At 57.6% G+C, this 57,671-nt stretch carries 49 protein-coding genes, 4 tRNA genes and 1 riboswitch; of the genes, 18 read left to right on the top strand and 35 right to left on the bottom strand.

Features of this window, described 5'->3' with window-relative positions:
* Window positions 1–220: 220 nt before the first annotated feature.
* Together cheR and JZ00_RS14965 are read right to left on the bottom strand one after the other, a co-directional pair.
* Complete coding sequence (gene cheR, locus JZ00_RS14960) at window positions 221–1,048, bottom strand: protein-glutamate O-methyltransferase CheR (RefSeq protein ID WP_039591880.1); 828 nt, start codon at window positions 1,046–1,048, stop codon at window positions 221–223.
* 54 nt (window positions 1,049–1,102) lie between these two features.
* Window positions 1,103–2,029 carry a chemotaxis protein CheV gene (locus JZ00_RS14965; RefSeq protein WP_039591879.1) on the bottom strand — a complete coding sequence of 309 codons (927 nt, stop codon included), beginning with the start codon at window positions 2,027–2,029 and terminating at the stop codon, window positions 1,103–1,105.
* A gap of 77 nt (window positions 2,030–2,106) precedes the next feature.
* Here JZ00_RS14965 and flgA point away from each other — a divergent pair, with 77 nt between their 5' ends.
* The 4 genes from flgA (at window position 2,107) to JZ00_RS14985 (ending at window position 4,711) form a co-directional block, all read left to right on the top strand.
* Window positions 2,107–2,871 carry a flagellar basal body P-ring formation chaperone FlgA gene (flgA, locus tag JZ00_RS14970; RefSeq protein WP_039591878.1) on the top strand — a complete coding sequence of 255 codons (765 nt, stop codon included), beginning with the start codon at window positions 2,107–2,109 and terminating at the stop codon, window positions 2,869–2,871.
* Between the two features lie 170 nt (window positions 2,872–3,041).
* A complete protein-coding gene (gene flgM, locus JZ00_RS14975) occupies window positions 3,042–3,356 on the top strand; it encodes a flagellar biosynthesis anti-sigma factor FlgM (protein ID WP_039591877.1) in 315 nt (104 codons plus the stop codon).
* Between the two features lie 48 nt (window positions 3,357–3,404).
* On the top strand, window positions 3,405–3,872 hold the full coding sequence (locus JZ00_RS14980) for a flagella synthesis protein FlgN (RefSeq protein WP_039591876.1): 468 nt from the start codon (window positions 3,405–3,407) through the stop codon (window positions 3,870–3,872).
* Between the two features lie 92 nt (window positions 3,873–3,964).
* Window positions 3,965–4,711, top strand: coding sequence for a flagellar brake protein (locus JZ00_RS14985; protein WP_039591875.1), 747 nt, complete (start codon window positions 3,965–3,967; stop codon window positions 4,709–4,711).
* Between the two features lie 67 nt (window positions 4,712–4,778).
* Here the strand turns inward: JZ00_RS14985 and JZ00_RS14990 are convergent, their stop codons facing one another.
* The 5 genes from JZ00_RS14990 to JZ00_RS15010 form a co-directional block, all read right to left on the bottom strand.
* On the bottom strand, window positions 4,779–6,140 hold the full coding sequence (locus JZ00_RS14990) for an MFS transporter (RefSeq protein ID WP_039591874.1): 1,362 nt from the start codon (window positions 6,138–6,140) through the stop codon (window positions 4,779–4,781).
* A gap of 70 nt (window positions 6,141–6,210) precedes the next feature.
* On the bottom strand, window positions 6,211–7,452 hold the full coding sequence (locus tag JZ00_RS14995) for a glutamine synthetase family protein (RefSeq protein WP_198725496.1): 1,242 nt from the start codon (window positions 7,450–7,452) through the stop codon (window positions 6,211–6,213).
* A 240-nt stretch (window positions 7,453–7,692) separates the two neighbouring features.
* The gene (locus JZ00_RS15000) at window positions 7,693–8,385 is read right to left on the bottom strand and encodes a sensor histidine kinase (RefSeq protein ID WP_039591872.1); all 693 of its coding nucleotides are present in this window, start codon (window positions 8,383–8,385) and stop codon (window positions 7,693–7,695) included.
* Window positions 8,378–9,985 (bottom strand): tetratricopeptide repeat-containing response regulator, encoded by a 1,608-nt coding sequence (locus JZ00_RS15005; protein ID WP_039591871.1) that lies wholly within the window; start codon window positions 9,983–9,985, stop codon window positions 8,378–8,380. Before JZ00_RS15005 ends, JZ00_RS15000 begins: the two co-directional genes overlap by 8 nt.
* Before the next feature lie 223 nt (window positions 9,986–10,208).
* Window positions 10,209–10,285 (bottom strand) — tRNA-Arg (locus JZ00_RS15010).
* A 525-nt stretch (window positions 10,286–10,810) separates the two neighbouring features.
* On the opposite strand from JZ00_RS15010, the gene JZ00_RS15015 reads away from it, so the two are divergent.
* Window positions 10,811–11,137, top strand: a complete 327-nt coding sequence (locus tag JZ00_RS15015) for an Arc family DNA-binding protein (protein ID WP_010226671.1) — start codon at window positions 10,811–10,813, stop codon at window positions 11,135–11,137.
* A 119-nt stretch (window positions 11,138–11,256) separates the two neighbouring features.
* Here the strand turns inward: JZ00_RS15015 and mgtE are convergent, their stop codons facing one another.
* The gene (gene mgtE / locus JZ00_RS15020) at window positions 11,257–12,699 is read right to left on the bottom strand and encodes a magnesium transporter (protein ID WP_046509794.1); all 1,443 of its coding nucleotides are present in this window, start codon (window positions 12,697–12,699) and stop codon (window positions 11,257–11,259) included.
* 321 nt (window positions 12,700–13,020) lie between these two features.
* Here mgtE and JZ00_RS15025 point away from each other — a divergent pair, with 321 nt between their 5' ends.
* Window positions 13,021–13,506, top strand: a complete 486-nt coding sequence (locus JZ00_RS15025; protein ID WP_080942570.1) for a cell envelope protein SmpA — start codon at window positions 13,021–13,023, stop codon at window positions 13,504–13,506.
* A gap of 47 nt (window positions 13,507–13,553) precedes the next feature.
* Here the strand turns inward: JZ00_RS15025 and JZ00_RS15030 are convergent.
* The 7 genes from JZ00_RS15030 to ltaE form a co-directional block, all read right to left on the bottom strand.
* Window positions 13,554–13,630, bottom strand: a tRNA-Arg gene (locus JZ00_RS15030).
* 72 nt (window positions 13,631–13,702) lie between these two features.
* Window positions 13,703–13,779 (bottom strand) — tRNA-Arg (locus JZ00_RS15035).
* Between the two features lie 107 nt (window positions 13,780–13,886).
* Window positions 13,887–13,977: transfer RNA gene (locus tag JZ00_RS15040), tRNA-Ser, on the bottom strand.
* Between the two features lie 62 nt (window positions 13,978–14,039).
* Window positions 14,040–14,228, bottom strand: coding sequence for a carbon storage regulator CsrA (csrA, locus tag JZ00_RS15045; protein ID WP_003178872.1), 189 nt, complete (start codon window positions 14,226–14,228; stop codon window positions 14,040–14,042).
* Between the two features lie 185 nt (window positions 14,229–14,413).
* Window positions 14,414–15,655: an aspartate kinase gene (locus JZ00_RS15050; RefSeq protein WP_039591870.1), complete on the bottom strand. Its 1,242-nt coding sequence runs from the start codon at window positions 15,653–15,655 to the stop codon at window positions 14,414–14,416.
* 85 nt (window positions 15,656–15,740) lie between these two features.
* On the bottom strand, window positions 15,741–18,365 hold the full coding sequence (gene alaS, locus JZ00_RS15055) for an alanine--tRNA ligase (protein ID WP_039591869.1): 2,625 nt from the start codon (window positions 18,363–18,365) through the stop codon (window positions 15,741–15,743).
* Between the two features lie 146 nt (window positions 18,366–18,511).
* Window positions 18,512–19,516, bottom strand: coding sequence for a low-specificity L-threonine aldolase (gene ltaE, locus JZ00_RS15060; protein WP_039591868.1), 1,005 nt, complete (start codon window positions 19,514–19,516; stop codon window positions 18,512–18,514).
* Window positions 19,517–19,785: 269 nt separating this feature from the next.
* Window positions 19,786–19,953: riboswitch (FMN riboswitch) on the top strand.
* A gap of 101 nt (window positions 19,954–20,054) precedes the next feature.
* Between ltaE and JZ00_RS15065 the strand changes: the two genes are divergently transcribed.
* Window positions 20,055–20,564: a 6,7-dimethyl-8-ribityllumazine synthase gene (locus JZ00_RS15065; protein ID WP_039591867.1), complete on the top strand. Its 510-nt coding sequence runs from the start codon at window positions 20,055–20,057 to the stop codon at window positions 20,562–20,564.
* A gap of 59 nt (window positions 20,565–20,623) precedes the next feature.
* Here the strand turns inward: JZ00_RS15065 and astE are convergent, their stop codons facing one another.
* The 13 genes from astE to acs form a co-directional block, all read right to left on the bottom strand.
* Window positions 20,624–21,631, bottom strand: a complete 1,008-nt coding sequence (gene astE, locus JZ00_RS15070; RefSeq protein WP_039591866.1) for a succinylglutamate desuccinylase — start codon at window positions 21,629–21,631, stop codon at window positions 20,624–20,626.
* A gap of 12 nt (window positions 21,632–21,643) precedes the next feature.
* Complete coding sequence (locus tag JZ00_RS15075) at window positions 21,644–21,931, bottom strand: hypothetical protein (protein ID WP_039591865.1); 288 nt, start codon at window positions 21,929–21,931, stop codon at window positions 21,644–21,646.
* Window positions 21,932–22,000: 69 nt separating this feature from the next.
* Window positions 22,001–23,347: an N-succinylarginine dihydrolase gene (gene astB, locus JZ00_RS15080; protein WP_039591864.1), complete on the bottom strand. Its 1,347-nt coding sequence runs from the start codon at window positions 23,345–23,347 to the stop codon at window positions 22,001–22,003.
* 146 nt (window positions 23,348–23,493) lie between these two features.
* On the bottom strand, window positions 23,494–24,963 hold the full coding sequence (gene astD, locus JZ00_RS15085) for a succinylglutamate-semialdehyde dehydrogenase (RefSeq protein WP_196304797.1): 1,470 nt from the start codon (window positions 24,961–24,963) through the stop codon (window positions 23,494–23,496).
* Window positions 24,960–25,985, bottom strand: a complete 1,026-nt coding sequence (astA, locus tag JZ00_RS15090; RefSeq protein WP_039591862.1) for an arginine N-succinyltransferase — start codon at window positions 25,983–25,985, stop codon at window positions 24,960–24,962. Before astA ends, astD begins: the two co-directional genes overlap by 4 nt.
* Before the next feature lie 54 nt (window positions 25,986–26,039).
* Window positions 26,040–27,059, bottom strand: a complete 1,020-nt coding sequence (gene aruF / locus JZ00_RS15095; protein WP_039591861.1) for an arginine/ornithine succinyltransferase subunit alpha — start codon at window positions 27,057–27,059, stop codon at window positions 26,040–26,042.
* A 174-nt stretch (window positions 27,060–27,233) separates the two neighbouring features.
* A complete protein-coding gene (locus JZ00_RS15100) occupies window positions 27,234–28,454 on the bottom strand; it encodes an aspartate aminotransferase family protein (RefSeq protein ID WP_039591860.1) in 1,221 nt (406 codons plus the stop codon).
* A gap of 389 nt (window positions 28,455–28,843) precedes the next feature.
* Window positions 28,844–29,824: a GlxA family transcriptional regulator gene (locus tag JZ00_RS15105; protein ID WP_039591859.1), complete on the bottom strand. Its 981-nt coding sequence runs from the start codon at window positions 29,822–29,824 to the stop codon at window positions 28,844–28,846.
* A gap of 113 nt (window positions 29,825–29,937) precedes the next feature.
* Window positions 29,938–30,702 carry an ABC transporter ATP-binding protein gene (locus tag JZ00_RS15110; protein WP_039591858.1) on the bottom strand — a complete coding sequence of 255 codons (765 nt, stop codon included), beginning with the start codon at window positions 30,700–30,702 and terminating at the stop codon, window positions 29,938–29,940.
* A 56-nt stretch (window positions 30,703–30,758) separates the two neighbouring features.
* A complete protein-coding gene (locus JZ00_RS15115) occupies window positions 30,759–31,457 on the bottom strand; it encodes an ABC transporter permease (protein WP_039591857.1) in 699 nt (232 codons plus the stop codon).
* Window positions 31,454–32,143, bottom strand: coding sequence for an ABC transporter permease (locus JZ00_RS15120; protein WP_039591856.1), 690 nt, complete (start codon window positions 32,141–32,143; stop codon window positions 31,454–31,456). Before JZ00_RS15120 ends, JZ00_RS15115 begins: the two co-directional genes overlap by 4 nt.
* Window positions 32,144–32,233: 90 nt before the next feature.
* Window positions 32,234–33,007: an ABC transporter substrate-binding protein gene (locus tag JZ00_RS15125; protein ID WP_039591855.1), complete on the bottom strand. Its 774-nt coding sequence runs from the start codon at window positions 33,005–33,007 to the stop codon at window positions 32,234–32,236.
* A 607-nt stretch (window positions 33,008–33,614) separates the two neighbouring features.
* Window positions 33,615–35,570, bottom strand: a complete 1,956-nt coding sequence (gene acs / locus JZ00_RS15130; protein ID WP_039591854.1) for an acetate--CoA ligase — start codon at window positions 35,568–35,570, stop codon at window positions 33,615–33,617.
* 431 nt (window positions 35,571–36,001) lie between these two features.
* Between acs and JZ00_RS15135 the strand changes: the two genes are divergently transcribed.
* The 3 genes from JZ00_RS15135 to JZ00_RS15145 all read left to right on the top strand — a co-directional run bounded on the left by JZ00_RS15135 (window position 36,002) and on the right by JZ00_RS15145 (window position 38,249).
* Window positions 36,002–36,265 carry a DUF2790 domain-containing protein gene (locus tag JZ00_RS15135; RefSeq protein ID WP_039591853.1) on the top strand — a complete coding sequence of 88 codons (264 nt, stop codon included), beginning with the start codon at window positions 36,002–36,004 and terminating at the stop codon, window positions 36,263–36,265.
* 30 nt (window positions 36,266–36,295) lie between these two features.
* A complete protein-coding gene (locus tag JZ00_RS15140) occupies window positions 36,296–36,511 on the top strand; it encodes a hypothetical protein (RefSeq protein WP_039591852.1) in 216 nt (71 codons plus the stop codon).
* A gap of 490 nt (window positions 36,512–37,001) precedes the next feature.
* Complete coding sequence (locus tag JZ00_RS15145) at window positions 37,002–38,249, top strand: ribonucleotide-diphosphate reductase subunit beta (protein ID WP_003204812.1); 1,248 nt, start codon at window positions 37,002–37,004, stop codon at window positions 38,247–38,249.
* Window positions 38,250–38,880: 631 nt separating this feature from the next.
* On the opposite strand, the gene JZ00_RS15150 is transcribed toward JZ00_RS15145, so the two are convergent.
* From JZ00_RS15150 to JZ00_RS15175, 6 genes are read right to left on the bottom strand one after another with little or no spacing between them, the layout of a single operon-like run.
* Window positions 38,881–40,857 carry a hypothetical protein gene (locus JZ00_RS15150; protein WP_152668438.1) on the bottom strand — a complete coding sequence of 659 codons (1,977 nt, stop codon included), beginning with the start codon at window positions 40,855–40,857 and terminating at the stop codon, window positions 38,881–38,883.
* Entirely contained in the window at window positions 40,854–43,256 is a 2,403-nt protein-coding gene (locus JZ00_RS15155) for a sensor histidine kinase (RefSeq protein WP_039591850.1), read from the bottom strand. Before JZ00_RS15155 ends, JZ00_RS15150 begins: the two co-directional genes overlap by 4 nt.
* Before the next feature lie 16 nt (window positions 43,257–43,272).
* Window positions 43,273–44,100, bottom strand: a complete 828-nt coding sequence (locus JZ00_RS15160) for a phosphoadenosine phosphosulfate reductase family protein (RefSeq protein WP_039591849.1) — start codon at window positions 44,098–44,100, stop codon at window positions 43,273–43,275.
* Window positions 44,078–47,539, bottom strand: coding sequence for a hypothetical protein (locus JZ00_RS15165; protein ID WP_039591848.1), 3,462 nt, complete (start codon window positions 47,537–47,539; stop codon window positions 44,078–44,080). The genes JZ00_RS15160 and JZ00_RS15165 overlap by 23 nt, the downstream gene beginning before the upstream one ends.
* Window positions 47,532–48,437, bottom strand: a complete 906-nt coding sequence (locus tag JZ00_RS15170; RefSeq protein ID WP_039591847.1) for a DUF4007 family protein — start codon at window positions 48,435–48,437, stop codon at window positions 47,532–47,534. Before JZ00_RS15170 ends, JZ00_RS15165 begins: the two co-directional genes overlap by 8 nt.
* Window positions 48,430–48,630: a hypothetical protein gene (locus JZ00_RS15175; RefSeq protein ID WP_039591846.1), complete on the bottom strand. Its 201-nt coding sequence runs from the start codon at window positions 48,628–48,630 to the stop codon at window positions 48,430–48,432. Before JZ00_RS15175 ends, JZ00_RS15170 begins: the two co-directional genes overlap by 8 nt.
* A 554-nt stretch (window positions 48,631–49,184) precedes the next feature.
* Here JZ00_RS15175 and JZ00_RS15180 point away from each other — a divergent pair.
* Genes JZ00_RS15180 through JZ00_RS15190 form a run of 3 tightly spaced genes read left to right on the top strand, consistent with a single transcriptional unit; the run spans window position 49,185 to window position 51,825 of the window.
* Window positions 49,185–50,300 carry an alcohol dehydrogenase catalytic domain-containing protein gene (locus tag JZ00_RS15180; RefSeq protein WP_082112093.1) on the top strand — a complete coding sequence of 372 codons (1,116 nt, stop codon included), beginning with the start codon at window positions 49,185–49,187 and terminating at the stop codon, window positions 50,298–50,300.
* A gap of 45 nt (window positions 50,301–50,345) precedes the next feature.
* Window positions 50,346–50,885, top strand: a complete 540-nt coding sequence (locus tag JZ00_RS31075; protein WP_160300875.1) for a cupin domain-containing protein — start codon at window positions 50,346–50,348, stop codon at window positions 50,883–50,885.
* Window positions 50,886–50,907: 22 nt separating this feature from the next.
* A complete protein-coding gene (locus tag JZ00_RS15190; protein ID WP_235433091.1) occupies window positions 50,908–51,825 on the top strand; it encodes a SphA family protein in 918 nt (305 codons plus the stop codon).
* Here the strand turns inward: JZ00_RS15190 and JZ00_RS15195 are convergent.
* A complete protein-coding gene (locus JZ00_RS15195; RefSeq protein WP_039591843.1) occupies window positions 51,820–52,485 on the bottom strand; it encodes a GntR family transcriptional regulator in 666 nt (221 codons plus the stop codon). The two genes, JZ00_RS15190 and JZ00_RS15195, sit on opposite strands and share 6 nt — an antisense overlap.
* 326 nt (window positions 52,486–52,811) lie before the next feature.
* Between JZ00_RS15195 and mhpB the strand changes: the two genes are divergently transcribed.
* The 5 genes from mhpB to mhpE are packed head-to-tail and all read left to right on the top strand — an operon-like array spanning window position 52,812 to window position 57,416.
* Window positions 52,812–53,756 carry a 3-carboxyethylcatechol 2,3-dioxygenase gene (gene mhpB, locus JZ00_RS15200; protein ID WP_039591842.1) on the top strand — a complete coding sequence of 315 codons (945 nt, stop codon included), beginning with the start codon at window positions 52,812–52,814 and terminating at the stop codon, window positions 53,754–53,756.
* 22 nt (window positions 53,757–53,778) lie between these two features.
* Complete coding sequence (locus JZ00_RS15205) at window positions 53,779–54,636, top strand: alpha/beta fold hydrolase (RefSeq protein ID WP_200900489.1); 858 nt, start codon at window positions 53,779–53,781, stop codon at window positions 54,634–54,636.
* An 11-nt stretch (window positions 54,637–54,647) separates the two neighbouring features.
* Entirely contained in the window at window positions 54,648–55,442 is a 795-nt protein-coding gene (gene mhpD / locus JZ00_RS15210; protein WP_039591841.1) for a 2-keto-4-pentenoate hydratase, read from the top strand.
* Window positions 55,443–55,455: 13 nt separating this feature from the next.
* Window positions 55,456–56,394, top strand: a complete 939-nt coding sequence (locus tag JZ00_RS15215; RefSeq protein ID WP_039591840.1) for an acetaldehyde dehydrogenase (acetylating) — start codon at window positions 55,456–55,458, stop codon at window positions 56,392–56,394.
* An 11-nt stretch (window positions 56,395–56,405) separates the two neighbouring features.
* Window positions 56,406–57,416 (top strand): 4-hydroxy-2-oxovalerate aldolase, encoded by a 1,011-nt coding sequence (mhpE, locus tag JZ00_RS15220; RefSeq protein ID WP_039591839.1) that lies wholly within the window; start codon window positions 56,406–56,408, stop codon window positions 57,414–57,416.
* The last annotated feature ends 255 nt before the right edge of the window (window positions 57,417–57,671 follow it).

Raw genomic sequence — 57,671 nt, forward strand, 5'->3', positions numbered from 1 at the left:
GTACGAAGGCTTTAGCAAGCGTCGTGCCACTTTTAAAAGCCCCGTAAACCGGGGCTTTGCGGGGATCGGCAAAGCGGCAATGCCAGAAAAGCGGCAATCGGCTTCCGCTGGCTGCCGCTTTTCTGCCGCTTCTCAGGCGCGATAAGATCCAAACTGTGGACGGTGCTGTAAAAAAAACGGGAGCCCCTTGGGACTCCCGTTTTTTTACAACCCAAGCCAATCACTTGGCCTGGTAGATGATTCCCGGGCTGCACTGGACCATCTGGTAATGATCCGGCAAGCCGTTCAGCGCTTCGGAAGCGCCGAGAAACAGATAGCCACCCGGCTTCAAGGTGCTGTGGATACGCAGCAGGATGTCCTTCTTCACCTCAGCGGAGAAGTAGATCAGTACGTTGCGGCAGAACACGATGTCGAACTTGCCCAGGCTGGCGTAGCTGTCCAGCAGGTTGAACGAGCGGAACTCCACCCGGCTCTTGATCGGCGCCTTGACCACCCATTTGCCCGGCCCCTTCGCGTCGAAATAACGCTGCAGGCGATCGGGTGACAGGCCACGGCCGATGGCCAGGCTGTCGTACTCGCCGGTCTTGCAGTTATTGAGCATGGTCCCGGACAGGTCGGTGGCGACGATCTGCACGCCACCTTTCAACTGGCCGATGTTGGTCCGCTCGAATTCGTCGATGGACATCGACAGCGAATAAGGCTCCTGCCCCGACGAACAGGCCGCCGACCAGATTCGCAGGCGCTGGCCCGGACTGGCCTTGATCGCCGCCGGCAACACCTTGTTCTTCAATACTTCGAAGGGATAGGTGTCGCGAAACCACAAGGTTTCGTTGGTGGTCATGGCGTCCACGACCATTTCGCGCAAGCCACTGCGCGGCTGGGCCTGGATACGCTGGACCAGTTCGCCCAATGACTTGATGCCCTGTTGTTCCATCAATTTATTGAGACGGCTCGACACCAGGTACTGCTTGTTTTCACCAAGCAAGATGCCACAGGCTTTTTCCAGGAAGACCCGGAACTGTTCGAAATCCAAATTACCCGTAGACAAGATACCGCCTCTTTTCACTGTGTTGACTTGCCGGGCGCACAACGCGCCCGACCTTTAGCCTGCTGTCTTGATTCGTTCGACGACCCGGGAAGCCAGGTCGTCGGGCCGGAACTTGGCCAGGAAATCGTCGGCACCGACTTTCTTCACCATCGCCTGGTTGAACACCCCGGACAACGAAGTATGCAAGATGATGTGCAGCTTTTGCATGCGTGGGTCGCTGCGGATCTCCGATGTCAGCGTATACCCGTCCATCTCCGGCATCTCGATGTCGGAGATCATCATCAAGAACTCCTCTTCCGGTTTCTTGCCCTCGTCGACCAGGTTGCGCAGGTAATCCAGCGCTTGCCTTCCGTCATTCAGGGCGATCACCTCGACGCCGACCGTTTGCAGACAACGCGTGACCTGCTTGCGTGCCACCGAAGAATCGTCGACGGTCAGCACCCGCAAGGACACTGCCTTGTGCTGGGTCTCGGCATCTATCACGCCAACGGAGATGGTCTCCGGGGTCGGCGCCACTTCGGCGAGGATTTTCTCCACGTCGATGATTTCCACCAATTGGTTATCGACCCGGGTCACCGCCGTCAGGTAGTGATCGCGGCCGGTCCCCTTGGGTGGTGGATGGATCTCTTCCCAGTTCATGTTGACGATGCGCTCCACCGACCGCACCAGGAACCCCTGGGTCTTGGTGTTGTACTCGGTGATGATCACAAACGGATTGCTCTGGTCGAGCAACCGGCCGGAACCGGTCGCCATCGCCAGGTCGAGAATCGGGATGGTCGCTCCCCGGATATTCGCCACACCGCACACGACGGGACTGGATTTGGGCATCAGGGTCAGCTTGGGGCATTGCAGCACTTCGCGGACCTTGAACACGTTAATTCCATACAACTGTTGGCCATCGAGACGGAACAACAACAGCTCCAGGCGATTCTGACCGACCAGCTGTGTGCGCTGGTTTACCGAATCCATCACTCCCGCCATGCCCTGACTCCTACTCACGCTAATGTATCCGTCGCGCATTCATCACTAAACGGCACGGGGCTTGCTATTGAACCGGCATGAACGCACAAACGACATTTTCTCGACGCCTGACCACTCACTGCCGCCACTGGCTCGGTGCACTGCTGGCTGCCTGCCTGCTCGCGTCGGGCGGTCCTGCCCTTGGTGCTGCTGCGGTAACCTTGCCTGATCTCCTTATCGGCGTCACTCAGGGCTTTCTTGAGTTCACCGTAGAAGACTACCTGGCAACCAGTCAAACCGAAGGTCGCTACGAGATCGAAGTCAACCAGCTCGACCCGCGCCTGCGCATGCCGATGTGCGACAGGGAATTGACTGCCTCGCTGGAGAGCCCGGCCCGGCCGCTGGGCCGCGTCACGGTAAGGGTTCGTTGCGACAGCGCAGCGCCCTGGACCGTGTTCGTGCCTGCTCAAGTGCGCCTGTATCGGGAAATTGTCACCACCACCCGTCCGCTCAAGCGTGCCGGGATTGTCGAGCCGCAGGACGTGGTCTTGCGTGAACGCGACGTCAGCCAGATCAGCCAGGGCTTCCTGACCTCAGTAGATGAGGCCATTGGTCAGAAACTTGTCCGACCAATGGTCGCCGACCAAGTGATCACCCAGGTGCATCTGGAACAGGCCGAAGTGGTTCGCAAGGGCGATCAGGTGGTCATTACCGCTCGCAGCGGAACCCTGGCCGTGCGGATGCCCGGCGAGGCCTTGGCCAACGGCGGCATGCGTGAACAGATTCGGGTAAAGAACCTCAACTCCCAGCGAGTCATCAAGGCCCAGGTGATAGCGCCTGGCCAGGTAGAAGTGGCTATGTAAGAGGCCGCAAGGAGGGTAGACAGGCTGGCGCTTGACCTCGGTGTTCCCTAGACTGTGCCTTGTACAAGGCAAGCGCAGACGTGCGCTCGTTCATTTGAAAAATGAGCCTAAAGTTTTTTGGGGATGGCCGAAAACATGGCAAGCGTCCAAATACCCAGAGGTTTTTTACCATGGTCATCGATTTCAATCGTTTAAACAGCTCCTCGCCCGTGACAGGCACAACGCGCACCAGCGCCAGCAAGGAAACCGTCGAAACCGACAAATCCAAGCCAGCCGACCAGGCCGCCACTGTCAAGAACGGGGAGTCGGTACACCTCAGCAATGAGGCTCAACAGTTGCAGAAGGTCACTGACAAGCTGCGCGATCAACCTGTCGTCGACAACGCCCGCGTGGCCGCGTTGAAAGCAGCAATCGCCGATGGCAGCTACCAAGTCGACAGCAACCGTGTAGCCAGCAAGCTGCTCAACTTCGAAGCCCAGCGCTAGGCCCCCGCCTACGCCAGGCTTTTGGACGCTCAAGACCCAAGGCCAGCCATGCACGACACTCATTTACTGCAATTGATCACCGACGACTTCGCTCCAGCGCAACAATTGCTGGAGTTGTTGCAGACCGAAGCCCTGGCATTACACGGGCGGGACATGCCGCTGCTGGAAAATATCCTGGCGCAGAAACAGGCATTGATCATTTTGCTCGACCAGCATGGCCGCAAGCGCAGCGAAATTCTCGCCAGCCTCAACCTGCCCGCCGATAACAGTGGCCTCGAGCAATTGGCCAGCCAATCGCCGATCGGCGATCAGCTGTTGTCGCAAAGCGCGGTGCTCAACGACCTGCTCAACCAATGCCAGGCCGCCAACGCTCGAAACGGCCAGTCTATCCAGATGCAGCAGGCCGCCACCGCCAATCAGCTGCGCATTCTCAACGGCGGCGAAATCCCGACGCTCTATGACGCTCGCGGCTCGACCGCAAAAATGGTCAAGCACCGCCCGCTCAGCCAGGCATGAAGCGAACGATGCCGGCGCACTATCAACGCGCGATACATGCTGGCAAAATGCTGGCTCTTTGTAGTCGTATTTTGCCTGGAGATTGACCCACCGTGTTCAATGCCTCAAACGCGGATGATGCTCCGCAGCCGCCCAAGGTCCTCACCACCCCTCTGGAAATCTCCGGCAACCTGCGGATGCTGCAAGACAGCCATGACCCGCTGATCATCACCTTTCATGAGCGCAGCCAGCGGTTCCAGAGCTACCTGGTGGATGTCGATCGCGACAGCAACACCATCGCCCTGGACGAAATGATTCCTCGGGACGGTGAACGTTTCCTGCTAGCCGGCGAGCCGTTTCGCGTCGAGGGTTTCCATGACGGCGTGCGCATTGCGTGGGAAGGCAACGGCCCGCTGACCATCCAAGAGTCGAGCGACGGCCGCTGCTATCGCGGCGCCTTGCCTGAAGAAGTGGTTTACCACCAGCGTCGCAACGCCTTCCGGGCCGCATTGAAACTGGCGCAACTGGTGAACGTGGAATTGGGTGGTGACAAGCTCAAGTCTCCGGTCAACGGCAAACTGCTGGATATCTCCGCAACCGGCTGCAAGCTGCGCTTCGACGGCGACATCACCGAGCGGCTGCAACTGGGCCAGGTTTACGAACGCTTCATCGCCGCCCTGCCGTTCGGCAACATGACTGCACCGGTGGAGCTGCGCTACCTGCATTTCGAAGAGCGGATCAACACCACCTTCGCTGGCGTGCGCTTCCACAATATCAGCGGCCTGGTACAGCGCCAGGTCGAACGCTTCGTGTATCAATTGCAGCGTGAAGCCCGTCGGTTCGATAAAGACGATTTCTGATTTTCGCGCGCGCTACATAAAAAAACGGGCAATCCCTTGCAAGGATTGCCCGTTTTTTATGCCGGCCTCATGGCCTGGCCTGGGTGAAATCGGAGGGAGGCGGTTGGTCATCGGCGCCTTCGGTGACCGGCTCCAGCTCTGGCTCCGCCTCGACGTCCGGATCGGGCGACGTCTGCATCTGCTCCTGCACCACCTGCTCGTCGACCCGCGGATCAAGGCACGCAACCAGCGGTGAGCTGGTCATGTTGTCCGGCATGGCCACATGGTGCAGAGGAGCGTCATCGACCTGGTGCAGATTGGTGACCGCTTTCGGCCGGATCCGCCACACCAGTACCAACGCAAACAAGGCGAAGAAGCCATAGAGCATCTGGCTGCCGAACAGTTTCATCAGCACACCCGCCACCAACGGGCCAATACTCGCGCCAACGCCGTAGGTCACCAGCAGCATCGCGGTGAGCGACACCCGGCGATCCCCTTCAACGTGGTCATTGGAAAACGCCACCGCCAATGGGTACAGGCAAAACTGCACCAGCGAACAGCAGAACCCCGCGACGAACAACACTTCCAGCGGCACCTTCGACAAAATGGCCAGCGGCAATGCACACACCACCAGGGCCAGTGCGAAGCATCGGATCAACAGGGCTCGATCATAACGATCCGACAGCCAGCCCAACGGCCATTGCACCAGCAGGCCGGCAAAGATGCAGCTGCCCATGAACAGGCCGACCTGCTCGGTGCTCAGGCCCTGCTGGGAGGCGTACAGCGGCGCCAGGCCGTAGAAAGAGCCAACGATCAGCCCGGAGCCCAACACCGTGGTCAGCGATTGCGGCACGCGCTTGATAAAGAAGCGCGGCTCCATGGGGGCCGGATGCAGCGGAGCCGGGTGGATCCGCCGGGTCAACGCCACTGGCACCAGGCACAGGGCGAAACACAAGGCCACCAACATCAGCAATTCCAGCCCCAGGGCCGGATGCATGACCAGGATCAGTTGGCCCAGCACCAGCCCCAGGTACGAAGCGATCATGTAGCCGCTGAACACCACCCCGCGCTGCTTGGCATCGGCCTGTTCGTTGAGCCAGCTTTCGATGACCATGTACTGGCACATCATGCCCAGGCCGACAATCATCCGCAGCACGATCCAGGCCGGCAGCCAGTCCACCAGGCCATGGCCCAAGACCGCCGCGCCGACAATCCCGGCACAAGCCGAATAGGCGCGAATATGCCCGACGCGGGCAATCAGCCGGTGGCCGATCTTGCCGCCCAGCACCAGGCCGAAATAGTTCGCGGCCATCAGCGCACCGACCCACAGGCTGTCCACGTTGTCGGCGGCCAGGCGCAGGGCCAGGTAAGTACTCAAGAGGCCCGAGCCGATGAGCATCATCAGCGAGGCGAAATAAAGCGCTCGAAAAGGTTTCCAGATTTGGCGCATCGGCGTTCCGAGCGGCTCCTTGAGGTGAGTAAGGGCTATCGTTCGAAGATAGCCCGAATGCGACGGTTCGTTATGCCTGGGCCGCCAAGACGCGCCGCTCCCAGGGCGTGATTTCGTCAAAGAAACTGGTCAGTTCCAGGGTCTTCGAGGCAATGTAGCCTTCGATGAACTCGGTACCGAACAGTTCCTTCGCCAAGTGGCTACGCTTGAGACGCTCAAGGGCTGCATGCAAGGTACATGGCAAGGACAGATTGTCCGGCACTTCGAATTCGCCCTGGATCGCCGCGTCTGGTTCCAGGCGATTTTCAATGCCATGGAGTCCCGCCGCCAGGCTGGCGGCAATCGCCAGGTAAGGATTGGCGTCGGCCCCCGGCAAACGATTCTCGACCCGCCTGGCCACCGGCGGACTCGCAGGAATGCGCAACCCGGCCGAACGATTGTCATGGGACCAGCAGGCATTGTTTGGCGAGGCAAATGGATGGCAGAGGCGGTGATAGGAGTTCACGTTCGGCGCGAACAACGCGGTGAAATCCGCCATGCAGGCCTGCTGCCCGCCAATGAAGTGCCGAAACGTTGCCGTCGGCTCGCCCGCCTCGTCGCTGAACACATTGCGACCACTGCCCAGCTCAATCACGCTCTGGTGAATGTGCATCGAACTGCCCGGCGTCCGCGCCAGCGGCTTGGCCATGCAGACCACCGTCAGGCCATGCTTGAGGGCCACTTCCTTGAGCAGGTGCTTGAACAGGAATGTCTGGTCAGCCAGTCGCAGAGCATCGCCGTGGAGCAGATTGATTTCGAACTGGCTGACGCCCATTTCATGCATGAATGTGTCGCGCGGCAAGCCCAAGGCTGCCATGCATTCATAAACTTCAGTGAAGTACGGACGCAGGCCGTTGTTGGAACTGATGCTGAACGCCGATTGGCCATCTTCGCGCCGACCGTCCAGGCCCACCGGCGGCAGGAATGGCTGGGCAGGATCCGGATTGGCGGCGAACACAAAGAACTCCAGCTCCGTCGCCACGACCGGCGCCAACCCGAGCGCGGCATACCGAGCGATCACGGCCTTGAGCTGGCCACGCGTCGACAAAGGCGAGCTTTCACCGCTAAGTTCGTCGGCATCGCAGATCGCCAAGGCGCGTGGCGGATGGCTCCACGGCAAGCGATGAATCTGCTGCGGATCGGGCACCAACGCCAGGTCGCCATCGTCACTGCCATAAAAGCGCGCTGGCGGATAACCGCCCATGATGCATTGCAGCAGCACACCCCGCGCCATCTGCAACCGCCGGCCTTCAAGAAAGCCCTCGGCGCTCATTACCTTGCCCCTGGGTACGCCATTCAAATCCGGCGTGACACATTCAATCTCATCAATGCCCGTCAATCGCTGTGCGAGTGAACGCTGGCCATCGGTCGTCATGACGCAATCCTTGTTGTGTGCGAGCCGCGAACGGCAACCCGTACAAAATAGGCTCCGGCTGTTCGGAATATCAAGCATCCCGAGACAATAAACATCTGACATCGAACCCATAGGGTTCTGTACCGACCGAAGATTGGCTCAGGGCAGATAAAGCCTGAACACTCCACCGCCCAGCACACCGCCGTTGGCAATCTCGGTACGCCCGCTCAAGCCGCCGCGCTGGTGCAGCGCGGCGATCCTGGCGGCGAAATACAAGCCCAGCCCAGTGCTGCCACTGCTGTGGTTGATGCCTTGCACGTATTCGGCCTGACGCTCGATCATCTCGGCCGGATAGCCTTCGCCGTCGTCATTGATCGTCAGCACCAACTGCCCGGCCTCGTCGCTCACGCTGATCAACAATGCCTGGCGCCCGTGGCGAATGGCGTTGTTGATCATGTTGTCGAGCACCGAAGCAATCAGCTCGCGATCGAAGAAACCCAACGGGCTCAGCGGATCGACCTCATAGGTGGCCATGATCCCGCGACTGCGGAATACATCCTGATGACCGGCCAATTGCGCTTCAATGAAGTCATCCAGCTCGTGGTAGGCCGGATGCAGCGGCAGCTGATTGACACCCAGCTTGTACAACCCGAGCAACTGCACCAGCAGGCCATTGAGGTGGGCAAACTCGAACTCGATCACGCCCTGCTCCGAGGTCTGCCGCTCAGGCTCCGGCAAGCGCTCGAGCCATTGCGTGTGGGCCTGCATGAGCAAGGTCAGGGAGTTTTTCATGTCATGCACGGTAGACGCGATCACCGTGGAAAAATCGAGCGCCTGTTCGCTGTCATTCATCGCCAAATGCCTTGCTCCGCAGTTTCTGATAACGCGCATGACGCGCATCGGTGTCGGGCATCATGCCCACCAGTTTCAGGCAGGCGCGACACTCCTGCAGCAACTCCGATTCCACGCTGGTATCAGTGCCGTGCAGCAGGGATTGCGCCATATTCAGGGCAATACTGATGTTCTTCGGTTGCATCTTCAGGGCACGCCGGAACAGCTCCCGCGCCTCGGGCAATGCGCCGGTCTTGTAGACGCGCACGCCTTCGCGGTTCAGCTCGGCGGCGGCGTTGCCCTGGTTGAGGATATTCGGATCGTCGGTGAGCTTGGCGATGCCCTGCATCACGGCCGGATCATCACCGTAGATTTCCGCGCAGTTCTTGAGCATCGACTCGCCGGCACTGGTCTGGCCGAGCATCTGCAACTGCTTGGCCACCAGCAACGCTGCTTCGGCGCTCATGAATTGTTCCATGCCATCGAGACGCTGCAAGGCTTGCTCGGTGAGCTTCTCGGCGGTTTCGGCATCGTTGAGCAACAGGCTCGTTGCTTTCATCAGCCGCGCTCGAACCTGCAGGCCCGGATCGCTGGGGTTGTCCTTTGCAACCGCGCTGAGCGTGGTATTGATTTCGAGCCTAGTCCGGGTGTCGAGGCCCTTTTCGCTGCCCTTGCTGATCAAGGCATGGGCCAGGCCAAGGTTGCTTTCCGGATCCTTGAATCGCGATTGCGCGCCCTGCCCAACCGCCTGGCGATAGGCTTTGGACGCGGTCTCGTAATCCTCGTTGGTCATCGCCAACTTGCCCAACAGGGACTGCCGACGCACCGCCAACGGCGACAGGCGCACCGCTTCTTCCAATATGTTCTGGGCTTGCTTCGTGTCGCCCTCGGCCACCAGCACATCGGCCATGCCGTCATACAGGGCCGGCATCATCGGGAAGACTTTCAGGGCTTTTTCATAGACAGCCTTGGCTTCGCCGATCTGCCCGCGCTTGAACAGCAATTTTCCCAACCCCGCATAAGCCCATGGCAACGGGCGATCAGCGATGATGGAGTTGTACAACCGCTCAAGGGCCTCGTTCTGATTCAGGTCGCGCAGCGCATCGGCCCGATAACGCAGGCACAGCGGCCCGTAGCGCGGGTCCTGCTTGCACAGGGCGATGCAAGCATTGAGCACTTCCATCGGCTTGCCGCGATCGAGCGCCTGCAGGATCGGCTTGAGCAACGTCTTGCGCTGCTCCAGGCGCTCCAACCGCTGGGCCAGGCCGGAGCGATTGAATGGTTTGGTCAGGTACGCATCCGGCTCATGTTCCAGGGCACTGAGCACCATTGCCTGGCTGGTCTCGGCAGTCACCATGAGAAAGACGCTCTCATGGCTGATCAACTTCTCGACCATCAGGTCTTCCAGCACCTGCTGGCCATTCTTGCGCCCGTCACCCAGGTGATAATCCTGCAAGATGAAGTCATAACGCTTTTGCGAGCACATGCGCAGTGCCACTTCACCGGTGTCGGCGGTGTCCACGTCCTTGACGCCCAACTCCCGCAACATCGACCGGACGGAGCTGCGGAAATCCGAGAAATCATCGACGATCAGAAAACTTTTTTGGTGGTACGCCAGCATCGAGGATGTCCAGGCAAATAAGAAAATGAACTCAATGGCAAAACAAACGAAACATCGCCTCCACGGCCGGCGAGGCGCGCAGATGATAGACACCCACGACGCATACCGCGAGCCGTTCCAGGACGCAGGGACGTCAGGAAAGGAGACTCATCGGGTTATCGGCCGCAAATGGCGTTCCGTTAAGGAGATCGTAGGGGGGTTGCAGGACTGCGGGATAATAAAATGGTGTCCCAGGGCAGGTTCGAACTGCCAACCTTCCCCTTAGGAGGGGGATGCTCTATCCAATTGAGCTACTGAGACATGGGTCGACCACGAGAAACGCGGTGCGTTGGACGGCGAGCATGTTAACGGCCACTCTCGCGTTTGTCATGTCGTCGCTGCCTTTTAAGTGTAGGCAAATGGTACGACGCAGGCGTCGCGCCGAGGGAAGACCGCGTAAATACAGCACCATTCATCCATCCCGGACCTGCCGGCCTAGTAAATCGGCATTTTGCCACTATCCTATACAAAACAAGGACGCAGGCGTTTTGTTGCGTACCGGTTATCCGCCCAACGGTATGGCACAACGACACGATGCAGTGGTCACAACTGCGGAACCTGTATGTTTTTTCAAACCAGTCCGCATTTTTTGATGAAGGGTACTGGCATAACGCCTTTACCCGGATCAGAATTTGTCACAGAATTGGCGCCAATGATCTGGCAATTTTGAGGCATGATGCGGGCCTCTTAACAATTCAGGTTGAACATTTGGCTGCGGGTCTTGTCCTATCGACATCCTGCGGCCAATCCCAGAACCGCTCCCCTGAACTAACCGGTTAAATAAATATGCGCCCAATGAAACAGGCAATTTATTCCAGCCGTACGGCTGACAAGTTCGTCGTACGTCTGCCAGACGGAATGCGGGAACGCATTGCCGAGGTGGCTCGTAATCATCACCGCAGCATGAACTCCGAAATCATCGCGCGCCTAGAGCAAAGCCTGATTCAGGAAGGTGCATTGGGTGAAGAGTTGAGCATGCGCCTGGACAGCCCGGAGCTGTCGCTGCATGAGCGCGAGTTGCTCCAACGCTTCCGACAACTTTCCCATCGCCAGCAGAACGCCCTCGTTTCGCTGATTGCTCATGATGCCGAAATGGCCGCGGACGCGTCCTGATCGAGGCAAAGATATTAAAGCCAGCCTAGCGCTGGCTTTTTTTTGTCCGGAATCTGGCGACCAGGAAAAACCACCCCAGAAAAAAGCCCGCCGGTCAGGCGGGCTTCTTGATAAGCCATTCAGAGCAGGAAAATCGTCGCCAAGCCCAGGAAAATGAAGAACCCGCCGCTGTCCGTCATGGCAGTGATCATCACGCTCGCGCCCATCGCCGGGTCACGCCCCAGGCGCGCCAGCGTCATGGGGATCAAGACGCCCATCAACGCGGCCAATAGCAGATTGAGCGTCATCGCAGCGGTCATGACCACGCCCAGCGACCAACTGCCATAAAGCAGATAGGCTACCACGCCGATCACCCCACCCCAGACGACGCCGTTGATCAAGGCAACCGCCAACTCCTTGCGCATCAACCGCGATGTATTGCCCGTACTGACCTGGTCCAGGGCCATCGCGCGGACAATCATGGTAATGGTCTGGTTGCCGGAGTTGCCGCCGATACCGGCAACGATGGGCATCAAAGCCGCAAGGGCCACCAGTTTTTCAATTGAACCTTCGAACAGGCCGATGACACGGGATGCGACAAAAGCCGTGATCAGGTTGATCGCCAGCCAGGCCCAGCGGTTACGCAAGGACTTCCAGACCGAGGCGAAAATGTCTTCTTCTTCGCGCAGACCCGCCATGCTGAGGACTTCGCTTTCGCTTTCCTCCCGGATCAGGTCAACCATTTCGTCGATGGTGAGACGGCCAATCAGTTTGCCGTTCTTGTCCACCACCGGCGCAGAAATCAAGTCGTAACGTTCGAACGCCTGTGCCGCATCGTAGGCGTTTTCGTCGGGATGGAAGCTCACGGGATCGCTGGCCATGACCTCGGCCACTTGCTTCTCCGGATCGTTGACCAGCAAGCGCTTGACTGGCAGCACGCCCTTGAGCACACCGTCGTAATCGACCACGAAGAGTTTGTCGGTATGCCCTGGCAACTCCTTGAGGCGACGCAGGTAACGCAAGACCACTTCAAGGCTGACGTCCTCGCGGATCGTCACCATCTCGAAGTCCATCAGCGCACCGACCTGCTCCTCGTCATAGGACAGTGCAGAGCGCACACGCTCGCGCTGCTGGCCATCAAGGGCTTCCATCAGCTCGTGGACAACGTCGCGGGGCAGCTCAGGAGCAAGGTCGGCGAGCTCGTCGGCGTCCATCTCCTTGGCCGCAGCGAGAAGCTCATGATCATCCATGTCGGCGATCAGGGTCTCACGAACCGAGTCGGACACTTCGAGCAGGATGTCGCCGTCGCGATCGGCCTGGACCAATTGCCAGACCGTCAGGCGCTCTTCCAGCGGCAAGGCTTCAAGGATGTAGGCGACGTCGGCCGAGTGCAGATCGTCGAGCTTGCGCTGCAACTCGACGAGATTCTGCCGGTGGACCAGGTTTTCGACCCGATCGGAATGCGGACCTTCCTGGCGATGCGTCAGGTCTTCCACGACCCGCTGGCGATGCAGCAGCTCAACGACTTGAGCGAGGCGATCCTGAAGGCTTTCCTGCGTTTTTTTTACTTCTATTTCAGTCATAGGCGAACTCCACTCCCAGCAGTGGAGCACGCCGGAAGGATCAATCAGTTAATTCATGATTGGCAAAACAAGCTGTTGAGTAACTACTGGGTAAGTCCATGAAGATATTCCAAAGCCCCGGCGGGGCTGACGGGCGCAATCATACACCGCTTGGCGCCGTAACACGTTAAAAAATCATGGCAAGAACAAGCGCTTGCGAGACAAACCTGAACACAGGCTGAATGTCTGTTTCTACGACGACTTATTCTGAAAAGAAAACACACCATCAGGCAAAAATGCAGCGGCTAACCTTCTTCATTTACCGCCAAGGAGGACGGTTGCATGCCCTTATGCCGCTATCTGTTTTTACTCGCCACCCTGCCCTGCCTGTCTCCCTGGGCTGCCGATCATGTTGTGCATCGCTGCGAAAACGACGCAGGACACGTCACATTCACAACCCTTAGCTGCGAACAGGGAGACACCCTGACGCTGCAACAGATCCACTCATTCAGCCCAAGCCATATCGAGCCGATGCTGCCCGAAGCCGAAGGCCGAAAAACATTCAGCAACAAAACCAGGCGCAAGGAACCGACCATTGTCGGCCAACTGGAAGACAGCTGTGGAAACCTGATCAACGCCAGCCAACGCCGCGATGCCATCTTGAACCAACGAATCGTCGCCGGCATGAGCCAGAGGGACGTCGTGAGCGCACTGGGCAAACCGGACACGATCAAGGTTCGGAATTCGAGCACGCGGTACACCTACAAAACCAAGAGGGGTCGCAGTGCAGAAGTTGTATTCGATGAGAGAGGGTGCGTAAAAAGCTGAATCGCAGACAGCAAAAAGCCCGCGTTGAACGCAGGCTTTTTGGTGTTTGGTGCACTCGACAGGATTCGAACCTGTGACCGCTCGGTTCGTAGCCGAGTACTCTATCCAGCTGAGCTACGAGTGCAAGTTGTGGTTTTATACCAGATCACAACTGGTTGAAGCCAAGTTATTTGCATTACTGCAAGCAACTCTTAAATGGTGCACTCGACAGGATTCGAACCTGTGACCGCTCGGTTCGTAGCCGAGTACTCTATCCAGCTGAGCTACGAGTGCATTTGTTGCCGCGCATTATAGGTCGTCAAATCCTTTTGTAAAGCGCTTTTTTCAGTAATTTCAATCACTTACCGATCAAGCCAGATTCTAACGCACTAAACGAATAATGGCGGAGAACGGGGGATTCGAACCCCCGACACCCTTTTGAGGTGTACTCCCTTAGCAGGGGAGCGCCTTCGGCCACTCGGCCAGCTCTCCGCAACACGGGGCGTATATTAACCACCTTCATCCCCGTTTGCAAACATAAAAATCGATAAAAATTAATGGCTTGGTTCGTCGTCCTTCTCTTTCTTGATACGCAGGTAGATTTCCTCCCGGTGCACAGCGACCTCTTTCGGGGCGTTGACGCCGATGCGCACTTGGTTTCCTTTGACGCCGAGCACGGTCACGGTGATTTCGCCATCACCAATAATCAGGCTTTCTGCACACCGACGGGTCAGAATCAGCATACCTTTCTCCTCACGCGATTCACTTAAGGGACAACTGTCTGCAAAAAAAAGGCATGGAACCAACAACCGAAACGGTCGCAGCCCACAGGCCTAGTATTGACCAGCGCGCGCAAAAGAACAGTTTTGGGACACGCCATTCAGAAAAACAAAGGGCGCGGTGAAAACCGCGCCCTCGGCACAACGCGTTACTCGCCCTGTCGGGCCGCAGCGTCGAGTTCAAACGCCGTGTGCAGGGCGCGCACGGCCAGCTCCAGGTACTTCTCTTCAATCACCACGGAAACCTTGATTTCCGATGTGGAGATCATCTGGATGTTGATGCTTTCCTTGGCCAGGGATTCGAACATGCGGCTGGCCACGCCTGCGTGGGAACGCATGCCGACACCGACGATCGAGACCTTGGCGATCTTGGTGTCGCCGACCACTTCCCGGGCACCGATCTCGTCGGCCGTCTTCTTCAGTACGGCTTCGGCGGACTGGTAGTCGTTGCGGTGCACAGTGAAGGTAAAGTCGGTGGTGTTATCGTGGGCAACGTTCTGCACGATCATGTCGACTTCAATGTTGGCGGCACTGATCGGGCCGAGGATCTTGAAGGCCACGCCGGGGGTGTCTGGCACACCACGGATGGTCAGCTTGGCTTCATCGCGGTTGAAAGCGATGCCGGAAATGATCGGCTGTTCCATGGATTCCTCTTCATCAATAGTAATGAGGGTGCCCGGACCCTCCTTGAAGCTGTGCAGGACGCGCAGCGGAACGTTGTACTTGCCGGCGAATTCAACCGCACGGATCTGCAACACCTTGGAACCGAGGCTGGCCATTTCCAGCATCTCTTCGAAGGTAATCTTGTCCAGGCGTTGAGCCACGGGCACGACCCGTGGATCGGTGGTGTAGACGCCGTCCACATCGGTGTAGATCTGGCACTCGTCAGCCTTGAGGGCTGCCGCCAGCGCAACACCCGTGGTATCGGAACCGCCACGACCCAGGGTGGTGATGTTGCCGTGCTCATCCACACCTTGGAAACCGGCGACAACCACGACGCGACCGGCCTTCAGGTCACCGCGAATTTTCTGATCGTCGATCTGCAGGATACGCGCTTTATTGTGCGCGCTGTCCGTCAGGATGCGCACCTGGTTGCCGGTGTAGGACACCGCCGGCACGCCACGCTTGATCAGCGCCATGGCGAGCAAGGCAATAGTCACCTGTTCGCCGGTGGACACGATCACGTCCAGCTCACGGGGGACCGGTTGCTGGTCGCCGCTGATTTGCTTGGCCAGATCGATCAGACGGTTGGTCTCGCCGCTCATGGCCGACAGCACGACCACCAGGTCGTCGCCAGCGTCACGGAATTTCTTAACCTTGTCGGCGACTTGTTCGATTCTCTCGACGGTGCCGACCGAGGTGCCTCCAAATTTCTGTACGATCAAAGCCATTTCAAAGCCGCCTCTGCCCATGAAGGGCGCCCAAATAATCAATCAACAGCGGCCGGGCCCACCTCGGCGAACCCGGAGCGCTGTCTTAAATACCCTGCTCTACAAATGCAACGGTCTGGGCCAGTGCCGCGTCCAATGCGCCGGCGTCGGTACCGCCGCCTTGCGCCATGTCCGGACGACCACCGCCCTTCCCGCCCACTGCCGCAGCGGCCTGCTTCATCAAATCACCGGCTTTGAGTTGGCCAGTCAGGTCTTTGGTCACGCCTGCGACGAGAACGACCTTTTCCTCATGGACACCGCCGAGCAGGATCACTGCGCGACCGAGTTTGTTTTTCAGTTGATCGACCAGCGCCAACAAGGCCTTGCCGTCCTGGCCGTCGAGACGCGCGGCCAGCACTTTCACGCCCTTGACGTCCACGGCCTGGCCCGACAGATCATCACCCGCGGCACTGGCGGCCTTGGCCTGCAACTGCTCGAGTTGCTTTTCCAGCAAGCGGTTGCGCTCCAGCACAGCCGACAGCTTGTCGATCAGGTTGTCGCGACTGCCCTTGATCAGGCTCGCCGCTTCCTTGAGTTGTTCTTCAGCCGCGTTGAGGTACGCCAGCGCTGCTGCGCCAGTGACCGCCTCGATACGCCGTACGCCGGAGGCCACGCCGCCTTCGCTGATGATCTTGAGCAGGCCGATGTCGCCGGTGCGATTGGCGTGGATGCCACCGCACAGCTCGACGGAGAAATCACCGCCCATGCTCAGCACGCGCACGTTGTCGCCATATTTTTCGCCGAACAACGCCATCGCGCCCTTGCGCTTGGCGGTCTCGATATCGGTTTCTTCGGTTTCCACCGGGGAATTCTTGCGGATTTCAGCGTTGACGATGTCTTCCAGCGCCTTGATCTGCTCCGGCTTGATGGCTTCAAAATGGCTGAAGTCGAAGCGCAGGCGCTGGCTGTCCACCAACGAACCTTTTTGCTGGACATGCTCGCCCAGCACCTGGCGCAACGCTGCGTGCAGCAAGTGCGTGGCGGAGTGGTTCAGGGACGTCGCGTGACGAACCTCGGCATCGACATGGGCCGCCACGGGAGCAGCGATCATCAAGCTGCCCGACGCCAGCACGCCGTGGTGCAGGAAGGCGCCGCCGGTCTTGGTGGTGTCACGCACGTCGAAACGCGAGCTGCCCGCTTGCAGGTAACCGCTGTCGCCGATCTGACCGCCGGATTCGGCGTAGAACGGGGTCTTGTCCAGCACGATGACGCCTTCCTGGCCTTCGCTCAGGATGTCGACCGATTGTCCGTCCTTATAGATCGCGACGATCTTCGCCGAACCGGTGGTCGCGGTATAGCCGGTGAATTCGGTGGCCACATCGACCTTGACCAGGCTGTTGTAGTCCATGCCGAAGGAGCTGGCGGAGCGTGCGCGCACACGCTGGGCTTCCATCTCGCGCTCGAAACCTTCCTCGTCGAGGGTCAGGTCGCGTTCGCGGGCGATGTCGCCGGTCAGGTCCATCGGGAAGCCGTAGGTGTCGTACAGCTTGAACACCACGTCGCCCGGCACCACGTTGCCCTTGAGTTCGGCCAGGTCCTGCTCGAGGATCTTCAGGCCTTGCTCCAGGGTCTTGGCGAATTGCTCTTCTTCGCCCTTGAGCACGCGTTCGATGTGCGCTTGCTGGGACTTGAGTTCAGGGAACGCCTCGCCCATCTCGGCCACCAACGCCGCGACGATCTGGTAGAAGAAGCTGCCCTTGGCACCCAGCTTGTTGCCGTGACGGCAGGCGCGACGAATGATCCGGCGCAGCACGTAGCCGCGACCTTCGTTGGACGGCAGCACACCGTCGGCAATCAGGAAGCCGCAGGAACGGATGTGGTCGGCGACCACTTTCAGCGAAGCCTGGTTGTCGTTGGTGCAACCGATGGCCTTGGCCGATGCGCTCAGCAGGCTCTGGAACAGGTCGATTTCATAGTTGGAATGAACGTGCTGCAGCACCGCGCTGATCCGCTCCAGGCCCATGCCGGTATCGACCGACGGCGCTGGCAGCGGATGCAACACACCATCGGCGGTGCGGTTGAACTGCATGAAGACGTTGTTCCAGATCTCGATGTAGCGGTCGCCGTCTTCTTCCGGCGAGCCGGGTGGGCCGCCCCAGATGTCGGCGCCGTGATCGTAGAAGATCTCGGTGCAAGGGCCGCACGGGCCGGTGTCGCCCATGGTCCAGAAGTTATCGGAGGCGTAAGGCGCGCCTTTGTTGTCGCCGATGCGCACCATGCGCTCTGCCGGGACACCGACTTCTTTGGTCCAGATGTCATAGGCTTCGTCGTCGGTGGCGTAGACCGTTACCCAGAGTTTTTCCTTGGGCAGGTTCAGCCACTTGTCAGACGTGAGGAAGGTCCAGGCGAAGGTAATGGCGTCGCGCTTGAAATAGTCACCGAAGCTGAAGTTGCCCAGCATTTCGAAGAACGTGTGGTGACGGGCGGTATAGCCGACGTTTTCCAGGTCGTTGTGCTTGCCGCCGGCACGTACGCATTTCTGGCTGCTCACCGCACGGGTGTACGCACGTTTTTCCTGGCCCAGGAAGCAGTCCTTGAACTGGTTCATCCCCGCGTTGGTGAACAGCAGGGTCGGGTCGTTGCCCGGGATCAAAGAGCTGGAGGCTACTCGGGTGTGGCCTTGCTCTTCGAAGAAGCGAAGGAAGGCTTCACGGATTTCTGCGCTTTTCATTAGGTTCTTCCACGGAGGCTGCGGCCAAAGGCCTGTGCAAAACGTCAACAGACGAAGCAACGGCAAAGGGCCGCATTATATCGGCCCTGCGCGTGGGGTACAGCGTGTTTATGCGATAGAAATGGTCAATTGGCCCGGTTACCCGGTCATTGGCGGGAAAATTCGACGAAAGTGGCGATTACCTGGTCGATTTGCGCCGCGCTCACGTCCATGTGCGTCACCATTCGCAAGCGTGGCGCCGCACTGAGCTTGACGCCCCGCTCATCGGCAAACGCCTTGACCGCCCCGGCCCGCTCGCCCATCTCTACGTAGACCATGTTGGTCTGCACCGGCTCGACCTCGAAGCCCGCAGCCCGCAGGCCCTCGGCGAGCCGCAGGGCATTGGCGTGGTCATCGGCCAGGCGCTGGACGTTGTGCTCCAGCGCATACAGCCCCGCCGCCGCGAGGATCCCGGCCTGGCGCATGCCGCCACCGACCATCTTGCGCAGCCGGCGCGCCTTGCCGATCAATTCGGCGCTGCCGCACAGGACCGAGCCCACGGGAGCGCCGAGGCCCTTGGACAGGCACACCGATACCGAATCGAAATACTGGGTGATGTCCCGGGCATCGACATTCAGCTTGACCGCCGCGTTGTACAATCGCGCGCCATCAAGATGCAGGGCCAGGCCATTCTCCTGGGTGAAACGCCGCGCACGGGCCAGGTACTCCAGCGGCAGCACCTTGCCCTGCATGGTGTTTTCCAGGGCCAGCAAGCGGGTGCGGGCAAAATGAAAGTCATCGGGCTTGATCGCCGCGGCGACGTGCGCCAGGTCCAAAGAGCCATCCGCCTGCACTTCGAGGGGCTGGGGCTGGATCGAGCCGAGCACCGCCGCACCGCCGCCTTCGTATTTGTAGGTGTGGGCCTGTTGGCCGACGATGTATTCATCGCCGCGCTCGCAGTGGGCCATCAACCCCAACAGGTTGCTCATGGTGCCCGTGGGCACGAACAGCGCCGCAGCGAACCCCAGGCGCGCGGCCAGTTCAGCTTCGAGGCGATTGACGGTCGGGTCTTCGCCATATACATCGTCGCCGGTCGGCGCACTGGCCATGGCATCCAGCATGCCGGCGGAAGGTTGGGTGACCGTGTCGCTGCGAAGATCGATAACACTCATGAATCTGGCCTCGGGTTCTGGTGGGAGAATTCCCTTTCGGAGGGCAATTACTGCGGGCAAGAGCAGAATTAATCAAGCCCGGCCCAAGGAATTTCCGTGGCGAGGGAGCTTGCTCCCGCTCGGCTACGAAGAAGCCGCCAGAGATTGGGTCTGCTTCGCATTCCAACGGGAGCAAGCTCCCTCGCCACAGTGCGTGCCCTTGGCTCCAGGTCATGCACTGCATCGGAATATGTGTTAAAAATCGTCCGCCGTCACAAAATGTGGCGGCAAAACGTTCTCAGGGCGGGGTGCAATTCCCCACCGGCGGTAATTGCGCGCAATGCGCATAGCCCGCGAGCGCTTGGCGGCACATCGTTTTTGGGATGTATCGACAAGGTCAGCAGACCCGGTGTGATCCCGGGGCCGACGGTCATAGTCCGGATGAAGAGAGAACGGGATTGACACCCAAGGGCCGCCTGCGACTGTCTTGTGCCCGGCGCACCCTCGAATCCCCTTCGATTCATGACGCCCTGTTTTTCACACAAACAGGAACCAGAACATGCAACCCACCGCAATCGACAGCAAGGCCAAAACCCATCCGGGCGAGCGCGTCGCGTTCATCCAAGCCTGCTGGCACAAGGAAATCGTCGACCAGAGCCGTAAAGGCTTCGTCGCCGAAATGCTCAGCCAGGGCTACCAGGAAAGTGACATCGACTTTTTCGAAGTCGGCGGCGCGTTCGAAATCCCGCTGCACGCCAAGCTGCTGGCCAGATCAGGCCGCTACGCCGGTATCGTCGCCGCCGGCCTGGTGGTGGATGGCGGCATCTACCGCCACGAATTCGTCGCCCAATCGGTGATCAGCGGCTTGATGCAGGTGCAATTGGAAACCGAAGTACCGGTGTTCTCGGTCGTGCTGACGCCGCATCACTTCCACGCTGGGGAAGAACATCAGAAGTTCTTCTTCGAGCACTTCGTGCACAAGGGCCAGGAAGCGGCGAAAACCTGCGCCGATACGCTGCACAAGACCCGGGCATTGCGTCGCAGCGAACAGCGGGCGGTAGCGGTCTAAAAGCTGGAAAAAGCCTGTGGGAGCGGGCTGCCCGTTCCCACACTGGAATGATCTGGGCGTCAGGCCAGGCTTTCATCCGTCGCCGGCACGATCAAAATGCCAGCCCGCAAGCCATTCTTGACCCTGGGGTTCGGGAAGATGATCCGCGCGCCCTCCTCCTCGATCACCCAGCGGGTCTGGGCGATGTCCTCAGCCAGCACATAACCTTTTTCAAGCTCGGAGAAGTTCTCGATATCTGCCGGCAGGTTCAGGCGGAAGCTGTCGCTGTGCTTGATGATTTCCCGGGCCACGCTGAACAATTGAAGACCGTCCAGGCTGCCTTCCGTCTCCGGCTCGTTGCCTTCGATGATCTGGTGCAGACGGGTTTCCAACAAGCCGACATTGACGCCGTCGTTCTGGCCAAATGGCCGGGCCTTGCCCAGTTCCAGGGTGAAGGACTCGGCGCCAAGCTGGTCGTAGGTATAGGCGCTGAACACGATGGACGGTTTGTTCTGCAACAACACCGCCTCCATGCCCGCCGCACGCAGGCGCGCCAGTTCTCGGCGCGAATGCTGGCGGCCTTCCTTCCACGGGTACAAGGCGAACTGCTCGATCTTCGAGCCACGAATGGCGGTGTGCAGGTCGTAGTGCAAGCGGCTGCGGTCCGGCACGCTGAAGAAACTCGCCGCCAGCCGTTCCAGTTCACAGGCGCGCAACGCCTCGGGGCCGCCGCTCAGCTCATGGCGACCATTGAACAAGCGGTTGACGTCCTGTTCGACGAAGCGCTCGCCGCGACGAATGGCCTCGGGATTGCCAAACAGGAAAAGAACGCGTGCACGGGGCTTCAGGTCGCCACGGGCGATGTCATGCAGCAGGCGGTCGAGCAATTCGATCGGCGCGGTTTCGTTGCCGTGGATACCGGCCGACAGCAGCAGGTCCAGGCCATTATCCCGGGCTTCGGGCGGCTTGACCTCCAGCGCGCCCTCGCTCAACCAGCGCATCCGTACGCCTTCGACAGTCAGTTGAGTCTTCTCCGCCGGTTCACGGCCGGCGAGGGTCAGTTCAAGCAGTTTGCCGAGGGCGAGCATAGTGCGGTTTCCTTAATGGTCGTGGCCGCAATCCGGGCCATGGACGTGGTCGTCATCGCCAAGCTCCGCCGGCTCCATTTCCAGTTGCAGGCTGACCAGGTTGGTGGCCAACGGACGCAACAGCAGGTTGGCGTATTCCTCGTCCCCTTCCTCGACGTCGACGCCGATCAGCAGCTGACCGCGGCCATCTTGCTGGATCCACAACTCCTTGCCCTGCCACATCACCGCGACGCGGGTGCAGGAGGTTTCCAGTTGCGTGCCGTCGGTGTCTTCAAGGATCAGCTGCAGGGTATCGCTCATGTCTTTACGTTCTCGTGTGGGGATAAGGCAACGCGCCCTGCTTTGACTGTAGTCAGGTCGCGCGCGCTTTCAATTGATCTGGAAAGGATAGACCGAGCCAAGTTTAAGGATTTGTGTCAGCTCATCCAGGGCCGACCGGCATTCGAGCAGTAATTGCGGGTCCGCCAGGTCGTTTTCGGTCATGCGGTCGCGGTAGTGGTTCTCGACCCATTGGGTCAGCGAATCGTACAGCGGCGCGGTCATGATAACCCCTGGGTTGACGGCCGCCAGTTCGGTTTCGTTCAGCGCCACGCGCAACCGCAGGCAAGCCGGGCCGCCGCCGTTCTGCATGCTTTGCTTGAGATCGAAGACCTTCACTTCACGGATCACCCCGCCAGCGCCCGTCAGGCCTTGCAGGTACTGCCAGACGCGTTCGTTGCTACGGCATTCTTCCGGCACGATCAACAGCATCGAGCCGTCAGGACGCGACAGCAACTGGCTATTGAACAGGTAGGAACGTACTGCGTCATCGACGGTGACCGCCGAACGCGGTACGCACACCGATTGAAATTTCCCACCGACCTTGGCGAGTTTGCCGCTCAGCTCGGCCAACATTTTGTCAGTCCCGAGGAACGCGTCCTCGTGGTAGAACAGCACTTCGCCATTGCCCACCGCGATCACGTCGTTGTGGAACACGCCCTGATCAATCACCGACGGGTTCTGTTGCGCGTAGACCACGCCCTCCTCCCTCAGGCCGTGCAGGCGGGCAACCGCCTGGGAGGCTTCGAGGGTCTGGCGCGCCGGGTATTTTTGCGGCGCCGGATAACGGTTGTCGAAAGCACTGCGACCGAAGACGAAGAATTCGACACCGGCCTCGCCATACGCGCGGCAGAAACGGGTGTGGTTGGCCGCGCCTTCGTCGCCGAACTGCGCCACGGCCGGCAATGCGGCGTGGTGGGCGAAGTGTTGCTGGTTCGCGAACATCGCCCCCAACACGCGACTGGTGGTCGGATGCTCGATGCTGCGGTGGTATTTGCAGTTCAGGTTGGCTGCAGTGAAATGCACGCGGCCATCGGCGGTGTCGGCGCTCGGGCTGACCGTGGCGGCGTTGGCCACCCACATGCTCGAGGCCGAGCAACTGGCAACCAGCAACGGCATCGCTTCTTTCGCGGCCCGCTGGATGACCTGCGCGTCGCTGCCGGCAAAGCCCAGCCGGCGCAGGGCCGCCACGTCGGGGCGCTCCTGCGGCGCCAGCACACCTTGCTGGAAGCCCATGTCCATCAGCGCCTTCATTTTCGCCAGGCCCTGCAGCGCTGCTTCCTTGGGGTTGGAAGACTGCTGGCTGTTGCTCTGGGAGGCGACGTTGCCGTAGGAGAGCCCGCCGTAGTTATGGGTCGGCCCCACTAGACCGTCAAAGTTGACTTCATAGGATTTCATCAGCGAGGCTCCACGAGAATCTGTTTTTTATAGGCATCAATATCGGCTGTAAGCGCGGCCATCGTCGGATCGCCGCCCGGAGCAGGCTCGCTCCCACACAAGGACTTTGCAAATCCCTGTGGGAGCGAGCCTGCTCGCGAAAAGGGCTACGCCATTTTCACGCCGGGGGTCAGGGCAGCCGGCATCACCAGGCTTGGTGTTTCCAGGGAAGCCACCGGATACGCGCAATAATCGGCCGCGTAATAAGCGCTGGCGCGATGGTTGCCCGACGCGCCGACACCGCCGAACGGGGCGCTGCTGGCGGCGCCGGTCAGTTGCTTGTTCCAGTTGACGATACCGGCGCGGCTTTGCAGCCAGAACTGCTCATAGCGCTCCTGGGAGTCCGACAACAACCCGGCGGCCAAGCCATATTGAGTGTTGTTGGCTTCGGCGATCGCGCCTGCGAAATCCTTGTAGCGGATGACCTGCAGCAACGGTCCGAACAGCTCCTCGTCGGGACGCTCGGCCACGGCGGTGACGTCGAGGATACCTGGCGTCAACAACGCAGCCTGGGGCTGTGGCTGGGTCATGGCCAACAGTGGCACCGCGCCCTTGCCCAACAAATGGTTCTGCGCATCCATCAAGGCCTTCGCGGCGGCCAGGGAAACCACCGAACCCATGAATGGCGCCGGTTGTTGGTCGAAGGCCCCTACGTCCAGGGTCGAACTGACTTGCACCAGGCGCGCCAGCAGGGCATCGCCCCAGGGGCCGTCCGGCACCAGCAGGCGGCGTGCGCAGGTGCAGCGCTGGCCGGCGGAAATGAAGGCGGACTGGATGATGGTGTACACCGCCGCATCGACGTCCGCCACCTCATCCACCACCAGCGGATTGTTGCCGCCCATTTCCAGCGCGAGGATCTTGTCCGGACGGCCGGAAAACTGTTGGTGCAAGAGATTGCCGGTGCGGCTGGAGCCGGTGAAGAACAAGCCGTCGATCCCCGGCTCCGCCGCCAGGGCAATGCCGGTTTCCCGCGCGCCTTGCAGCAGGTTCAGCACGCCCGCCGGCAGGCCGGCTTCGACCCAGCACTTGACCGTCAACTCGGCGACTTTCGGCGTCAGCTCGCTGGGCTTGAACAACACGCAGTTGCCCGCCAGCAGCGCCGGCACAATGTGCCCGTTGGGCAAATGGCCAGGGAAGTTGTAGGGTCCGAACACCGCCACCACGCCGTGGGGCTTGTGGCGCAGGACCGCAGTCGCGTCGCCCAGGGGGCCGCTTTTCTCGCCGGTACGCTCGCGGTAGCTCTGCACCGAGATCGCGACCTTGTTGATCATGCTGGTGACTTCGGTAGCCGCTTCCCACAGGGGCTTGCCCGTTTCCTCACCGATGCAACGGGCCAATTCGTCAGCGTGCGTCTTCAGGGTGCCGGCGAAGGCTTCCAGCACCTGGATGCGCTCATCCAGCGGGCGTCGCGCCCAGTCCGGAAACGCCTGGCGCGCCGCCTGCACGGCGGACTCCACCTGGGCCGCGGTCGCGCCTTTTCCAGACCACAGCACTTGCTGGGTCACCGGGTTCAACGACTCAAAGACGTCGCCCTGGCCTTCCAGCCAACTTCCAGCAATGTACAACGATTTCATTATTTCGACTCCCGGGCAGCGGACAACGCCACGGCACGCACCTGGTCGCCAGCGTTGAGTTGAAGACGTTTGGCGGTCAGCGGATCGACCACCAAGGTGCCTGCGGCAAAGCGGGCCGGTGCAGCGGTGATGCGGCAATCTTCGCGCTTGCGGTTATGAATGAGGAACGGCGTGGCGTCATCGCCCGGCGTACCGATGGCCAGCACCAGCGCCTGGCTGTCGCGAATCGCGCGGATCTTGCCGGTTTCGCATTCCACCGCCGGGCCGGCGTCGAAGATGTCGACGTAACCCTGATAGCTGAAACCTTCGCTCTTGAGCATCGACAATGCCGGTTCGGTATCGGGATGAACCTGGCCAATCACGGCCCGGGCATCTTCGGACAAGAAACAGGTGTACAGCGGGAACTTGGGCATCAGCTCGGCGATGAACGCTTTGTTACCGACGCCGGTCAGGTAATCGGCCTGGCTGAATTCCATCTTGAAGAAATGCCGGCCCAGGCTTTCCCAGAATGGCGAACGCCCGTTGTCGTCGGACATGCCGCGCATCTCGGCGATGATCTTGTTGCCAAACAGCTGCGGGAATTCGGCGATGAACAGCAATCGCGCCTTGGCCAGCATCCGGCCGTTGAGACCACTGCGGTAGTCGGCGTGGAGGAACAACGAGCACAGCTCGGAATTGCCCGTCAGGTCATTGGCCAGGAACAACGTCGGGATTTCCCGGTAGATGTTCAGTTCCTGGGACGCGCTGACCGTCAGGCCGACCCGGAAGTTATACCAAGGCTCACGCAGGCCCACGGCGCCGGCGATGGCGGAAATGCCCACCACGCGACCGTCGTCGTCCTCGAGCACGAACAGATAGTCCGCATCGCCTCGCCCGGCTTCACCGCGAAAGGTCTTCTCGGCCCAACCGACCCGATGGGCCAGGCGTTCTTCATTGGCTGGCAAGGTGGTCAAGCCGGTACCGGTGCTGCGGGCCAGGGCGATCAGGGCGGGTAAATCGCTGCTGCGTACGGGACGAACGATCATGCTATCTCCTCAGACGGGCCGCTCACGCCACCCGCGAAACTCAGCTGTAAAGCGTTATACGGCTACCAGGCGCACGCTGGCGCCCTCGCCGACGCCCAAGGCTTCGGCCGCTTCCATGTCCAGCGTCACTGGCTTGCCTGGTGCGTAATCGAGCTCAAGCAGCACGGCGCGGTAATCCTGCAATTGGGCATTGGCCACCAGGTATTGGCGGCCGGCACCCTTGACCGGTTCACCAATCTTGACCGGCACCACGCGGCTCTGGGCGATCGAGCGGATGCCCGAGACACGGGCATGCAGGGTCGGGCCACCGTCGAAGATGTCGATGTAGTGATCAGTCTCGAAGCCCTCGCGCATCAGGATGTCGAAGGTGATCTGCGCACGCGGGTGGACCTGGCCCATGGCTTCCTGGGCGGCATCCGGCAGCAGCGGCACGTAGATCGGGTAATGCGGCATCAGCTCGGCGAGGAAGGTCCGGCTTTTCAGCCCGCACAAGCGCTCGGCGGCGGCGTAGTTGAGGTCGAAGAAGTTGCGACCGATGGCGTCCCAGAACGGCGAGTCGCCATTCTCATCGCTATAGCCGACGATCTCGGTCACCACCGAATCGGCGAAGCGCTCCGGGTGGCTGGCGACAAACAGCAGGCGCCCACGGGAGTTGAGTTCGGCCCAAGGCGATCCGACCAGTTCCGGCACGACGTAGAAACTCGTCAGCAGACTGTTGCCGGTCAGGTCGTGGCACTGGGAGAGAACGTGGATCTTGTTGTGGATCTTCAACTCACGGGAGGCGTGAACGAAGGTCTCGTTGCGAAAGCTGTAGAACGGTTCGGAGTAACCGGCCGAAGCGACAATGGCCGAACAGCCGGCCAACTTGCCGGTCGCGGTGTCTTCAAGGACGAAGAAATAGCTCTCTTCACCGTTGAAGCTGACTTCGGCGGCAAACGAGGCTTCGCTTGCGGCGATCTTGTCGCTCAGGCGTTCCACGTCATCCGGCAAGGAAGTGACACCGATCGGACTGTCCGCAGCCAGGCGCTGTACCTCACCCAGGTCAGCCATTTGCGCGGGGCGCATCACCAGCATGGTGTCACTCCTTAACTTGAAATAAACGGTTCGACCATTGGGTCGACACAGAGAAAAAAATGTTCAATGTGGGAGCGCGCTTGCTCGCGAAGGCGGTTTGTCAGGCAACATTTGCGCTGAATGTGACAGCCTCTTCGCGAGCAACCCCGCCCCCACAAGGGGTCCCACTCAGCCTCAGGCTTGGGTCAACTTCGCTGCAGCCCGCTCGAAGCGATCCAGGCCTTCGTCGATGTCGGCGTCTTCCACCACCAGGCTCGGGGCGAAGCGAATCACGTCCGGGCCGGCTTGCAGGATCATCAGGCCTTCCTGTTCGGCGGCGTTGAAGATGTCCTTGGCCTTGCCTTTCCAAGCGTCGTTCAGCACGCAACCGATCAGCAGGCCCAAGCCACGCACCTGAGTGAACAGGCCGTATTTTTCGCCGATCTGCTCCAGGCGCGCCTTGAACTTGTGGTGCTTGGTCTTGACGCCACCGAGCACTTCTGGGGTATTGACCACGTCGATTACCGCTTCGGCCACCGCACAGGCCAGCGGGTTGCCGCCGTAGGTGGTGCCGTGGGTACCAACGACCAGGTGCTTGGCCAGCGCTTCGGTGGTGAGCATCGCCGCGATCGGGAAACCACCGCCCAGGCTCTTGGCGCTGGTGAGGATGTCCGGGACCACGCCGTAATGCATGTAGGCGAACAGGTGGCCGCTGCGGCCCATGCCGGTCTGCACTTCGTCGAATACCAACAGCGCGTCGTGGGCATCGCACAGGTCGCGGGCGCCTTGCAGGTAGGCCTGCTCGGCCGGCAGCACACCGCCCTCGCCCTGGATCGGTTCCAGCACCACCGCGCAGGTCTTGTCGGAAATGGCGGCTTTCAAAGCCGCCAGATCGTTATAAGGAACGTGGGTGATGCCGGTAATTTTAGGCCCGAAACCGTCGGAGTACTTCGACTGCCCGCCGACGTTGACGGTAAACAGGGTACGGCCGTGGAAACTGTTGAGCGCGGCGATGATCTCGTATTTTTCGCTGCCAAAACGATCGAATGCAACGCGACGGGCCAGCTTGAAGGCGGCCTCGTTGGCTTCGGCGCCGGAGTTGCAGAAGAACGCACGCTCGGCGAAGGTCGCGTTGACCAGCTTGTGAGCCAGGCGCAGGGCCGGTTCATTGGTGAAGACGTTGGACACGTGCCACAGCTTGTTGGCCTGTTCGGTCAGTGCACCGACCAGCGCCGGGTGGGCATGGCCCAGTACGTTGACTGCGATACCGCCAGCAAAGTCGATCAACTCGCGACCGGACTGGTCCCACACGCGGGAACCGGCACCACGCACAGGAATGAAGGCAGCAGGTGCATAGTTGGGAACCATAACCTGGTCGAAATCGGCGCGTTGTACCGCGGCTTGCTCAACGGACATCGGAGTCTCCTGATGAGGAACACCCGCCTGGAACTGGCGGGCTTGGTAAGGATTGTAAGGACAGTTTTCAGCCCGGCCTTGCCGCCAAGCGACAACTTCTTATAGCGCCAACCCACGTTTTTCGCGGGTTTACGGCAATGCGACAAATAACGTCGCAAAGGCGCAGTTTAAACGTTGTGGCAGGATTTGAGGTGTCGGCATCCAGATTTCCATTACAACTGTGGCGAGGGGATTTATCCCCGCTGGGCTGCGCAGCAGCCCCAAGACAGTTAACGCTATCCATCTGACACACCGAGCTGCCTGGCTTCAGGGGCGCTTCGCGCCCCAGCGGGGATAAATCCCCTCGCCACAGGGCTATATGCCCTACTCATACAGAAGTTGTGCCTGCCCTACCCGCGTTCGGACGGCACCGAGGACAATTCGAACGGGCTGCTGCTGCGCCGCTGGTTGCGGTCTTCCCGCGGCGTGGCGCCGAAGAAGTTGCGGTATGCGCTGGAAAAATGAGGACCTGAAGAAAAACCGCAGGACAGGCCGATCTGGATGATGGATTTGCTGGTCTGCATCAGCATCTGGCGGGCCTTGTTCAGGCGCAGCTCCAGGTAATACTGGCTTGGCACACGATTGAGGTATTGCTTGAAGATCCGCTCCAGTTGACGACGGGAGACGCACACATGCTGGGCGATTTCGTCGGTGGTCAGCGGCTCCTCGATGTTGGCTTCCATTAGTAGAACAGCCTGGGTGAGCTTCGGATGGCTGGAGCCGAGACGGTTCTGCAGCGGGATGCGCTGGCGCTCGCCCCCTTCGCGAATGCGCTCGACCACCAGTTCTTCCGAAACCGCGCCGGCCAATTCCGCGCCGTGATCGCGCGCCAGCACCGCCAGCAACAGGTCCAGCACCGACATACCGCCGCAGGCACTCAGGCGATCACGATCCCAATCAAACAAATGACTGGTGGCGATGACCTTGGGGAAACGCTCGGAAAAATCATCCTGCCAGCGCCAGTGCACGGCAGCCCGATAACCGTCGAGCAAGCCCAACTGTGCCAGGGGATAGACGCCGGCGGACAAACCACCGATGACACAACCGGCGCGCACCAACTGCTTGAGCGCGCTGCTCAATGGCGAGGCCAGCGTGGTTGGCGGTTCATCGGCAATCAGGAACAGCTTCTGCAGGCCCTCAAGCTTGCCAGCCCAAGGTTCGCCCGGCAGTTGCCAAGCCCCATCGACTGGCGGCTCTGCTTGCAGGAACGACAGTTCGTAGACCACATCCGGATGCACTCGCTGAGCGACACGCAAGGCCTCCTCGGCCAGCGCCAGCGTCAAGGCTTTAGTGCTGGGCCAAATCAGGAAACCTATTCGATGGGCAGTCATGGCGGGCAATCCGAAGCGAAAACAGTGTTAAAGCCAAAAGCGGCTGCAACCAAATTAGACCATCTGGCGCATGGCGCGCAGCATGACTCAAGTCAGGTGCGTAACGGGAGCGATTACTTGAGGCTGCCCGACAGGAATTGCTGCAAGCGCTCCGATTGTGGATTGACCAGCACTTCGCGCGGGTTGCCACTTTCTTCGACGATGCCTTTGTGCAGGAACACCAACTGGTTCGACACTTCACGGGCAAAGCCCATTTCGTGAGTCACCACCACCATGGTCCGACCTTCCAGGGCCAGGGCCTGCATGACCTTGAGCACGTCGCCGACCAATTCCGGGTCCAGCGCCGAGGTCGGCTCGTCGAACAGCATCACTTCAGGCTCCATCGCCAGCGCACGGGCGATCGCCACGCGCTGCTGCTCCCCGCCGGACATGTGGCCCGGGTAGGCGTCCTTGCGATGGGCCACGCCAACCTTGTTCAGGTAATGCTCGGCCTTCTCCCGCGCTTCAGCCTTGGCCACGCCCAGTACATGAACAGGCGCTTCCATGATGTTTTCCAGCGCGGTCATGTGCGACCACAGGTTGAAATGCTGGAACACCATCGACAACCGCGAACGCATGCGCTGCAGCTGCTTGGGGTCCACGGCCTTCATCGCGCCATCCTTGCCCGCCACCAGCTTCAGCTCTTCGTTGTTGAGCAGGATCTTGCCGGCATGAGGTTGCTCAAGCAGGTTGATGCAACGCAGGAAGGTACTCTTGCCGGAGCCACTGGAGCCGATGATGCTGATCACATCGCCAGCGGCGGCTTTCAGGGACACGCCCTTGAGCACTTCGTGACTGCCATAGCGTTTATGCAGGTCTTGGACTTCAAGCTTGTACATGCGGTCGGTTCTCACAAAACGTCAGTCGTTGTGCAGTCGATCGGATCGATGCGTTATCAGTGCTTGCGCGGAGCCAGGTAACCCAGCCAACGGCGCTCGGCCAGCTTGAACAGGCGCACCAGGATGAAGGTCAGGCACAGGTAGAAAACGCCGGCCGTGATGTAGGCCTCGAACGGCAAGTAGTACTGCGCGTTCACCGTGCGCGCGGCACCGGTGATGTCGATCAAGGTCACGATGGAGGCAAGACTGGTGGTCTGCAGCATCATGATCACTTCGTTGCTGTATTGCGGCAGCGCGCGGCGCAGGGCCGATGGCAGCAGGATCCGGCGATACAGCTTGTAGCGCGACATGCCCATGGCCTTGGCCGCCTCGATCTCGCCATTGGGCGTGGCCCGCAGGCTGCCGGCGATGATTTCGGCGGTGTAGGCGCTGGTGTTGATGGCGAACGCCAGGCACGCACAGAACGTCGCGCTGGACAGCCACGGCCAGAGGAAGCTTTCGCGCACGACGGCGAACTGCGCCAACCCGTAGTAGATCAGGAACAGCTGCACCAGCATCGGCGTGCCGCGGATCACGTAGGTATAGAGCCAAGCCGTCATGTTGACGATCGGCTGCTTCGACACCCGCATAAGCCCCAGGGGCAGCGCCGCCAGGAGGCCGAAGAACAGCGAGAGGGCCAACAGCTTCAGGGTGGTCAGCAAGCCACTGAAGTACAGCGGCAAGGCTTCATAGATGACGTTGTAGTCGAAGATCATAGATCAGCCGCCCTTACGCCTACCGAGTAGCGCTTCTCAAGGTGACGCAACGCCAGCAACGAGACACTGGTGATCACCAGGTACATCGCCGCCACTGCGAGGAAGAAGGTGAAAGGCTCGCGAGTGGCATCCGCCGCCTGCTTGGCCTTGAACATCATGTCTTGCAGGCCCACCACGGAAATCAGTGCGGTGGCCTTGGTCAACACCAGCCAGTTGTTGGTGAAGCCCGGGATCGCCAGGCGAATCATTTGCGGCACCAGCACCCGGAAGAACACCTGGAAGCCGCTCATGCCGTACGCCATGCCCGCCTCGGCCTGGCCCTTGGGGATCGCCATGAAGGCACCGCGGAAGGTTTCCGACAGGTACGCACCGAAGATGAAGCCCAGGGTGCCGATGCCGGCCGCCAGCGGGTTCAGGTCGATATAGTCGTCATAGCCGAGCATCGGCGCCACACGGTTGAGCAGGTCCTGGCCGCCATAGAAAATCAACAGGATCAGCACCAGGTCGGGAATGCCACGGATGACCGTGGCATACAGATCGCCCAGCCACGCCAGCCAACGCACCGGCGAGAGGCGCAAGGCGACGCCGATCAACCCCAGGGCGATGGCCAGGGCCATGGACGACAAGGCGAGCTGAAGCGTCAACCATGCGCCATCGAGGATGACAGCCCCGTAGCCTTTCAACATGATTCAGGTCCTCGAAAGTGGGATGAAAAAATGGCGCAAACCGCAGAGTTCCTGTTGCTTGCGCCATTTCGCCCGAGTGGCGGGACGTGGTTACTTGCCGTAGATATCAAAGGCGAAGTATTTGTCCTGGATTTGCTTGTACTTGCCGTTCTCGCGAATGGCCGCGATCGCGCCGTTGATCTTGTCCTTCAACGCATCGCCCTTGCGCACCGCGATGCCGACGCCGTCGCCGAAGTACTTGACGTCGGTAAAGGCCGGGCCGACGAACGCGAAGCCCTTGCCGGCATCGGTCTTGAGGAAGCCGTCATCCAACAGCGTAGCGTCTGCCAAGGTGCCGTCGAGGCGGCCGGCGGACACATCCAGGTAGATCTCGTTCTGCGAACCGTACGGTTTGATCTCGGCACCCAGCGGGGCCAGGACTTCACGGGCGAAACGCTCGTGGATCGAACCGCGCTGCACGCCGATGTTCTTGCCCTTGAGCTCAGCCAGGTTGTCACCGACCTGAGTACCGGCCTTCATCACCAGACGAGCCGGGGTGTTGTAGTACTTATTGGTGAAATCAACGGATTTCTTGCGATCTTCGGTGATCGACATGGACGACAGGATCGCGTCGATCTTGCGGACCTTGAGCGCCGGGATCAGGCCGTCGAACTCTTGCTCGACCCACACGCACTTGACCTTCATCTCTTCGCACAGCGCATTGCCGATGTCGTAGTCGAAACCGACGATGCTGCCATCCGGGGCTTTCGAGGCGAACGGAGGGTAAGCCGCTTCGATACCAATCTTCAGGGGTTTTTCATCAGCGAAGGTCGGCAGGGACAGCACGGACAGTGCCAGGGCGCCAAGCAGCACAAGTTTCTTCATCTTGGGACTCCATCGGTAAAGGGCAAAAACGGCAGAGTGAGCAACAGCCCAATATGCGAATGGGTGAAACGAACTTTGGTGCTGCGTCCTAGGAAGCTCACGATTTATCCAACGCGAGCCACGACGAGCGAGTGATCGGCATTCTAACGACAGGCCCGAAGTCGATATTTCTTCAATGCGACAACAAATTACAGAAGCACTGAGAAAGCTGTTCGAGCACATTGACAGCCCAGCAAATTCATGCAAGAGCAAAAGAAGGGAAACCGATCTATGCTGCAAATAGCGGGCCCATTATTCGCAAACCCTTCTAATCCGGCAAGCACAGCGTGTCGGCTTATTTTCAGAGACACCTGAAACCGCCCTATGACGGGGCTTCGCGTTTCACATCGCCCCGTTATGGCGCCTTTGGTTACACATTTCACAAACACCGGTAACGCTCAGACATCTCCCACTTTAAACGCCGATATTTATTCATCCACCAAGCCCATGGCGAGGGAGCTTGCTCCCTCACCACAAAGGCACCACATTTCAAGCCCTCCCAGCGCGCCCGTAAAAAAGCCCCGCCCGGCAAATACCGGGCGGGGCTTTTCGGTGTTACACGCGGCCGTCAGGCGACGTTCATGGTCTTGTGCGTCTCGATCAGGTGCGCCACCACGCCCGGGTCGGCCAGGGTGGAGATATCACCCAAGCCGTCGTACTCCGCCGTGGCGATCTTGCGCAGGATGCGGCGCATGATCTTGCCGGAACGGGTCTTCGGCAGCCCCGGCGCCCACTGGATCACATCCGGCGAAGCAATCGGACCGATCTCCTTGCGCACCCAGTTCTTCAGTTCCAGGCGCAGGGCCTCGCTGGTCTCTTCGCCGGCATTGAGGGTGACGTAGACATAAATGCCCTGCCCCTTGATGTCGTGCGGCACACCCACCACCGCCGCTTCGGCGACTTTCGGGTGGGCGACCATGGCGCTTTCGATCTCGGCGGTGCCCATACGGTGGCCGGAGACGTTGAGCACGTCATCCACCCGACCGGTGATCCAGTAGTAGCCATCCTCGTCGCGTCGGGCACCGTCACCGGTGAAGTACATGCCACTGAAGGTCTTGAAGTAGGTGTCGACAAAACGGTCATGGTCGCCGTACAGCGTACGCGCCTGGCCTGGCCACGAATCGAGGATCACCAGGTTGCCTTCGGCGGCACCTTCGATCAGGTTGCCGAGGTTGTCCACCAACGCCGGTACCACGCCGAAGAACGGACGCGTGGCCGAACCCGGCTTCAGCGCCGTGGCGCCTGGCAACGGGCTGATCAACACGCCACCGGTTTCGGTCTGCCACCAGGTGTCGACGATCGGGCAACGCTCCTTGCCGACGTTCTTGTAGTACCAGTCCCAGGCTTCCGGGTTGATCGGCTCGCCCACCGAACCCAACAGGCGCAGGCTGCTGCCATCGGCGCCTTCGACCGCGGCGGTGCCCGAGGCCATCATCGCGCGGATCGCGGTCGGTGCGGTGTAGAGGATGCTGACCTTGTGCTTGTCGATGACCTTGGCCACCCGGGTGATGTCCGGATAGTTCGGCACGCCTTCGAACAGCAGCGTGGTCGCGCCGTTGGCCAGCGGGCCGTAGACGATGTAGCTATGGCCAGTCACCCAACCCACGTCGGCGGTGCACCAGTAGACCTCGCCCGGCTTGTAGTCGAACACGCGCTCATGGGTCAGTGCCGCGTACAACAAGTAGCCAGCCGTGGTGTGCTGCACGCCCTTGGGCTTGCCGGTGGAACCGGAGGTGTAGAGGATGAACAGCGCTTCTTCGGCGCCCATTTCCTTCGGTGCGCAGACGGTACCGGCCACCTTCATCAGGTCTTCGTACCAGATGTCACGGTGCGGGTTCCACTTGATGTTGCCCGCCGTGCGCTTGCACACGATGACCTTCTGGATGCTGCTGGTTTCCGGGTTGGTCAGCGCATCATCGACGTTGGCCTTGAGCGGGATCTTCTTGCCGGCGCGAATGCCTTCGTCGGCGGTGATCACCACTTTGGATTTGCAGTCGATGATCCGGCCGGCCAGGGCTTCGGGGGAGAAACCGCCGAACACCACCGAGTGAATCGCACCGATGCGGGCGCAGGCCAGCATGGCGACCACGGCTTCAGGGATCATCGGCATGTAGATGGTCACCACGTCGCCGCGGTGCACGTCCTGGCCGCGCAGGGCGTTGGCGAACTTGCAGACTTCTTCGTGCAGCTCGCGATAGGTGATGTTGCGGCTCTCGGACGGGTCATCGCCTTCCCAGATAATCGCAATTTGATCGCCGCGCTCGGCCAGGTGACGGTCGAGGCAGTTGTAGGAAACGTTCAAGGTGCCATCGGCGAACCACTTGATGTCGACATGGTGATCGTCGAAGGACGTCTGCTTCACCGTGGTGAAAGGCTTGATCCAATCGAGGCGCTTGGCCTGCTCGCGCCAGAAGCCATCGGGGTTGACGACCGACTGCTGGTACATGGCCTTGTAGGTCGCCTCGTCAGTCAGCGTATTGGCCGCTACCTCGGGACGAACGGGATACACAGAAGCCGCACTCATCTTTCTTACCTCGGTGACAATAGTTGTTTTTGTATGGTTCCGTTGTAGCTCGGGGCGGGCCTATAGAACCATTCGACGATGGTAGTAACAAGTCCCTACAAAATGTCGGTACTAACGTGCAAACCCCTGCCTGCTGGCATTTTTGTGTGGGAGCGGGCTTGCTCGCGAAGGTGGCGGTAGATCCAACCCAATGTAACAGGCAGCCACCGCTTCCTATCACGATTATTACCAGATCAACCAACAGTGTTTATCAAAACCGAGTCTGTTTAGCCTCGCCCCTGGCTCCTAGAATCCACCTCGCCAACCGGCAAACACGATTGACGCAACACAGCCCCCACGAAGGCCGTTGATCCAACTTCCAATACTTGCTCCACACGCAACCCCAAAAAGGTTGCGTGACCCCACTCGACCTCAGAAAAGGTGAAATACAGATGAAAGCTTTATGGGTTCTGGTCCTCGGCAGCCTTTGCGCCACCGCGATGGCGGATGAGGCCCCGACCGATGTCGCACAGCAAAAACCGGTCATTGAGGAGTACACCTATTCCACCCACTTGGACATCGCCAAAGTCATCTACATGAGCGACATCCCGAATGTCTGCGAGGTGGTCCCGGCGAAGATGGAATATGACGACTCCAAGGGTCAGCGCCACATCCTGCGCTACAGCGTCATGGGCACCGGTTGCTCCAACGGCTGATCAATCCAATCGAAACCAGGAGCAACCTTCATGAAAAGCAAACTGATCCTCACCCTGGCCTTGTCTGCATTGGCTGCCAATGCCTTCGCCGCCGACGGTTTTGATCGCACCGGTTCCGCTGCCGCAATCAAGCGCTACGACTTAGCGGATACCACCACGATCACCACCGACGATCACGACCGCACACACACGACGACCGTCGCCACCGATGACCGCGATCATGTCGATTCGGCGCGCACCGACTGATCATTACTGGCAACTTCCATGGCCCGATTTCGGTCGGGCCAGGTTGTGTCTGGAACCGCTGAAAACCCTCCACAAACACAACATGTAGTGCGAAACTGCAAAAAACGCTGGTTTTTTGATCAAAAAAATCCGCGATCCGCTTCATGCAAAAAAAATCTCAAGCGGTCAAAGCCTTGTAAACCCTCGCTCCCACGCGAATATCCCGCCCGCCGCCCCTTCTGTGAGCTATTTCGCCGCACCACGTAGGCAAAAATATCCTTATAATGCCGCCTTAAACGGGCCTGCAATATTCCCTTACAGGGGATCACGCCAGCCTGGAGCCGACGCAGGGGCCAATCGCCTCCTCGCGTTCACCGCCGCTCCGGAATGACCCGTACATTTTTCTGTTTATTGCCTGCGTCAGCTGCTGCAACAAACGATTTTTCCAAGATCCACCGCGGCCAGTAGGCCTTCATCGGGCATCTGGCCCTCACGCAGGAGACGACACGTCATGCTGAGCTGGGACGAATTCGACAAAGAAGACGGCGAAGTAGCTGTAAAAGGCGCCAACGCCGGCCATGCTTCTGAAGCCAACATGGACCGCCTCGACAGCGCCGGCGGTGCCGCCGCCCTCGAAGCCCGGGCCGTGACGGCCAGCGACTCGGCCGCGATCATTCGCGCCAAGGCCGCCCTCGACAAACTCGACGTCGCCGAAGGCCTCGCCGAACTCGAAGGCGCCTCCGCCCGTGTCGCCGTCGATGAAAAGCGCATGATCAACTGCCGCGCTGACCTCAACCAGCTCGTGCCATTCAAATACGACTGGGCCTGGCAGAAGTACCTGGACGGCTGCGCAAACCACTGGATGCCGCAAGAAGTCAACATGACCGCCGACATCGCCCTCTGGAAAAACCCGGAAGGCCTGACCGACGACGAACGCCGCATCGTGATGCGCAACCTGGGCTTCTTCTCCACCGCCGACTCCCTGGTTGCCAACAACCTGGTCCTGGCCGTGTACCGCCTGATCACCAACCCGGAATGCCGCCAGTACATCCTGCGCCAGGCGTTCGAAGAGGCGATCCACACCCACGCCTACCAGTACTGCATCGAATCGCTGGCCATGGATGAAGGCGAGATCTTCAACATGTACCACGAGATCCCATCGGTCGCGAAAAAAGCCGCCTGGGGCCTGAAATACACCCGTTCGATCTCCGATCCGAAGTTCGAAACCGGCACCCCGGACACCGACAAAGAGCTGCTGCGCAACCTGATCGCTTACTACTGCGTCCTGGAAGGCATCTTCTTCTACTGCGGCTTCACCCAGATCCTCTCCATGGGCCGCCGCAACAAAATGACCGGCGTCGCCGAGCAGTTCCAGTACATCCTGCGCGACGAATCCATGCACCTGAACTTCGGCATCGACGTGATCAACCAGATCAAGATCGAAAACCCACACCTGTGGGACGCCGAGATGAAGGAAGAAGCGACCCAGATGATCCTGCAAGGGACCCAACTGGAAATCGAATACGCCCGCGACACCATGCCTCGCGGCGTGTTGGGCATGAACGCGGCGATGATGGAGGACTACCTCAAGTTCATCGCCAACCGTCGCTTGTCGCAGATTGGCTTGAAGGAAGAGTACCCAGGGACGACTAACCCGTTCCCTTGGATGAGCGAGATCATGGACTTGAAGAAAGAGAAGAATTTCTTTGAGACGCGCGTGATTGAGTATCAGACGGGTGGGGCTTTGAGCTGGGATTGATGATGTTACTCGTAGTTTTTCACGACAGCCTGAATTTTTTTCAGCATAAACTGAAATACGAGATCGCAAAGCCGCAAGCCACCTCAGCGAGAAGAAGCGTTTGAGGTGGCTTTTTATTAACATTCTCAGGACGAGTTAATAATGCAATATCACTCAACCAACCCAAGTGATCGCGACAATGAGCTATTGCGGGCCATTCAATACGCGACATCTCTTAGCGACCATGTTCTTCTCGTCTCACCTAGTAGTATCAAAGGATTGAATGACTCGCTGGAGCGAATACTCGGAAGAGAATTCTCAGCACAACTTTTTAAAAATCGCCGTCTATCGATAAAATTAAACGATGGCAGATCCTGCACGTACTACCTCTCGACAACTGACACGAAATGCTCATTTGCGGAAGGCACGATTGTCCTCCCATGGGCCTCTTTGAGCACTGTCTATTGGGCAGTCAAGAATTACCCAAGGTCCCATACAGTTTTCATACCTAATGAAGACCATAGCACGTCTATAAGGGGCGAAGGAAAAGACGAACTTACACTCTACCTAAGTGAATATCCACATTCGGTCAAATATTAGGTACATTCAAGCCTCACGATCCGAAGGGCCGGGAGGCTCTCCCTTTAGAATCTTAGCTCGCTACCGCTTGAACTGCCTCCTCCCAAGGAAATACATAAAGCCCAAGATCAACAACAAGCTGATCATCGGAATATTGATTCAGATAAATTAGTTTGCCCATTCCGTTGAGCAAAGCCGGTTCTTGTTTTTTCTCGAGATTGAATTCAACATTCGAGCTCTGATCAAAAAAACCTGCAATTGCCGCTACGTTCTTCAACATATTTCTTTGGCCAAAGTGATCCCGAACAGCCGAAACAAACCAAGACTTAAACTCCTGAGTGAAAATAATTTTTCGCTCATTAATTTTATTTCCAGCCAAACGTACAGCTGAAACAAATTGGCTTGACGGAGCAACCAGCTTTACCAACGATCCATCAGTCATCTTAAAATTAAACGCGGCACCCAACGGAATCGAAAAAGAAGGATCGACTGGGACACCAACGCGACCTAACACCCTAAGGGCCTCTTCTTTAATTTCATGACAGAAAAGCTCATTCATACGAGCCTTCTTGCCATACGAGCGCATATTCCGGAGATCACCGAAAGAAATCGTAATGATGTCTTTTGGAGTCCAGTTAATGACCTCATACTTCTCATCACTGCCCACTTCCACTCGCATCAAATGCTTATTTTCACCAAAAACATGTTTTTGATCAAAAAGATCTGCTAGCCGTGGAGCAGAGTGTTCCACTTTTCCCCTTACACAAGTAACCTGATAGGTATCCGATGCGCAACGAATAAGATCACAAGCAGGAGAGATAACCAAAAAAACTTGGTCGGTATCTTGTTTTACCGAGACGCACGAGGACTCATCCTCACGACATTGTACTCCCGTCCATTTCTTTACTTTATTCCGCTTCAAGGCTGCTCGATTAGACAAGTCAGATTTTTTGAGGCTTCGAGCATGAGACTTTTGATAAAAAACATCACCAAAATGGATAGCCCGAACACCAGGCACTTCCTCTGGATAGGAGAAAGCTATCTCTGAATAGAGTTTAAAGAGTAAAGAGCGAGGCTCTAGCAACCCTGAAAATGGCGTGAATTTTATATTGTTTACAGAACTCCTTGCTCCCTGTAAACAACTTGAGTTTCTGATCTTCGCGGCCAACGCTTCCGAAAACAACCAGCCGAGATACTCTGCATATGTTTCCTGCTCTTTATAGAGGCGCATGCTATCTAAAACAGATAAATCATGGAGCTCCAGATCTCGAATATCCTTCATAAGACTTTTAGATGATGACTCAACAGCCCCCTCGAACGCCATCAAAAAGGACTCAACTTTAACAACATCTGGATAGCGATCAGCGCGTAAGGCTAACTCACTTTTGATCCAATCAGATTTCAGCAAATCCTTATTAACAGGACTAAAAAGTGCCTCTCTGATATTTGTTATTTTTCTGAAACGCTCAAGTATCGGTTTACCTGGCAACTGCGTCGACATCAGGTATACAAAACGCGGACTGCCATCATCAACTTTACTAGATAGCAGAGCTTGGTGCCTCTCGATTTTTTGGAGCATATCTTCGGCAGTTCCAGCCGAGAGATAGAAATCAAGAAAAACCAACCGACAGCTTTTGATTTCATCGGAGGCCGCATCCACAGAGCTAAAGCGTTTGACTTCCAATCCTAGGTTATTTTCAAGGTAGTCTACCAGCGGTCTCAGTGGAGCGGTACTCGCACCCACATCTATTAGCAGCGTTCTGAACATTATCTCCAAGCATGGATACTTAGACGATGATCCACTGTTAAAGTAATCCCAAGCGGTTCGGATCGCTCCCTCGTGTTCGATAAGTCCTTCTGGCTGTAGGCCTGGATAGTTGGAAAACACATCGCGCTGCATATGCTCCCAATGCCCAGCGTCTGTCACATGTTCGAAAAACTCTTGGAAGTCACTGCCATCAATCATGGTTAAATTGACGTCCCTGTAACCATCATCAACGATAACAGCTTTATTTGTGAACTTCTTAAAATACTCCCTATCGCACATCATTCCTTTCCTTGCTTAAACTTTAGGACAAACGAATTGTAGCGCCCTTGAATCTTTTCTCCCAACATCAACTCCGCTTCGTTATATGAAGCCAACCGTTGAGAAATGAACAACCCTAAGCCCCGACCTTCACTAGATGGCTTGGATGTCACGAACGGGTCAAAAATGCTGTCTGAAATACTCTCGGGGACACCAGGGCCGTTATCGGTAAACGTTAGCGTACGAGCTTCACGGTCAATCTCAATAGAAATCTTAGGTGGCTCATTACGCTTGAATCTATGTTTCAACCAATAGAACGAGTTGCTGAACAGATTGTCCAAGATTTGTAAAATCTGTCCTTGTTCAACCTTGACCTTAAAGGGTGAGTCGTCTTTAACATCAATTACAAATTCGATGCCGTGCCGTTCAATTTTCCCCTCATGCATTTCATACAAAAGACTGCTGATATCTTCTAAATCAGACCACTGCTTGGTTTGCCGACCAGGAATACTCAGCATATCAAGGACACGCACCCGCTTATTCAGAGTTTTAAGCTGCGCCTGCAAAAATTTTTTAGTAGCTTCATTATTGATATCCTCTTTCCGAGAAAGAACATCGAGAGCATCGCCAGTCACCCTCGCCAACTCGTGAGAGATAAATTCCACCTGAAGCCCTACACCAGCCAGATGAATATACTGTTCCATATCCGAGTCGTGATTCTTGATTGTTATTTTTGCTCGTTCCCAAGCATCCTGAATATCAGCAAGCTGAAATCTAATATTCTCGATCGTCTCTTGTTCTTCTGGAACTCTACCTTGAAGTTCTTTCAGGCTTTTCAGTGCATTTTTTTGCGACCCATTCAGTCGTTCTTCAAGTTCTTCTACAGTGTCCTCAGGATCGCTCTTATGCTCCTTATCTACTTTTTCCAAATAGCGCCGACACTCAGTAATAAATACATGGCGCAACAGTCTACGAAGAGCTTCCTTTTCAGGCGTATCCCGGAAACCTTCCCGATTAGTCTGATCATGAAGCTCAGGATTGCTTTCCTTTCCAATATTTAAGTATCCGACAATCTGAGCGCGGTTCAGTTTGTACTGGGACGCCGACAGCGCATTTCGGTCCAAATCTAGCCAGTCATCTGCGGCGCTACCATAAGGATAAACTCGGAAGCCATCGCGATATACCAAAAGGCCGCCGCTCCAAGCACGGACAAACCGCTCCAACCCACCACTCCACAATTCATTATTTTCTTTTCTGATTCGCCCCCGATTAAACCACCAAAACTCCATATCGAAAGGGCCTAAAGATTTTAGCGCGTTTGTAACGGTTTCATTAGACACAACAGCGCTACTGGCTCGCCCCTTCTTCACTTGCTCTCGAACGCAGGCAGCGAGATGATCACCAGTAAATGTATGCACACGTTGCGCGCCATATCTTTTGTACTCAATACCGACTTTAAGCTCCCAGCTATCGAGCGGATTCTCGCTAACAACATCACTAATCTTGCTAAAACTTGCTTTGCACACTGCATCTGCATGACTTAGCTTTACTTTTTCGAAAAAAGCAAGTTGTTGCTTCTGCCCCTGAAAGCTGAACCTGAAATACTTGTTAAAGAATGCCGAAATGAATGGATTTGCCATTTTTGCCATTTCGGTATTGATAAGCGCAGTAAGCTTTTCAAGGTTCCAATCGGACTGCAAGTCTCTGATGGTCAGAGTAGTCCCACTAAAATCCGGATCCTCTTTTATTTCACCGAGGTATGGCTCGTAGTCAAGCGCATCAGCATCGAGATTAGGGTCGGCAAAAATTTTCCGCCAATCTAAGCACAAGCACTTCCATTCAGGTTCATCTTTGACGGCAGTTTCCAGAAAAACGTAATGCCCTAACCGCATGGCTGAAAGTCGACCTATCCCTTTCTCACCCAGAATTGGCGGACCACTTGAAATACCTTTATTCCCCTTTTGTCGTGTCTGCCGCTCAATCACACGCATCGGAGTACCAACGGTTAAGTAGCACTTGTGCAGGGCATTAATATTCATTCCGTGGCCAAAATCACGAATGACTATTTTATTTGATGAAAAGTAGGCCTCTGCCAGTTTAGCCCGTGCATCATCAACACTATCCACACCGCCAAGAGCGGCATAAAAATTGGCCGTAGCATCCTCAGGTGCGTCTGCCTCAATGAGTCTATCGACCCCCAGCATAAACGAAGAAAGCACTTCACTTTCTGGCAAATCAGCATCGAGAATTTCGTTAAGCTCATCAAAAGCCGAGCGTTGCAGCACGATAACGAAAGATATCTCAACATGCGGAGATCCCGCATCGATAGCGTTTTTCACCAACTCATAAAGAGCTACAGCGTCAGAGCTAATCAGCTCCGCCCCTAACTCTAACAAGACACGCGCTTTGAATGTGACGGCCAATTTTATAATCCTTTAGTTATAACTGACAAACGAGACATCCCTGATCGTCATCATCATCAGGAGCTTCAGTGGATTCATGATCAGAAAATACAGCAATCAATGTTGAGTTATCTTTACGCTGGGCCTGACGTTCAATACGCAATGCATGGTCACGCTTTATCTGAGACATGCGCTCAGGCTTTTCCAGCTCTGCGAGGCTTTCACCTTGGCTCCATGTAAAAAAGTTTCCCGTTTTTTCGAACGGCACTTCATATTCTTTTGCTTTTTCATACAGATCAGGATGAGTCTCCTTCAAACGCACCCACTCGATCTTCTGTTGATAGAAGCAGAAAAAGCAGCCAGACCGCGTACGTCCCCATTTGGTGTAGGGCGGCATACCGACCCCCGAGGTTCGGAGAATCTCTTCGATGTCACGCAGTATCAATCCGTCTTCTTGGAACGGGTAGACCGCCTTAATATTGGTCTTGTGGCTAATGTAGCCCGAGCGATTCTCCTCCGCGCGTAGCCCCACGTAATTGATCACTGTTTGATCGCCGCAGAAATCTTCAAATGGTTTAAGCTTGAGCATTTTGGTGCACCAACGGCGGTGATTCGAAGGAATCATTCCGCCATACATGGTGTACCAATGATCAAAGCCTAGGTCTGCATTCAAGCGATGTAGTGGCTTGCCTAGATAATTCTCTAGGCGCTGCAAATAGTCGTAAGTTTCCGGCAGTTCCTTGCCCGTGTCGCTGAAGATGTACTCCATCTCCGGCACACGGTCACGCATGTAGATCGCCAGCGCCGCGCTGTCCTTACCACCGGACAGGCTGAGAATATGTCTAACCTGCGGTTCTTTGCTCATGCGCCCTCTCCTTTTTTTCCGTGTTGGCCGTGCTCTGAAGTTTCATCAGCGCCTGTGCCAGAGTGGCAGCAACACGGTCTCGATCACCGCCTGCCTGCTGTGTCATCTCTTCAACCAAGAGATCCGCAGCATTTTGAGTTTCCGTATCGGCGGTCAGCAGCATCGCTGCCTCCTCACCACTGGGCAGCGTCAGGGTCAAACCGACAAAACGCTGGGTATGACGCTCCAGTTCACCGTCAGACATGGCGACCTGAAGCCAGCGTTTGTAACGTTTGCAAAGCGCCTTGACCTGGCTGGCAAACAACGAAATCTGGGAATCCGTCCAGACATCCAAGGGTCGGTGGACGACCACACTCGCGATGGAGTCGAGCCACTTGTCATCGGTCAATGTGATGTCCGAGCAGCGCATGATGAAGGCCTTGAGATCAGCTTCCACCAATCGTCCCACCACATCGGCACATTCAGCCTGCAGTTGACTACGCAACAGTTTCAGCGAGCCTGCGATGGAAAAGGCTTGACCCATCGCCTGACTGATCTCATCTTGCAAATACCTGAAAGCCAAGCCCAGTTCGGTCAGCGAATTGCCAAGCGAGGTGCGGAAATCCCCACCGGCGCTGCTTTGCCCAGCCGCAAGAACCCGAGGAATATCTTGAGCCAGCAGAGCCACAGGGTCAGTTGCTCGCTTGAGTACATCACGTAGGGCCTTGGTGGTAGGAGAGACGCGCAGTGTTTCCTGGGTATATTGAGGCAGCCGCATATACCAGCGAATCATCTCCCGAGCGACATCTAGGTACGTCGCATCGATGCCGACCTGTACCCCAACGCTAGCCAGCGCGGCGGCATAGTCCTGAACCAAGTCTTTCCGTTCACTGACAGTGTCGAACCTCCGGAGCTTGAAGGTCTGCGGACTACGGAACATCCGCTGCAAATGCTCCGGTGTCATTGCAATGACCAAACTGCCGCGCTCGAATATCGCACAGGAGTCGCGGTTGACCAGCAAATAGGTGACGCACCAAATCGAAGCCGGTCCGTTGCGCACGCCCAGCGGTGGCAATGCGAGGCGCGCAATGACGTCTGCGAAGCTGATCTGGTCATCGGCTTTGAGGGCCGCATCCAACTCAGCCCAAACCTTGCGGATCCCTTCACCGCTATCTTTGTCTGGAGCACTCAACTGCCAGCGCTTGCCCACTTGGCGATGCAGGCGGGTGGACTGGAGCAACGATCCGTACAGGAGACGCTCAGGAGGGAAGTCACTGAGCCCCAGCAGCTCTTGATCACCATTCTTGTCCAACAACTCGAAGAGCCGCTGTCGAGCCAGGGTAATTGCCGAGGACGGCTTGTCTTTGTTGATCAATTCATTGTGGATGACGGGCGCCGAGTTGAAGACGCTATCGAACAACCAAGAGGCCGCTTGACTCATGTTCATCGACTGACTGCCAACGACGACCTCGCCAGCGTACCAGTAGCTCAGACTGTTATTGGACTCGTGCTGACGATTCAGGATCGCCAGGACGAGTCGAGCGACCTGCTCCCTGGCCCGGCCCAGTTGGGTCTCCACATGACGCTCGGTCCAAGGATCCAAAAGACGGCTTTTTACCTGGTCGTGCACCCAGGCCCATCGCGAGTATTCGATCAACGCAGCCCGCTCCTGCTCCCCCACGCGAATGATTGCGCTCAGGGTCTGCGGGTCGCGCATCTCGACAACGATCTGCTGAGCGTTGTTGACCTGCTCAATCATCGCCGCATCGACAAACATCAAGCCAATGGTTCCATCATGCTGCGTAGGCTGAGCCAAGACCGCCTTGATGGTTTCAGGAGCGCCGGCTACCACACGCGCCGAGCGCAAAGTCCCCGTCTGCTGGTAATGGCGGCTTGCGATAACACTTCGGTCAGACAAAACATGAGCAATGCCACTGAACATCAGTTCCTGCTCAGAACGCTGCAAGGTCTCCTGAAACAGTGCCTCAATATTTACGGCCGTGCTCACCGCAAACACGTAGTCATTATTGGCATGCCGGTGCTGCAGGATGGAGCGGAAGGCCAATCCAGCCAGGGCGTCCTGAACCTCTTCGACGGCACCGGCTTCGTTCTTCACAGCGAAGGCCAGCAATTCGGCGGTCGTCACCACATGCAACGTGGCGGCAACCAGTTCGATGACCGCCAAGGCTTTGAGCAACTGAACTTGCAGCTCGGACAGATCCGCATCACCGCGTTCAATTACCGAACAAGCAAAATCCCAGCGACGCTGTTGCTCCAGATCCCGGAAGTGCAGTCCGCTGCCGGCGGCAAGATAGCCATAGAGATGTGGCAGGGTATACCAAGCGTCCGGACTCGCTGCCGTGGTAGTGGCAAAATCACGTAGAGCACCGACTTCATGCCCGCGCATGAAGGCATGGAAAGAACGCTCACTTTGGCCGAAGCGTTTGGAGATCACGGCGAGCGATGCAAGGGCAGCGGGGTGCAGCGGGTACAGCACCTCCGCCTGACCCAGCACGGTATCTCCGTCGATACTTCGGAAGAAATTGAACGTTGCACTGGTGGCGTAGAGGCTCCGTGCCTTTTGCTGATAATCCACCTTCTCGGTGATCGGTGCCTGGACGGCCAAGGCATGCTTGGCGAAGTACGCGTAACGCTCTACTGGTTCGTCGAACGGCACGTCATCGAAGCGCGCCGAAACCTTGTGCCACTCCTCGGATAGGGACCGCCCCACACCCCGTGCATAGGCATCGAAATGCTGGTGCAGCATGGCCATTACTAAAAGGCGGTCATCGGTCGAATGCGAGGCGGCTTCAGCGATCTGCTGCAACGCCATCAAGTCGCCACCCTCGGGATGCAACGCGGCGTGCTCGATGAACTTGCCCAACTCATCGACGAGCAGCAAAGCACCGCGATAGCCAGCTGTTTGAACCACTGCCACAAAATCGCCCAGCATCGCTCCGACCGCAGCGTTGATCGGTAACTCGCGGTAGGACGAACTCGCGAGATCAACCTGCCGTGCAAATTGTGTCGCTATGCGACTCTTGGGCAGACTCGCCAAGGCGTCCAGCATCGCCTGGGCCAACGCCTCGCCCAAGGAAACACGTGAGCCCGAGACAGCAAGCGCAAATCGGTTATTTTGCGCGCGGAAAGCGGCCGCGATCTCAGGGGCGACTTCGTGCAACTGCTGCGCGAGCGGGCCGTCGGCATGCTTACTATCGAGCAGACGGGCAATCAACAACCCAAGGGCAGACTTGCCGCTGCCATAGGGTCCCATGACCTTCCACGCACGCTGTGCACTTCCGGCATGAAGGGCGCCGCCGATCTGACGCAGCACCGTAAGGACCGCTGGAGTGATGAGGTAATTGTCGAGCGACTCCGGCGAATGCAGATCGCGAGTAAGGGAGATCGAGCGAAGAAACGTACCATCCAGCTCAATTTGTTCAATCAAAAACTCAGACATTCAAATCATCCCGTACTGTCTGCAACTGCTGCGCCCACTCGGGCATCTGGGCAGGTTCAAAAATGACTTGCTGGGTATCAGCGGTATCCACAAAGCGCACAGCGCTGGGGAAGTCCCGTTCCACGTTTTCCAGCAGTCTACGCAGTTGAAACTCATCTAGACGGAACACAACGCCGGGGCTGAATGGGCCGTGCAACAAGGTCTCCAAGCTTAGGCTGCGCGCCTGCGCACGGCGCGAGTAATCACTCAGGGACAACAGGAAGACGCGGCTGGTAATGCCTAGCGGAGCATTGCGACCGATCAGGTAGACAGTCGCCCCATCATCGGCGGTGGCCTGCTCAAACAGATCCAGATCCTGCAATGGACACCAAGACGTGTCATCGAGCGCGGAGGCTTCGCGTCTGTAGGATTGCAAAAACAGACCGGCATGCTGTTCTAGCGTCGAGCCGGCAAGCTTCTTGCCATTATTTTCGGCGCGGGTCTGCAGGGCCTTAACCAGGGTCTTGCGATCGAAGCGAGAGAAACCTCCGGCGCCGAAGACTAAGTTCCACACCGCCACATCCGCGCGAGTAGACATCCACCAGTGCAGTAGCCATAAAGATTCAGGGTGTTCGAGGAACGGATCCCAGCCATCGTCACTAAGCAACAGTCGACCCAACGGCCCGGACTGCAAGCCTCCCCCCTGGGTACGCGCCTCCAGGACACCGAATGCCTCCGCCCAGAACTGCACCGACTTAACCATATTTCGGCCGATACCCAATGTCAGGGTAGCTCGGGCTTCATCCTTGAGGGCATAGGGATCTTGGCTGACAGCCGTATGAACCTTGGGCAACCACCCATAGCGACAGACAAACGACTCATGTCCGGAAAAACGCTCGTCGCGCCGCGGCTCAGCCATTACGCACCTCTCCTTGGACCGATTCCTGTTCTGCATCACGTGCAGCCGCTTCAATGATGATGCGCTTGGTCGCGGCATCAAAATAAATGTCGACCTGATCACCCTCTTCCAGCCCGGCATTCCGCAGTATCTGATCTCCGAGAGCTACCCGCCCCAGCTTCTGGATCCTACGGGTATCAAAAAACACCTTCATTCTGGTACTCCACGCCTGGTAACAGGCTCTTTGAATACTTGAATGATACTTTACTGACTGTCATTCGGCAGCGTTAAGAATGTCAAAAACAGTGTTTTTTGCAGATTTTTCAGCGTATTAGCGGATGGCAACAGGATAGCCAAGCATCAAGGCCAAATGATACTACGTCCGGCCCGCCTATTACGCATGCGCAGAGTAGAAATGCATCGACGCAGGTCGCTGGCCATCGAGACGATGAATACGCGCGCCGAACAGGAGCAGCCAAGACTGGCTCCGTCCATCGAAAGACATCTTGCATGCTAGCATTCCAGTGATGCATGATGTGTTCATAAATACAAACAAGCGGTGCCCATCATGGTCAGCATTGCGTGCAAAGCCCCCTCAACCTTCACGTCACTCCTCCACGTGAAGCGATCCTCCAAAGGCCGCCATCATGGCAGGTCTTATCCGAATCGTTTTCCCAAGCAGTTAAGTCCTTTCGCTTTCTTGAGCTAGAGGTGTCTGCCTGTTTTGCGCCCACGGCCTCTGGCCCAATGAAAATAAGGAAGATAGAAATGAGCATGATGAAAGCTGCCCGTCTGCATAAGGTTGGTCCGACCTTCCAGCTCGACTCGATCGAGGTCCCGAAACCACGTGCACATGACGTAGTTGTTGAGGTGAAGGCTTGCAACTTGGTGCCTAACCTTCGCAATGTCATCGAGAGCTACTCCACCTGGTTCCCCTACCTCCCGCTTCCGAAGCTGCCGGCGGTCTACGGTTTGGACGCTGCAGGCATCGTTAAAGAGGTGGGTGAAGGTGTGCACGGCATCAAAGTCGGAGACCGCGTGTACGTGAACCCCGGCCGTAGCTGCGGCTCCTGTCATGCCTGTTTGCGCGGTCAGCATATCAACTGCACCGCGTTCACCTTCCAGGGCTACTTCGGGTTTGGCCCAGGCTCCCAAGAAATCTTCGAAGACTACCCCTACGGCGGATTGTGCCAATACATGACCGCGCCGGCATCGGGCTTGGTCAAGCTCCCTGAAGCGATATCCTTCGAGCAAGGATGCCGGTTTGGCTATCTCGGCACCGCCTATTCGGCCCTTCGAAAAGCAGGCGTGTGTTCTGGTCAGTCTGTCCTGATCAGTGGCGCCACCGGAACGCTAGGACTCGGGGCCGTCCTACTTGCCTTGGCCATGGGGGCTACAAAAATCTTCGCAATGGCTCGCAACCGCCAACTCTTGGAGCGAGTTCGCGCTCTCGCCTCAGATCGTATTTTCACGATTTCCGTCGGCGATGAGCCACTGGGTGATTGGGTACGTAAGCATACCGATGAGCTCGGTGTTGACGTCTTCATTGATGCGGTTGGTCCAGGGGCCCCGCATGAACTGACTGTTGAGGCGATTGGTGCGCTTCGCCGTGGCGGCCGCATGGTGGATATCGGTGGGATGTCTGAGGATTTGCCGGTGCCGATGTTCAAACTCATGTGCTTCCAGATCAGCGTGATCGGCTCCCTCTGGTTCACCGTGGCAGAAGGTCAGGACATGGCCGAGATGGCTGCCGCCGGCACCTTGGACCTGTCGGTATTCGACCAGGAAGTATTCGCCATCGAACAGGTGAACGAGGCGATGGATGCGATAGCAGACCGCAAAGGCGGTTTCACCAACGTTGTAATCAATCCCAGCCTGACCTGAAACGCAGCGCCGCTCGATCGGGCGGCGCTCAGTCGGAGATCCAACATGAAAGTGAGACGAGTAGTTGCAGGCACGCAGAATGGTAAAGCTGTATTCCTAGCCGACGGTTTCGCGCCTCAGACCCATGAGTACAAAAATATACCAGGATTCGCTACTTCTTTAATATGGCAAACGGTGGCATCTCCGTCCCTTCCTGAAGCATTTGACGATCCAGTTCAAGCCAGCTCTTCACTGCTGCCTCAGCCTGGAGAAACCAAGTGTCTGGCGGTGAGCTTCCCGCCTGACTCAATCTTCCAGTCCTCGGACTTCAATCCCGAGGAAGCCCATGCTGAGCAGCAACGCCACCTGCTTGGACTGTATGAATGCTTCGACCCTGAACGACCAGGCATGCACGCATCTCCGACAGTCGACTACGGCATTGTGGTCAAAGGCCCTCTCATTCTCGAACTGGACGACGGCCAGATCAGGGAGCTCGCGAGCGGAGACATCGTGGTGCAGCAAGGCAATATACATGCTTGGCGAAACCCCGGGACCGAACCTGCGTTGGTTACATTCGTCCTGATTGGCGCCCACGTCCCTCGGTAAAAAATTACATAGGATAATAACAATGAAAAGTTATGTAACACGCGCCGGCGTTGCTAGCGCGCTCGGATGCTCTTTGCTCGTTTCTTCGCTATGTTACGGTACTGAAAGTGGAGATACCGTTTGGCCGCTAGGCGTACAGACCGTTCTTCCGGCAATCCTGCCCCCACCTGGTGAAACCTCTTTGTACAGTTATACCGCCTACTACAAGGCGGATAGCTTTAAAGACAACAGTGGCAAATCCTCTGTCCCAGGGTTCAGCTTGGAGAATTTTGTTCAAGCTATTCGAGTGGTGCACACGTGGGACGTGAGATTCGATAGCGGCGTTACTCTCAGCAGCGGAATTATCGGGTCAGCGAACAAGATCAAGGTTGAGGCATTCGGGAACAGTGATACAGACTCCGGCTTCAGGCAGTTGTACCTTACCCCTCTGTATGTCGGCTACTCGCCTTCCGAAAACTTGCACTTGCTAACGGGATTCAGTGCCTTTGTCCCATTGGGAAACTATGACGGTAATAAGTTAGCGAATAGCCCGCCAGGCTATGCGAGCTATACCCAGGAATTTGACCTAACCTGGTTCCCCCACCCTAACTGGGAGGTCTCGATTGCACCGACCTTCACCATCAATGCGAAGAACGACGACACCGACTACCGCTCGGGCAACGTGTTCAACGTCGACTACCTGCTTGGCTACAGGCTGCAGTCCAATCCCAAGGTTCAGCTGGGTTTGGTGGGATATTACACCAAGCAGGTCACCGATGATCGCTACGACCATGGTGACCTCGATGATGGGAACCGGCTGAGTAAATTCGCCGTTGGCCCCCAAATCTTCTATGCGTTTGATCAGAAGTCAGGGGTCGTGCTCAAGTGGATGCGTGAGACCGCGGTCAAGAACGGTCCCAAAGGCGACTCTGTATGGCTTGAGTTCGCGTTCCCGCTATGAGGCTAGCTTCTCAGCCTCAGGCATTTTAGATACGACATCCTTCGCCACACTGTGAATATGGCTCGCAGCCGCATTGGCTGCAGCCTTTTTGTTCCTGGTTTTCAGCGCTGCAAGAATCTCATCATGCTCATCAGTAGCAGCCCCCAAGTGCACTTGGAAGCCGCAGGTCTGCACGATGAAAAAGTCGGATAGCTCAAAATTTGCTACTTGGCGTGACGAGAGTATTGGCGATTTCGCCATTGAGTGCAGCACGCGATGGAATTCTACGTTCAAATTCCGATAACTGTCGGCAGCATCGCTGTGAGCTGGATTGATGCTTCTAATTTTGTCGTTGATCTCGGACATACGCAGCACATCATCAGGGGAGCCACGCTCAGCAGCAAGCCCTGCGATAAGCGCTTCGTTGTTCGCAAACATTTGGTAAAAGTCATCAACTTCCAAACGTGTAGGGTGCACAACCTCACATCCAACCTGGGCAGTGATCACGACAAAGCCCCTCTCCTGCAGGCTGTTCAGTGCGGTCATGATTGGCTGACGACTGACACCCGTTTCCTCGCTGATTTCCTTGACCAGGATTTTTTCACCGAACGCATATCTACGATTCAGTAGGCGTTCCAAAATGTGCTGATAGATAGCGGTCTTCTTGTTTGCCACTTGCATCGGTGTGATCTTCCTAGGACTGAGTGCGCGATTTAACATTTCGCTAACTGGCTTGCATACTAGCATTTCGGATAGTAAACCAGATTTTCGCACCAATCGCTTCGTCATCCGTCGCGCCCTATTTCCAAGGCGTGAATCCATACGACGATGAGCGGGCATCTTCAAGCTTGCATGCTAGCATTCTAGCGTGCATGATGATCAGGCAGACAAAAACAAATCTACCTGCATGGCGCTGCCCCTCTGCCGTAAGGCATTGAGGAAATGCGCTCATGCCGTCCCAGTGCGAGGCGGCCTGCACTGGGGCACGACGTGAAGGTTTCGTATCAATGAACGCTTACCTGCATTGCCTATCGCACACGCCCCTCATTGGGCATTTCGATCCGCCCAAGAACGTGCTCGATGAAGTGGATGAAGTAGTCCGCGCTGCCCGTGCACGCATCGCCGCTTTCGATCCTGAGCTCGTGGTCCTTTTCGCTCCAGACCATTACAACGGCTTCTTCTACGATGTCATGCCCCCTTTCTGCCTGGGCATGGCGGCTGAAGCCATCGGCGATTTCGGCTCGCTCGCCGGCACCCTCTCTGTGCCCAAATCCATCGCTGAAGCGTGTGCTGAATCTCTGCTCAGCAATGGCGTCGACATGCCTGTTTCGTATCGCATGCAGGTTGACCACGGCTTCGCTCAACCGCTCGAATTCCTTCTCGGCGGCCTGGACAAGTATCCGGTTTTGCCGATCTTCGTGAACTGTGTGGCCCCGCCTCTGCCTACCTTCGAGCGGGTCAGATTAATGGGTGATGCGGTCGGTCGATTCACGCGCACCCTGAACAAGAGGGTGCTGTTCCTGGGGTCGGGGGGCCTTTCACACCAACCGCCAGTTCCGGAGCTAGCCAAAGTCGATGCCCGGATGGCTGATCGGCTCATGGGCAGTGGCCGCAACCTACCAGAAAACGAGCGCACAGCACGCACCCAACGCGTGGTCATCGCAGCTGAGCGCTTTGTCGAAGATCAGAACACCCTCCATCCGCTGAATCCCGAGTGGGATCAATACTTCCTCGACGTTGTTGAGCAGGACCTGTTGAGCGATCTGGATCAGCTCCCCAACGCACATCTTTCCCAATTGGCCGGCAAATCCACGCATGAGGTCAAGGCCTGGGTCGCTGCGTTCTCAGCGCTCGCTGCCCACGGCGCATACACCGCGACAGATCGCTACTACCGGGAGATCCCGGAGTGGATCGCAGGCTTCGGCTCTATCAGTGCGCACTCTCAGCGCTAACAACCTTCACGGAGAATCAATCGTGACTGCAATTACTGAAAAAGACAGCAGCAAATTCGTTCGCGTCCAAGACGGCGAGCTGGATCTGAATATTCATTACAACGACTGCGGTGAAGGCAAAGAAACGGTTGTCATGCTGCACGGTTCTGGCCCTGGTGCTAGCGGCTGGGCCAACTTCAATCGCAACATTGAGCCACTGGTAGAGGCTGGCTTCCGGGTCATCCTCATGGACTGCCCTGGCTGGAGTAAAAGTGATTCGATCGTCAGCACCGGCTCTCGCTCCGATCTTAATGCCCGTGTTTTGAAAGGTTTGGTCGATAAGCTGGACCTGGACAAGGTGCACTTACTCGGCAACTCCATGGGTGGCCATACAGCCGTAGCCTTCACGCTGACTTGGCCTGAGCGCGTAGGCAAACTCGTGCTTATGGGCGGCGGCACCGGCGGGGTCAGCCCATTCGTATCAATGCCTACTGAAGGCATCAAATTGCTCAACGGCCTGTACCGCGAGCCAACGATCGAAAACCTCAAGAAGATGATGAACATCTTCGTCTACGACACCAGCGACCTCACCGAGGAACTGTTCCAAGCGCGCCTGGACAACATGCTGGCTCGAAAAGACCACCTCGAAAACTTCACCGCGAGCCTCGCTGCGAACTTCAAGCAGTTCCCTGACTTCAGCCATCGCCTCGGCGAGATTCAGGCCGAGACCCTCGTAGTTTGGGGTCGCAATGACCGCTTTGTTCCGATGGACACCGGCCTGCGCCTGGTTGCCGGCATCCCCAACTCTCAACTGCATGTCTTCAACAAATGCGGCCACTGGGCCCAATGGGAACACGCGGACACGTTCAACCGCATGGTTCTCGACTTCCTCACCCACTGATCGAGGTCACGATGAACATTACACAAGAGACCCTTGAGCGCTTGGCGGCTGATCTGCGCAGAGCTGAAGGAAATGGCGAGCCTGTTGGACCACTGCGTGACGTGATCGGCGCCACAAACGTGGAGAGTGCCTATGCGATCCAACGCTTGAACCAAGCCCATGCCATCGCAAATGGACGACGCTTGGTTGGCCGCAAGATTGGATTGACCAACCCCAAGGTCCAGGCCCAACTGGGCGTAGACCAGCCGGACTTCGGTTGCCTGTTTGCAGATATGGCGTACGGCGACAACGAAGTGGTTCCGTTCGAACGTGTTCTGCAGCCCAAAATCGAGGCAGAAATTGCACTGGTTCTGGAACGCGACCTGCCTAGCGCTTCCACAACCTTCGCAGACGTCATCGCCGCAACTGGCTGGGTTCTCCCGGCGCTTGAAATTGTCGGCAGCCGCATTGAGGGCTGGAACATCAAATTCGCCGACACCGTGGCTGATAACGCATCAAGCGGGTGTTTTGTTCTCGGCGGCCCTGCACAGCGCATTGATGGCCTAGACCTGCGCGGCGCAACGATGCGGCTCTCCAAAAACGGTGAGGTCGTCAGTTCTGGCAGTGGTGCCGAATGCCTGGGTAATCCGCTGAATGCAGCTGTTTGGCTCGCTCGCACAATGGCTGAGTTTGGTGAACCTCTCAAAGCAGGCGACATCATCCTGACAGGTGCCCTGGGACCGATGGTCGGCGTAAGCGCAGGTGATCATTTTGAAGCCGAAATCGAAGGCCTTGGCCGCGTCGGCGTGTCGTTCAGTGTCGAGTGATGGAGATCTAGAAATGACTACAAAACGCAAAGTCGCCATTGTCGGCTCCGGAAACATCGGCACCGATTTGATGATCAAGATCCTGCGCAATGCCAAGCACCTGGAAATGGCCGTGATGGTTGGTATCGACGCTGCTTCTGATGGTCTGGCTCGCGCCGGCCGAATGGGCGTGGCTACCACTCACGAAGGTGTCGCTGGCCTGGTCAAAATGCCAGAGTTCGCTGACATCGATTTCATCTTCGATGCTACCAGTGCGGGTGCTCACGTCAAAAACGACGCCATGCTGCGTGAGTGCAAGCCAGGCATCCGGGTGATCGACCTTACTCCGGCAGCTATTGGCCCATACTGTGTGCCGGTGGTGAACCTCGAAGAACACGTCAACGCGCAGAACCTGAACATGGTCACGTGCGGCGGGCAAGCAACTATTCCGATGGTCGCTGCAGTATCGCGTGTTGCCAAAGTGCATTACGCAGAGATCGTCGCATCAATTGCCTCCAAATCAGCAGGCCCCGGCACCCGTGCGAACATCGACGAGTTCACTGAAACCACCTCGAAAGCCATCGAAGTCATTGGCGGCGCAGCCAAAGGTAAAGCCATCATTATCATGAACCCGGCTGAGCCTCCTCTGATGATGCGCGACACAGTCTACGTGTTGTCTGAAGCAGCGGACCAGGATCAGGTTGAGGCCTCCATTGAAGAAATGGTTGCCGCAGTAAATGCGTATGTCCCCGGCTACCGCCTCAAGCAGAAAGTGCAGTTTGAAGTCATCCCTGAATCTGCCCCATTGAACATTCCCGGCCACGGCAAATTCAGCGGCCTGAAGACCTCTGTTTTCCTTGAGGTCGAGGGTGCTGCCCATTACTTGCCATCGTACGCAGGCAATCTCGACATCATGACTTCTGCTGCGTTGGCTACCGCCGAGCGCATGGCACAGTCGATGAGCCAAGCCTGAGGAGCGCAGATATGAACGGTAAAAAGCTCTACATTTCGGACGTGACCCTGCGTGATGGTATGCACGCTATTCGTCACCAGTACTCGCTGGATCAGGTCCAAGCAATCGCTCGAGCACTGGATGCCGCCAAGGTCGATTCGATCGAGATCGCTCACGGTGACGGCCTTCAAGGCTCCAGCTTCAACTACGGCTTTGGCGCACACACCGATATCGAGTGGATCGAAGCTGCCGCCGACGCAGTGAAGCACGCCAAGATAGCAACGTTGCTGCTCCCAGGCATCGGTACTTTGCACGACCTCAAAGCTGCCTATAGCGCGGGCGCTCGCGTTGTCCGTGTCGCCACCCATTGCACCGAGGCCGATGTCTCCAAGCAACACATCGAATACGCCCGCGAGCTCGGTATGGACACGGTAGGCTTCCTGATGATGAGCCACATGCAGACCCCCGAAGGGCTCGCGCAGCAGGCCAAACTGATGGAAGGCTACGGTGCCACCTGCATTTACGTCGTCGACTCCGGCGGCGCGATGAATATGGATGACATCCGTGCGCGCTTCCGCGCAGTGAAAGCGGTGCTTGATCCGGCCACTCACACCGGTATCCACGCGCACCACAACCTGAGCCTCGGCGTGGCCAACTCGATCGTCGCCGTCGAAGAAGGCTGTGACCGCATCGACGCGAGCCTGTCAGGCATGGGCGCCGGGGCCGGTAATGCACCACTGGAGGTGTTCATCGCGGCCGCAGACAAGCTGGGCTGGAATCACGGCACTGACCTGTACGCCCTGATGGACGCAGCAGATGACCTGGTTCGCCCACTTCAGGATCGCCCGGTACGTGTTGACCGAGAGACTCTCGCTCTCGGCTACGCCGGTGTGTATTCGAGCTTCCTTCGCCACGCAGAAGTTGCAGCTGCTCGCTACGGCATCAAAGCAGTAGACATCCTGGTCGAGCTGGGCAAACGCCGCATGGTCGGCGGCCAGGAAGACATGATCGTCGATGTCGCACTGGATTTGCTGAAGCGCTGAGGTTCGCAGACAGCTCCACGCAAGCTGTCTGCAGCAATCCCCTCCCGTCAGGGAGGGGTCTATGAGACAACAATAAGAGAGACCACCCGACATGAATGCCTCGCAAAATCCCTACTGCCACCGCCTCCGAACACGCAGTGATCAGCCCTCCTACTCACTCTTTTTCTGAGTGATTACTGAGCTGATGTAGCTCCACATCACTGGCGTTACTAAAACCACAATCACGTGTTTTCTGAAGACCTTTCAAGGGCTTCG

The sequence above is a fragment of the Pseudomonas frederiksbergensis genome, assembly GCF_000802155.2.
Classification (GTDB): domain Bacteria; phylum Pseudomonadota; class Gammaproteobacteria; order Pseudomonadales; family Pseudomonadaceae; genus Aquipseudomonas; species Aquipseudomonas frederiksbergensis_A.

Excerpts from the sequence above, each read along its gene's own strand:
- flgM (WP_039591877.1), top strand. The coding sequence starts at position 3,042 with ATGGTCATCGATTTCAATCGTTTAAACAGCTCCTCGCCCGTGACAGGC.
- JZ00_RS15100 (WP_039591860.1), bottom strand. The coding sequence starts at position 28,454 with ATGTCCGTTGAGCAAGCCGCGGTACAACGCGCCGATTTCGACCAGGTT.
- JZ00_RS14990 (WP_039591874.1), bottom strand. The coding sequence starts at position 6,140 with ATGCGCCAAATCTGGAAACCTTTTCGAGCGCTTTATTTCGCCTCGCTG.
- JZ00_RS15025 (WP_080942570.1), top strand. The coding sequence starts at position 13,021 with ATGCCCTTATGCCGCTATCTGTTTTTACTCGCCACCCTGCCCTGCCTG.
- astB (WP_039591864.1), bottom strand. The coding sequence starts at position 23,347 with ATGAAATCCTATGAAGTCAACTTTGACGGTCTAGTGGGGCCGACCCAT.
- flgA (WP_039591878.1), top strand. The coding sequence starts at position 2,107 with ATGAACGCACAAACGACATTTTCTCGACGCCTGACCACTCACTGCCGC.
- JZ00_RS15120 (WP_039591856.1), bottom strand. The coding sequence starts at position 32,143 with ATGTTGAAAGGCTACGGGGCTGTCATCCTCGATGGCGCATGGTTGACG.
- JZ00_RS15125 (WP_039591855.1), bottom strand. The coding sequence starts at position 33,007 with ATGAAGAAACTTGTGCTGCTTGGCGCCCTGGCACTGTCCGTGCTGTCC.
- JZ00_RS15190 (WP_235433091.1), top strand. The coding sequence starts at position 50,908 with ATGAAAAGTTATGTAACACGCGCCGGCGTTGCTAGCGCGCTCGGATGC.
- mhpE (WP_039591839.1), top strand. The coding sequence starts at position 56,406 with ATGAACGGTAAAAAGCTCTACATTTCGGACGTGACCCTGCGTGATGGT.
- acs (WP_039591854.1), bottom strand. The coding sequence starts at position 35,570 with ATGAGTGCGGCTTCTGTGTATCCCGTTCGTCCCGAGGTAGCGGCCAAT.
- JZ00_RS15005 (WP_039591871.1), bottom strand. The coding sequence starts at position 9,985 with ATGCTGGCGTACCACCAAAAAAGTTTTCTGATCGTCGATGATTTCTCG.
- JZ00_RS15195 (WP_039591843.1), bottom strand. The coding sequence starts at position 52,485 with ATGCAAGTGGCAAACAAGAAGACCGCTATCTATCAGCACATTTTGGAA.
- JZ00_RS15175 (WP_039591846.1), bottom strand. The coding sequence starts at position 48,630 with ATGAAGGTGTTTTTTGATACCCGTAGGATCCAGAAGCTGGGGCGGGTA.
- mhpB (WP_039591842.1), top strand. The coding sequence starts at position 52,812 with ATGAACGCTTACCTGCATTGCCTATCGCACACGCCCCTCATTGGGCAT.
- mhpD (WP_039591841.1), top strand. The coding sequence starts at position 54,648 with ATGAACATTACACAAGAGACCCTTGAGCGCTTGGCGGCTGATCTGCGC.
- ltaE (WP_039591868.1), bottom strand. The coding sequence starts at position 19,516 with ATGAGTGTTATCGATCTTCGCAGCGACACGGTCACCCAACCTTCCGCC.
- JZ00_RS15115 (WP_039591857.1), bottom strand. The coding sequence starts at position 31,457 with ATGATCTTCGACTACAACGTCATCTATGAAGCCTTGCCGCTGTACTTC.
- JZ00_RS14995 (WP_198725496.1), bottom strand. The coding sequence starts at position 7,452 with ATGAGCGCCGAGGGCTTTCTTGAAGGCCGGCGGTTGCAGATGGCGCGG.
- JZ00_RS31075 (WP_160300875.1), top strand. The coding sequence starts at position 50,346 with ATGAAAGTGAGACGAGTAGTTGCAGGCACGCAGAATGGTAAAGCTGTA.
- mgtE (WP_046509794.1), bottom strand. The coding sequence starts at position 12,699 with ATGACTGAAATAGAAGTAAAAAAAACGCAGGAAAGCCTTCAGGATCGC.
- astE (WP_039591866.1), bottom strand. The coding sequence starts at position 21,631 with ATGCTCGCCCTCGGCAAACTGCTTGAACTGACCCTCGCCGGCCGTGAA.
- JZ00_RS14965 (WP_039591879.1), bottom strand. The coding sequence starts at position 2,029 with ATGGCGGGAGTGATGGATTCGGTAAACCAGCGCACACAGCTGGTCGGT.
- JZ00_RS14980 (WP_039591876.1), top strand. The coding sequence starts at position 3,405 with ATGCACGACACTCATTTACTGCAATTGATCACCGACGACTTCGCTCCA.
- alaS (WP_039591869.1), bottom strand. The coding sequence starts at position 18,365 with ATGAAAAGCGCAGAAATCCGTGAAGCCTTCCTTCGCTTCTTCGAAGAG.
- JZ00_RS15015 (WP_010226671.1), top strand. The coding sequence starts at position 10,811 with ATGCGCCCAATGAAACAGGCAATTTATTCCAGCCGTACGGCTGACAAG.
- JZ00_RS15065 (WP_039591867.1), top strand. The coding sequence starts at position 20,055 with ATGCAACCCACCGCAATCGACAGCAAGGCCAAAACCCATCCGGGCGAG.
- JZ00_RS15140 (WP_039591852.1), top strand. The coding sequence starts at position 36,296 with ATGAAAAGCAAACTGATCCTCACCCTGGCCTTGTCTGCATTGGCTGCC.
- JZ00_RS15170 (WP_039591847.1), bottom strand. The coding sequence starts at position 48,437 with ATGGCTGAGCCGCGGCGCGACGAGCGTTTTTCCGGACATGAGTCGTTT.
- JZ00_RS15180 (WP_082112093.1), top strand. The coding sequence starts at position 49,185 with ATGAGCATGATGAAAGCTGCCCGTCTGCATAAGGTTGGTCCGACCTTC.
- JZ00_RS15075 (WP_039591865.1), bottom strand. The coding sequence starts at position 21,931 with ATGAGCGATACCCTGCAGCTGATCCTTGAAGACACCGACGGCACGCAA.
- JZ00_RS15105 (WP_039591859.1), bottom strand. The coding sequence starts at position 29,824 with ATGACTGCCCATCGAATAGGTTTCCTGATTTGGCCCAGCACTAAAGCC.
- JZ00_RS15215 (WP_039591840.1), top strand. The coding sequence starts at position 55,456 with ATGACTACAAAACGCAAAGTCGCCATTGTCGGCTCCGGAAACATCGGC.
- aruF (WP_039591861.1), bottom strand. The coding sequence starts at position 27,059 with ATGCTGGTGATGCGCCCCGCGCAAATGGCTGACCTGGGTGAGGTACAG.
- astA (WP_039591862.1), bottom strand. The coding sequence starts at position 25,985 with ATGATCGTTCGTCCCGTACGCAGCAGCGATTTACCCGCCCTGATCGCC.
- csrA (WP_003178872.1), bottom strand. The coding sequence starts at position 14,228 with ATGCTGATTCTGACCCGTCGGTGTGCAGAAAGCCTGATTATTGGTGAT.
- JZ00_RS15000 (WP_039591872.1), bottom strand. The coding sequence starts at position 8,385 with ATGAATGACAGCGAACAGGCGCTCGATTTTTCCACGGTGATCGCGTCT.
- JZ00_RS15050 (WP_039591870.1), bottom strand. The coding sequence starts at position 15,655 with ATGGCTTTGATCGTACAGAAATTTGGAGGCACCTCGGTCGGCACCGTC.
- JZ00_RS15110 (WP_039591858.1), bottom strand. The coding sequence starts at position 30,702 with ATGTACAAGCTTGAAGTCCAAGACCTGCATAAACGCTATGGCAGTCAC.
- JZ00_RS15150 (WP_152668438.1), bottom strand. The coding sequence starts at position 40,857 with ATGATGTGCGATAGGGAGTATTTTAAGAAGTTCACAAATAAAGCTGTT.
- JZ00_RS15165 (WP_039591848.1), bottom strand. The coding sequence starts at position 47,539 with ATGTCTGAGTTTTTGATTGAACAAATTGAGCTGGATGGTACGTTTCTT.
- JZ00_RS15145 (WP_003204812.1), top strand. The coding sequence starts at position 37,002 with ATGCTGAGCTGGGACGAATTCGACAAAGAAGACGGCGAAGTAGCTGTA.
- JZ00_RS15135 (WP_039591853.1), top strand. The coding sequence starts at position 36,002 with ATGAAAGCTTTATGGGTTCTGGTCCTCGGCAGCCTTTGCGCCACCGCG.
- JZ00_RS15160 (WP_039591849.1), bottom strand. The coding sequence starts at position 44,100 with ATGAGCAAAGAACCGCAGGTTAGACATATTCTCAGCCTGTCCGGTGGT.